The following is a 57,671-nucleotide window of genomic DNA, read 5'->3' on the forward strand; positions in this document are numbered from 1 at the left end:
TGTGATGATGAATGACCTGCTGGGTGCCCGCAAAAGCGCTGTTTTTGGCCGCAAGCAGAACGAGCCCAGTACGAAGGAAGAGGGCAGGGAGGTGCCATCACATGAGCCCTCACTGGAAGAAAGGGAGCATATTATTGCTGAAACGGGCAAAAAAAGAGGCGACCTGTGACAGAAATGCCAAAGCAATGATGCAGGTAAGTAGAGCAGCAGGAAGGAACTTCCTGGCTGAAAATTGCTATCTTGTACGTATAACCTGAACCGTATGGGATCATTAGTATTGGCAGTATTTAGCAGCCTTATTTTCAGCACAGCGGTATTCAGCCAGGAAGTGCCCTTCCAGCTGCTCCCTTCAGGTCATATCAGGTAAAGGCAAAAGTAGCCGGTGTGGAAGGTCACTTCATATTTGACACAGGCGCGGGTCTTACCGTATTTACCAAACAATTTTTTGACAAGCTGCCGCATACGCAGCGGCAGGATGGACTCCCGTGGCAAAGCGCTGGACATCTTTGCCTATTTCAGGGTGAACGATACGCTTACCCGCTGGTAAAGCGCTAACAGCTTACCGGGCTTCCATAAAGGACAATACCTCTATCAGCCATCATCCGCAGAAAAAAGTCATTATTCGTACCTTTGATGCGGATGAAGCAGCAACTCATTTCCTTTTTGCAATTGTTCAGCACCATCCCCGCTGCAGACCGGGAGCTGATCGGTGCCGCCTTCCATCCCCTGACGTTGAAAGAGGGAGACTACGTGCAGCGCGGCGGGCAGGTTTGCCGGCAGTTGTTCTTTATCTGCAGTGGTGTGCTGCGCATTGTAATGGTGAATGATAAAGGAGCGGAAGTAACTCACTACTTCCTGAAACAAAACCAGTTCTGTACCATTCTTAACAGCTTCAATACCGAAACGGTGGCTGATGAAAGCATCCAGGCCGCCTGCAATGCAACAGTACTGGCCATTACACGGGCAGACCTGCTGGCATTGTATGAGCAGCTACCTTATGTACAGACCCTTATTAACCAGGTGATCCAGCAGGGATTGCTGGATAAGATCCGCATCCGTAACACTTACCTGGGACAGGAGGCGGCCACCCGTTATAAACTCTTCCTGATGCAGCAGCCTGATATTGCCATGCAGGTATCGCTGAGCGATATCGCCTCTTACCTGGGCATCACGCCGCAGTCGCTCAGCAGGATCCGTAAAAACTTTCGCTGAGCTTTTCCTTTTTTACCATATGGTAAATGCTGACCGCTTCCTGGTGCAGACCTTTGCATGACTAAAATGATTTGTTATGAGTAAGCAAAGCGAAATGCAGGCATTGACAGGAAAACAGGTAATTGTACTGGGCGGCAGCTCAGGTATTGGACTGGCTACCGCTACTGCTGCTGCGGCGGCAGGTGCGCAGGTAACAATTGTAGCCGGTAACCGCGAAAGGATCGATCAGGCATTGAAAGTATTACCTGCAAACGCCGCAGGACATGCCGTAAACCTGGGTGATGAAGAGGCGATCAGGCAATTCTTCGCTACCGCAGGCAACTTTGATCACCTGGTATACACCGCCGGTGAGCACCTTAGCCTGGGCAATATCAGCGATACGGAAATAGCAGCTGCCCGGAAATTCTTCAACATTCGCTACTGGGGAGCGCTGGCAACAGTGAAGTATGCCGCATCACACATTCTTCCCGGCGGTTCTATTAATTTAATTGGAGGTATTGCCAGTCCGCGGCCCGGGAAGGGCTGGGCAGTTGCCGCGAGCATCTGTGCCGCCATGGAAGGATTTACCAGGGCAATGGCCGTTGAGCTGGCGCCTGTACGGGTTAATCTTGTATCTCCCGGTGTAGTGCGAACCAACTTATGGAACAATATGCCTGCGGCAGACTGTGAACAGCTGTATACTGCTGTGGCCAACAGCCTGCCCGTAAAAAGAACAGGCGAAGCAGCAGATATTGCACTGAGTTATATTTACCTGATGCAGCAGCAGTTTGCCACCGGGCAGGTATTGGTAGTGGATGGAGGAGCGGTGTTGGTGTAGGTTACCCTTGAAAGGAGCAGGTTGTTAAGTTTTTTCCTTGCTAAAACAAATGGATACTGCTTACGATAGAAAAAAAGCAGCAGAATTTTTGGTGAGTATTTACCCGGCACATATATTTGTGATGTCATAAGATGATCAGTAACAAAGCTCACTAAATGAAAAGCCCAATTGTTGGACGAACAATTGGGCTTTTACTTTTTTGCTAATAATTAGCAAAGGTCCAACGTCGCCAGGGCCTGTTAGTTGGCGATAGCAAACAGATCATCTTATGACGATGAATCCATGTTGATGCAACTGCCGCAACGGCTGGATATTTACCCTTTACATCACCGTAAAAGGTATCCGTAAGAGGCACCCAAAGGCAAGTTTACCGCTTTGCCTGCCGGTGTTGCGGTAAGCAGTAAGTGGCCAACATCCCTCAAACTGGACATTTGAGGGGCGCTCTAAAGGGAGCCGATATGACCGGTATGTCATTATTTCCGGCGGCCTCCGTTCCCACAAACGGAGGGCTTTTTATTTATAACGTCATAAAGATGATAAAAGTTATAATACAATCCACCCTAAAACAACACCTCAATATTTTGTATATTAGCCGCTATTCAACCACGTAATGAATAAACGACTTGTATACGTATCCTGTTTACTAATATCCTGTATTACCATTCTATCACAATGTATCAGCAAAGCGCCCAAACCGGAAGATCCCAGGGGTGCAGCTTTTGCCGGTGCGGCAGCCTGCATGAATTGTCATAAGACCATCTATGACAACTTCATCAACACGGCACACTATCATACATCAGCGCCTGCTTCCAAAGCAACGGTGAAAGGTAGTTTTGCCCCGCCGGGAAATACCTTTGCCTTCAGTAGTGATATGAAAGTGATGATGGAAGCGCGCGACAGCGGCCTTTTCCAGGCAGCGTATCACAATGGCGTATTACAGGAGGCGCACCGTTTTGACATTACAATAGGTTCCGGACAGAAGGCGCAAACCTTTCTTTACTGGAAAGACGGCAGGTATTATCAGCTGCCTTTGTCTTATTTTATACAGGCCGGCAGCTGGGCCAACAGCCCGGGTTTTCCGCCATCCCATCCTAAATTTGACAGGATGATACCCAGCACCTGTTTTGGCTGCCACAGTTCCAAGGCAGGACTTAAGAACGTGCAGATGATAGGGGCCAGCCTCTCTGAAGAGTTTGAAAAGAACCAGCTGGTGTATGGTATTGACTGTGAACGCTGTCATGGTCCGGCTGCTGAGCATGTAGCCTTTCATACGGAGCATCCCGATGAAAGAAAGGCGATGCATATAAAGGCGATGGGCACATTAAACAACCAGCAAAAACTGGATATGTGTGCGCTTTGTCATTCCGGCTTAAGAACGCCGCAAAAGTCAGCCTTTGACTTCAGGCCCGGTGATGCCTTGTATGATTATTTCTTTCCTGATTTTAACCGTCCTGCCAAACCAAAAGAGCTGGATGTGCATGGTACGCAATACCAGCTGTTCACGGCCAGTAAGTGTTTTATTAAGAGCAGGACGATGAACTGTTCTTCCTGCCATCGTCCGCATAGTAATGAACGCGGAAAGCTGCAGGTATTTTCGCTGCGCTGCATGGCGTGCCATAACAGTGCAGGGCACTCGTTCTGTAAAATGGAGGGCTTGCCAACGGCTGCACTGGTGGAGAATTGTATTGACTGTCATATGCCTGCTTTGCCTTCCGGCAGTATTACCCTGCTGACAGATGCGAAGGTGAGCCCGGTGGCAGACTCCATTCGCACCCACCTGATCACCATTTATGATGAGGCCACAAAGAAAGTAACCGCACGTTTAAAACAGCCGCGCTGATCATGCTCTTTCCCAGAGCGGCTTTACTTTAATCAGCCATCTCAGGTAGGGGATCAGTGCAAACAGTTCCAGCCTGAAGCTAAAGCCGTCGCCGCTGATCATGGAATAGCACATTACAAATATGCAGCACAATATCCCGGTTACGGCATCTGCTAAACCTAATTTTATAGCCCAGTCCCGCTCCAACAGCAGGCAGATGGCGGTAAGGCCTTTCAGTAAATAAAGGGATATCAGTATAAGCACTAATACAGACAGGGGCCAGGTGCTGGCGTGCATGCCGTACAGGGAAATATTAACCGATATGCCGCCAAGACTTGTAAGGGAACTTACAGCTACGCCGAAACCCATGACCAGGAAGATCCAGGTAAATATTTTCACCCACCAGGGCATTAATGATTTTCTTCTGGGCAGTGCCATTTCATCGAACTCCGGCCCGAATATGGATTCCTTGTCTTCCATACGTACAGGTTTGGTCAAAGCCTGAAGGTACAAAGAAAAAAACAGCCGTATAGCTATCAGTTACTATACGGCTTGTATTGTATGTAGGAAGGTAAAAGCCCGGTATTAATAGAATGCCGGCGGCGGATTCAGTGTCAGGTTCTGACGCTGGTGCCAGTAGGGATAGATGGTAGGCACTTCGCTGGCGGCATCCAGTTTTTTCAGTTGTTCTGTAGTGAGCTTCCAGCCTGCAGCGCCCAGGTTTTGTTTCAGCTGTTCCTCGTTGCGGGCCCCTATGATGATGCTGGATACGGTGGGGCGTTGCAGCACCCAGTTGATGGCCACCTGGGCAATGGTTTTACCGGTTTCGGCGGCTATTTCGTCCAGCACGTCAATGGTGTTGTAGAGCACCGTATCATTCACTACTGCTTCGGGTACGGGACTGCCTCCCTGCGCTACGCGGCTGTCCTGCGGGTAGGGTTGACCGCGGCGGTATTTGCCCCCCAGTTTACCGGCGGCAAGGGGCGACCATACCAGTGCGCCTACCTGCTGATCAATGCCCAGGGGCATCAGTTCCCATTCATATTCGCGGTTGGCCAGTGAATAGTATACCTGGTGGGCCACATAACGGTTCCAGCCATACTTTTCCGAAACGGCCAGTGATTTCATCAGGTGCCATCCCGAGAAGTTGGAGGCGGCAATGTATCTTACCTTACCACTTTGTACCAGGTCGTCCAGCGTACGCAGGGTTTCTTCAACAGGCGTATTGCCGTCAAAGCCGTGCATGTGGTAAATGTCTATATAGTCAGTTTTAAGGCGTTTAAGGCTGCCTTCTATCTGCTTCAGCAGGTGAAAGCGGGAAGAGCCCTGGTTGTTGGGCGGGGGGCCAAACGTAAAAGTAGCCTTGGTAGAGATGAGCAGCTTATCGCGTTTACCGCTGATGGCTTTTGCCAGTACTTCTTCTGCAAGGCCGTAAGAGTAAATGTCTGCGGTATCAAAGAGGTTCACGCCTGCATCCAGGCAGATGTCTATCAGGCGGGTGGCCTCTTCTGCCTGTGTGCTGCCCCAGGCTTTAAAGAAATCATTCCCGCCTCCAAAGGTGGCGGTGCCAAAGCTGATCACCGGTACCTGCAATCCTGATGCGCCTAATTGTCTGTATTCCATAAGCTATCCGTTTTGAATTTGGTAGCCAATTTACAACATTGCAGTTAATGCTGTTTTACTACCAATTTGGATAGTATGGTTTTAATGCCGTATTTTATCATGGCAACCTCAAAACTGTATACTATGGACGAACTTCTCTTCCTTGACAAGGACTATGAACGGAAGATCGGCTTCCTTGTTCAGCAGTTCAGCCGCATGTGGACCCGGTTCAACATCTTTGTTACCTTAGAATCTTCCCTGGCAGGCGGCAAGTTTATTTTTGATCCCAGAGGCCATCACCTGGGTTTTGCCATATTGGGCATTGTGCTTTCCTTCATTTGGTATGTGTTCGGGGCAAACGATAAGTACCTGGTAGAGGTATACCGCAAGGCGGTGGAGGAAGCGGGCAGGAAGATCACTTCGCTGGCAGCATTAGACAGATCGTACCCGCAGGGAAACGGTTATCATTATGTGGGCAATGTATACCAGTACCCGGGTATTAAGTCCGGCTTGTTCAGCTGGCGCTTTGAATGGTGCAGTATTACCCACCTGGCGGCATTGTTGCCATTTACGCTGATGATCGCATGGATGATATACCTGGTAGCGGCCTGATTTTTTTTAAGCTCCCGGGCTTTATGTAAGATAATTTACTTAAATTTAAATTGGTTTGTTTGAATACCTGTTGATGCCGGCCCTTAGTACTGTAGTAACACGTTTTCCCTTAATCTAAACTATATCATCATGAAAAAAATCTGTATTCTTTCCGGCATTGCTGTAGCAGCCTTATTATTTGTATCCGGTACATCTTCCGGAAGCGCCTGTGAAGATGATCATCATGGCCTGCGTGGTAAATGCAGGGTAACCGTTGTGGATGGCGTATACCATTTTGATTGTGTAACACCTATTGATCCCGCTGTTACAAACTGTACTTACTACGTAGAATAGCCGAACGCTCATTAACCAAAACAAGAAAAATAAACAGGGGTAATTCCCTGTTTATTTTTTTTACCTGAATGACTATGCCTGGAAAATCACTGTTCCCTCTTTTAATAAGCTGCATCACTGCATTTGCTCTTACTGCCTGCAATAACGGGCGTGTAAAGCCTTACGCCCATTGTGTCAGCAGCCATGAAGCGGTTGTACCGATCAGCATCCGTACCGGTAAGATGCTGAACCTTTACCTGGATTCACTCATGGTGCTGGGCATATCAACACCTATAGACTATCATGATAAAGAACAGGTGTTGTATGTATTTGACAGTTATAATAAACGCCTGCTGGAATACCCGCTGATGGCCGCGGGGGATACGGTGCAGCCGCGGAAAGTGCTGCCTGTTCATGTGAAGGATAAGATCTCTTACTTTAAATACATATCGGCTGACAGCCTGGTGCTTTATGCATATGGCGGGGCGAAGCTCCTGTATTATTCCGTGAGCCGCGGTGTGGTGGATAAGGAATATGCGTTTATGAAGCACAAGACAGCGGGTATGCATGCAGCGCCGCCCTACGCCAATGCAGCTACGCCGATTTTATTTAGCGGGCAGACAGTGACCGGTTTCGGATTTCTGCTGGGAGAGCAGGAAGGAGAACCTTTTGCCGCACGTACTGTTTGTGCCACTATCGAATTAAAGACCGGCAACACCAGCTATCGTATTGCTTACCCGGAGGTGTACCGGGAGCATAACTGGGGCGGCTCACACCTGCGAACGCCCTATGCCGCGTATAATGAACAAAGACGTTTGCTGTTGCTGAGTTTCCCTGCAGATCATCATATACGGCTGGTAGACAGCAGCTGGCAGCACAAGGATGTTTATGCAGGAAGCCGTGAGCAGATCTGCATTACATCTATGGCATTGCCTAAAAGCAGTGAGCAGGTACTGGATGTGGATTATGCACTGCAATATTATACGGGCACACCATCGTACCGCAACATCATCTGCGACCCTTATCACAACCGTTATTACAGGATACTGGAACTGCCGCCTGCACAGCCTGAATTAGCCAACGGAAAACCGGCAGGCAAGCGCGCCAGCCTGATAGCGTTTGACAGCGATCTTCAATACCTGGGAGAAGCGGCTTTGCCGGATGGCCTGGCGCTGGATAATTTCTTTGTTACTGCAGAAGGATTGTATTTCCTGAACGTACGCAATAAGGATCAGAACATGGCGCAGTATGCACTGTGTACGATAGCGATAGAAAAATAGCGTTAGTCAAAGAAAGGCTCGGGACCGCTTCTGTCTACATGAAAGACCTGGTCAAGGTAATACACTACACTTTCCGGTGCTTTAGCGGAGGGAATGTGATCGCGCAGGGGGCTGACTATTTTGGGATATTCATCCACAAACTCCAGTCCCTTAACAGCGGGTAGTTTGAATGACTGCATCAGCAGTTTAAAGCGTTCCAGTTCTACACCCCAGTAGCGGAGGTATTTGCTTTCGCTCACACTTAGTTCTATCAGCACCTCTTTGGTCTGGAACAGGAGGCCGAATTCCAGCTGGCAATCCTGTGTCAGTTCCTCCCGGTATTTTTCCAGCTGGTCCAGTATAAACTGTTTTTGCAGCAGTGCAGTGGTGGCGCTTTCATCATCTGTAAGTCCGTATACGCAGCTCACTTTTGCAGGCAATGTAAGGGCCAGGTCCTGGAAGAGCGCCCACAGGCGGTGGTTGTCAATATTGATGGTGGCCTGAAAACGGTACGGCAAACGCTGCGTGCCCGCTTCGTTGAGGGTAAGGCTGTAGCCTTCCTGTATCCTGGCCTGCTTTCTTTTGCGGAGGATCTCATCGTAGTCGGGCCGGTAGCTGATTTCGTTGTCACTGGGAATGCGGATGGTGATGGGCAATGCGAGCATGCCGCAAATATACGGCACCCACTAAACACTTACTAAGCACGCACTAAACACTTACTAAGCACCCACGCGGAAAGAACGTGGAAAGCGCTAAGCATGCCCGTCAAGTAAGCGGCTTGTATACGCCTGGCAGCACTATACTGTAACTCAATACTTTATGGACATAAGGTGGAGTTGATCGGGACTTCAGCAGGGGATGAGACGGAGGGGTTGGTGGTATGAAGTTGAAGGCTGGAGATTGGTTTGCAGGTTGGAAGTGCAGGGTGAAGGTCCCCGGCAGATAGGAAAGTACTATTTAAAAGATGAAAGAAAGGGGGTTCCGGGTGGTGAGGGCACGGGTTTTCCGCGGGCGGAGCGCCCGGGTTAAAGAAGGAATGTTGCATTTAGCGGGATGAAGAACGGGGAGCTGATAGGCCCCCAGGCGATGCTATACAGGGGGGCAGGGCCCCCGTGATGACGGCGTGAGAGACGCGGATGGTCTTTCGGGCCGCTCCTGCGGCAGTGAAATGGAAGAACCGGTTGCCGTTAGGGGCGTGGTGCTGTTGCTCCGCAGGCTGCTGCAGCGCTCCCGGCTGCCAGGTACAGGCTTTGCCGTAAAAGAGATAGCGCCTTTACGGAAGATAAAACGTTTACGCCCGGCTTTTACCAGGAACGCGGTGTTTGTAAGTTCTGTAACGGGGATAGTAAGGTTGATCACATCGGCGGCCATATAGCGGCGGTCGCCGCAGGGGTACAGTACACCATTACCGGCTTTACAGGCGTGGTATTGCAGTACTACGATGAGGGCGCCATCTCCTTCAACGGGAACGTTCAGAGTGATGCCCCTGAAGGGCTGATCCGGCTGAAGGCCGATGATCGTGGTGGCCGTTTCCGTACTGATCACGCGGTTTTGTGCAAAGCTGATGCGGCTGGCAATCAGGCGCAGCGCTACGTGGGTGTTATTACCCTGGGCCAGCAGCTCCTGTGGGGGGATGTGCAGGGCGCCGTTTGCCGTGAACACCGGTGGAATGGTGAACAGCTTTTCCAGTCCGGTATGTCGGTTAATGCGGAAGCCCCGGAGCTGGGGAAAATCATGCGGACCGGCCTGTATAAATAACCTGTTCAGGCGGTTCACCAGGGTGCCGTCGCGTATATCCAGCTGGGGGCGGAAGGCGTTGCGAACCAGTTTTCCTTTACGGCTGGCCACACCAAAGTGACGGGCAGCACGCCGGGTGGCAGCTGTCTGTCTTACTTTGTCCGGCATGCTACGGAGAAAATATTTACCATTTCTGCGGTAGCCGATGACGTTCTGCATTTTGCCGGTGAATTTCAGAACGCCGGTCTGGAGCGCCATAAGGATTGATTTTAATTAAAAATAAGGGAAACTTTTCATTGGAAGAACAGGGGGTGTAATTTGATGATCTGGATCAATTTTTTGGGGGGTATGGGGCTGTGCAGATAAACTGTCATTCAGCTAGTGCATCTTCATCCGCCAAACATGAAAACTTTATCGATGAAACCCCGTTTTCTCCCGATAAAGCAAATATAACATAAAACTGAATCACTTGCCAGTAAAACGTTTTAACAAATAATAGTGTAAACTTGACAATCAAAATACTGTCCAATTACCTGATGTTTTTTTTACAAAGACTGATCATCTTTTCTCTTTTTTAACAAACCTTTTGCGCATTCTGAAAACTTTATCTAAGTTTATCGGCAGTGTGAAAAAAAGATGTACGTAACAATGAATGCAGGCCGTTTTAGCAGGCGGTTATTCCCTATCATAACCATCTCATTCAACCAAAAGTATCCAAGGAAACTATTGCTTATTCCTGGTTCTTCTACATGTGCAGATAAGATAATGGTGAAAATGACAAGGGAAGCGCATCATGAAAACATAAATTTTCTGTTACAACAAAAACCACAACAATGGAACACTGGTGTAGTATAGCACTCCGGCGGATCTAAACTATTCTGTACATATGAAAATATAACTGAAAAATACAGCGCTAAAGAGCGCAGGGGGATTTTTTTGCTTTAACACACTAATCTTTAAAACAAAAAACAAAGCAATCAATGCAAAGATCGTTAATTGTATGCACGGTCCTGCTACTGCTATGCGCATTCAGCGCCATCGCACAGGAGAAAAAAACAGTTACAGGAACTGTATCCGATGAAAAGGGCAGTCCGCTTATCGGCGTAAGCGTCCAGGAAAAAGGTACTACCAATGGCACCTCTACACAGGAGGATGGTTCGTACTCGCTTAAAGCCAGCCCCAATGCCATACTCATTTTTTCCTACATCGGTTACCAGAAAAAAGAAGTTGCAGCGGATAATGCCGCAAAGGTACAACTGGCGCCTGACAGTAAGGGATTAAATGAAGTGGTGGTAACAGCCATGGGTATTAAAAGAGAATCCCGTGCGCTGGGTTATGCCGTAAGCACCGTTACCTCCAAAGAGCTTACGCAGACCGGTAGCCCCAATTTTGCGTCTGCGCTGTATGGTAAAGCGGCGGGCGTGAAGGTGGTGGCCTCGCCCGGTGGTGCAGCTGCCGCGGTTTCCGTACAGGTGAGAGGGGTAACCTCCATCAACAACAGCACACAGCCTTTGTACGTAGTAGACGGTGTGCCTATCAGGAACTTCAACAACCTTACCAGTACGTCTTTTGGTACCACCAACAACAGGATTGACGGTAACGGCGCTGTGGATATCAACCCGGAAGACATTGAAAGCCTGACCGTACTGAAAGGCGCCAGCGCCACCGCACTGTATGGTTCTGAAGCTACCAACGGCGTGATCGTGATCACTACCAAGAAAGGCAGCAAAACCAGGGGACTGGGTGTAGATGTAAACTATATCTATACCAAAGAGAACCTGGCTTACAGCCCCGACTACCAGAATGAATACGGCCCGGGCTACGATGCACAGACCAATATCCTGAACGGTATTGCGGATGCTGATGGCTGGGTTACAGAAGCAGATGGTTCCAGGCACCCTTACTACAGGGCGTACGGACAGTTCGGTCCGAAGTTTGACGGCGGAGACTTTACATACTGGGATGGTACTACCCGCAAGTATGTAGCCAACAAGAACAACTATCGCGATTTTTACCAGAGCGGTTATAACTCCACTGCAAATGTGGCATTGTCCAATGCAGGAGATTATGGCAACTACCGTTTCTCTTACACACGTACAGACTACAAGAGCATTCTGCCCGGTAGTAACCTGTATAAGAACAACTTCAATTTCAACGGTACACTGAAAATAGGTAAGAAAGCTACAGTTGACCTGGTATCTACCTACAACAACAACTTTACCCATAACAGGCCATATACACTGACCAATGTATTCAGTTCTTATGACGGTTTCTTCAGCCGCGTGGACGATATGCAAACTTACTTCGACAGGTATAAGACCACCAATGGTTATAAATATGTAGCGGCGGATAACCTGAACTATGACCAGGATCAGCGCCTGGCCTACCGTTTCAGGGCTGCCAACCTGATGGATTACCTGTGGACCAACCTGCGTAACAACTACGACGAAAGGCAGAACCGCTTCATCAACAGCGCAACGCTGAACGTAAGCATCCTGGATAACCTGCGCTTCAGGGGCCGTGTAGGCGGAGACTTTACCGGCTGGCAGGCAAAAACAGAAGAACACAATACACAGCCCGTGGGCTTTGGTTATACCGGTAAATACCAGGTAGAACAAAGGAATAATAACATTTTCTACGGCGACGTAATGCTGACCTATAGCCCGAAGCTTACCAAAGATCTTGGTCTTACCGTATCAGGAGGCTTCACCGGCAGAAAGCAGAACTATACCTATCAGCTGTCATCCACAGATGTGGGACTTGCGAGCGAAAACTGGTTCAGCCTCGCCAACTCTGCAGGCGTGCTGAAAACATCTGCCGCACGTGCCGAACAGATAGATATTGCAGGTTTCGGTATACTGAACCTGAACTACAAAGACTTCCTGTATGCGGAAGGTACTATTCGCCAGGAGGTAACCTCTACGCTTCCGGCCAATGAAAATTCCTATTTCTATCCATCAGTGAATGCAGGCTTTGTTTTCTCTGATGTGATCGATCTGCCTGCTTTTGTGAACTATGGTAAGTTAAGAGCCTCTTATGGGCTGGTAGGTAACCATCCTGCCATTTACCAGGCCAATGTAGGTTATTACCAATATGGCCTTGCTTACAATGGTTCTACCATCCTGTATCAGCAGGCACAAAGCAATTCATTCGGTAACCCGAACATCCAGTCAGAAAGGAAAAGGGAATTTGAAGTTGGCCTGGAAACAAGGTTGTTTGATGGTAAAGTGGGCGTAGATTTCAGTTACTATAACAACAAGGTGAGCCGCCAGATACTGCTTGCCAGCTCAGCTCCGTCTACCGGCGCCACTTCTACTTTAGTAAATGCAGGCGACCTGTCCAACTACGGCTACGAAGCAGCCATCAATGCAACATCTTTAACGCTGAAAGATTTCCGCTGGACCAGCCGCTTTAACTTTGCCATTAACAGGAACAGGCTGACATCGCTTCCTGAAACGCTGACAGACCTCACCTGGAACGTGGAAGGCGGCGGTTACCTGATCGTGAAAGCAGAAGTGGGTGATGCCCTCGGTAACATTTATGTACATCCCCGTAACCAGGATGCCAACGGCAATTACATTGTGAACGCCGATGGTTACTATACCAACAATCTTAACGAATACAAATATGTTGGCAACATGATGCCGAAGATCGTGGGTGGTTTCTCCAACACGTTCACGTATAAGAATTTCTCACTCGATGTTACGCTGGATTACCGTTTCGGCGGTAAGCTGGTATCCATTCCTACCTACTACCAGATTGGTGCAGGTATGTTTGAAGGTACGCTCCAGTACAGGGATGCAGCGCATGGCGGTCTCTCTTATAACGTGATCGACTATGCTTCTGCAGATTATGTAGCCGCTCCCAATGGCACCCGTAATGATGGTCTGATCCTGCCGGGTGTAACGGAAGATGGCAGGCCCAATACGAAAGTGATCTCCGCCGGTGCTTATTATTCAAATAACTTTGGCTGGAGAGCGGAAGGCGACTATGCTGCCGCGGTGTCCAACAATAACTACATTAAGGTGCGTGAAGTGGCCCTTACCTACAATATGCCCAAGGGATTCGCTGAAAAATTGCATTTTCAGGGGCTGCAGCTGGCATTGATTGGCCGTAACCTGTTCTACCTGTACAAATCACTGCCCTATGGTTTAGACCCGGAAGTGGCAGTTGGTTCCAGCTGGCTGAACCAGGGTGTGGATAACGGTACCGTAGGCCCGACCAGGAGTTTAGGTGTTAGCCTGCGTGCGCGCTTTTAATTTCTATTGCTGAATGTCTTAAAAATTATCTGATGAAACGACTTTTGATAAATACAACCATCCTGATCATCCTGGCAGGCCTTTTTGCTTCCTGTAAGAAAAGGATAGAAGACGATTACATGAACCCGGAGTTAACAACCAACGGCTCGCTGGGAAAACTGTTGTCAGGCATGTACATGAATAAACGTGTACGTCCTTCCTACTGGGATTACTATACCTTTATCATGTCTACCACTGCACCTTATTCGCAGATGGTGGCGCTGCAGCCTGCCACGCAGATGTACATTCCCTCCACTTCCTATACCCAGGACCGCTGGACGGATTTTTACGCCGGTAGCTGGAGCAAGGATGATAATGATCCTAACTACTATGGCCCCGGCATCATGAGCACTTACAGGGAAATGCAGACTACCTACAAAGCGCTGCCCGCCGCACAGCAGCAACAGCAGGAAGTATTCCTGAAATGTGCCGAAGTGCTGTTGTATGACCAGGCTTCGCAGATGATCGATATGTGGGGCGATATTCCGTTCAACGGGGCAGGAAGCCTGAATACAGATCGCCAGGCAACCGGTGCTCCCTTTGATGATGCAGCTACGCTGTACAATACTTTTATCGCAAACCTGAAGGCCATCAATACCTTTTTTGATACCGCCAACATTATCAACTCCGTTTCTGCCGAGCTGAAACTGCAGGATATGATGTACAGGGGCGATATCTCCAAGTGGCAACGCTACGCCAACTCCCTGCGCTTACGCCTGCTGATGCGTATTTCAAATGTAAGTGAAGCAAATGCCAGGACTGAGGTAACCGCCATGCTGGCCGATCCGGCTACTTATCCGCTGATCACTGACAACGCGCAGAATGCGGTGATAAAAATGAGCCCGACTGCACTGAAGAGCGACCTGGGTGGTGTGTTTTCCGACTTCCGTGTTGCGCCGGCCTTCCTGCTCGATACCCTGATGCTGGCTAATAATGACCCGCGTACTCCCGTATACTGGGATACCAACCAGTCTGGCCAATATGTTGGATTTCCTTATAACGGCAGCTCCAATGATTTTGAAACAGTAGGTAAATACGCCACTTTCGATTCTGCTACTTTCAATTATAACTATAACATTCCGGGCGTACTTTTCACTGCATCTGAAGCCAGCTTCCTGCAGGCTGAAGCTTATGAAAGGTGGAGCCTGGGATCAGCCCAGAATGCTTATGAAACAGGCATCCGCCAATCAATAGCATTCTACTATGACCTTAACCACTCTGTGGTGTTAAGAGGCCTGGACTGGGATACACTGAGTGTGCCGCAGGAACCTGCTATTCTGTCGTACCTTCAGCAACCGGCTATCGCCTACAGCGGAACTGCCACACAAAAGCTGGAGAAGATCTATACACAGAAATGGGAGCATTTCTTTATCCTGCAGGCTGGCCAGGCATGGGCGGAGCAGAGAAGAACAGGATACCCGGCACTGAAGTTTGCTACGGCTTCCGCTTCAGGCGCTACCACGCCTCCGCTGCGTTTGTTGTATCCTTCTGCAGAGCAGCTGTATAATGCAGAAAACTATTCCAAGGTATCTTCCAAAGATACCAGGAATACCAGGATCTTCTGGGATCTGAACTAAACCGCCGCCTATCTATCCTGATATCATCCTTGAAGGTAAAGGCCGTCAACGAAAGTTGGCGGCCTTTTACAGCTTCCCCGGGTACTTATCCTTTTCTTGTCGGTGTTATAAAAATTTATTTCTATCTTACCCCCGTAACAGCACGGCTGTCCACGTTAAGGGGTGATACATGGTTCAGAAACAAGATATTAGCGACCTAACCTTGCTGGCCGGAATATCCGCCGGCGATGAGGCGGCGTTCCGCTGCCTGTTTGACCGCTACCGTGGGCGGATCTACACTTATGCCCTCCGGTTGTCTGAAAATACCTCCCTGGCAGACGAGGTGGTACAGGATGTTTTCCTGAAAGTATGGCTGAAACGCAAAGACCTGGCCGCCATTGAAAATTTCAGCGCCTGGCTGTACGCTATTGCGCGTAACCGTATGTTCGACATGCTGAAACAGCAGGCGCGGGAACAGCAGACCCGGGACACCGTGCAGCAGGAAGGCGGCCACTATGCCAATACTACGGAGCTGCACCTCCTGGAAAAAGAACAGCAGCTGTTGTTAAGAGATGCCCTGGCCAAGCTGTCGCCCCGGCAGCAGCTGATCTACAACCTTAGCCGCGATCATGGTATGAAGCATGAGGAGATCGCCAATACCCTGAAGATTTCCCGTAATACAGTTAAAACCCACCTGGTACACGCCCTGCGTGTAATAAAAGACCATATCAGCCCCTATATTAATGCATTGATGATTGGCATCAGCCTGCTGGCAAAATTTTTTTGAAAATCATATACTCCTGTTTTCCATTTCCACAGTCTTACTATAAAGCCCGGTAAACAGGTGCTATTTTTTACCTAAAATATTGTGCTATGCAGACGCATGAAAGGTTTGCGTACCTGTTTAGGCGTTACCTCGATAAAACGCTTACTCCTGAAGAGGTAGCCGAGATGCGGACCTATATCGGCCAACCGGAGTACGACGAGGAACTGCGGGATTTGATCAGAGAGGGATGGGACCAGGACTGGCCGCAGGAAGAACAGGGCCCGGACCGCGCGGAAACCATTTTCAGGAACATTATTGAACAGGACCGCGGAGCTTCCAGGCTGCGCCGCCTGTGGTGGTGGGCCGCCGCCGCCGTTACACTGGGCGCGATGGCAGGCGGGATTTACCTGTTCAGACCCGGTATGGCAGTCAGAGAGGTGGCGCAGGCAGTGCCGCAAACTATGCCGAAGACCGCTCCGGATAAACCGGAGCATCAATACATTGTACTGCCAGACCAGAGCAAGGTGCTGCTCAATGAGGGCTCTACCCTGGAATACCGGAACGGGTTCACCGAAAATGCAAGGGAGGTGCATCTCTCAGGAGAAGCGTTCTTCACCATCAGGAAAGATACCCGTCCTTTTGTGGTGAATACCGGGAAAGTAAGAACCGTGGTGCTGGGCACATCTTTTAATATCCGCGCTTATCCTGCCGATAAGGATGTTACGGTTACGGTGACCAGCGGTAAGGTAAAGGTGGTGCACGGCTTAAGAACCGTTGGCATTGTTCAGCCCAATGAACAGGTAAAGATCAGCGGTATTGATAATGCCGTAGAGAAGCTGAAAGGAAATGTGGAGCAGGCAGCCGACTGGAGAAAACAGGACCTGCTGTTTGATGACCTGCCGATGCTGGAGGCCGGCCGTATGCTGGAAGAGCGTTTCCGCGTTAAGTTCATCTACGCGCATCCTGCGCTGGCAGACTGCCATATCACAGCTGCCTTTGTGCGGCAGGAGCCGCTGGAAGATATTGTAAAGATCATTGCACGCGTCAATAACCTGGAATTCCATATCAGCGGAGACAGCGTATTGCTCTCGGGCCAGGGTTGCAGGTAAGCATTATTAGTTATTCTACTAAAACCAATGTTATGAAAGGAAAAGATACCTGACCATTACAAAAATGCCGCTCTGACGTGCGAGGTCAAAGCGGCTGTACCGTTTTAACTGATTAAGTCACCATTTAAAACAAGCTAAATCTATGTTTTTTTCTGCAAAAAATGCAGAAAGCGATGCTATTGCTAGAACTCCACGCTATGGACACCTTTCTGCTGCTTATCAAAAAAGACTGAAACAGATTATGAGAGTGAGCCTTCTTTCGTTCTTCGTGATGTCGTGTTCGTTTCAGGTATTGCTGGCCCATAGTACCCGGGGACAGGACATGGAAGATATAACAGTCCGGTTGGCGCTTAAAGAAGAGAAGCTGATCACCGCACTGAAAAAACTGCAAAAGCTGACACCCTTCACCTACGCCTATAACAAACGTGCCCTGGGCAATATCGCTGATATTTCCCTGCCCGAGGGTACCAGGACGGTGAAGGAAACGCTGGCACTGCTGCTGAAAGACCAGCCGCTGGTCTTTGAACAGATCGGCAGCAATATTGTCATCTCACCGCTGTACGTGGTACGCTCGGAAAGCGCTGCGGATAAGGGGGCGGTGATGCAGCAATATACCATCCAGGGTAGAATAACAAATGCCAAGGGAGAACCGCTGCCGGGTGTAACAGTTGCCATTAAAGGCACCACCACCGGTACTATCTCAGATGTTGACGGCCGCTTCAAGCTGAATGTAAGCAGCGATCAGCAGGTAACGCTGGAATTCACTGCCATCGGTTTTGAACCGCAGACCATTGAAGTGGGCGCCCGCCGCGAGATCAACATTGTGATGCAGGATAAGGCCGTGGGATTAAATGAAACGGTGGTGGTGGGTTATGGTACCCTGAACCGCCGTGAAGTAACCAGCGCCATTACCCACGTTTCTGACAAGGAACTGCTGGCAGTTGGCGGCAACAACCCGCTGATGTCTTTACAGGGCAAAGTAGCCGGTCTTACCATCTCCAACACGGGTACGGCAGATCCCAACTCCAACCCGGTGATACAGCTGCGCGGCGTATCTTCCCGTAATGCCGGGCTGGGACCATTGATCGTTGTGGACGGGGTGCCCGGCGCCAACCTGGAAAATATCAACCAGAACGACATTGCATCGATAGACGTGCTGAAGGATGGCGCCGCGTCTGCCATCTACGGTACAAGAGGCAGCAATGGCGTGATCATGATCACCACCAAAAAAGGCGGCAGGGGCAACGGTCCGCAGGTGACCTATAACGGTTATACCACTTTCGACTTTCCCACCCGCACGCTGAAATCCCTTTCTGCGGAAGAATTCGTAAAACAGAACAGGGGCACGGATTATGGCGCCAGAACAGACTGGGCAAAAGAGATCAGCCGCGATGCTGCATTTTCACATAAGCATACACTCTCTTTTTCAGGAGGCGATGTGCGCAATAATTACCGCGCAACTGTTGACTATAAAAACGCCCAGGGCGTGGATATCCGCTCCGGCCGTAAAGAGTATGGCGGCCGTGTATCACTGAACCATACTTCCAAGAATGAGCTCTGGAATATGGGACTGGTGGTAGCGCCGCGTTATTTCAAACGGAATGATGCTGATTACGATGTGTTCAACATGGCTTTGTCACTGAATCCTACTGAACCGGTGATGGATCCGAATGATCCCAACCGCTATTTCCTGGATAACGGATCGGAAGTGTTTCATCCCGTTGAAAGACTGAAGACGGAACTGAGCGGATCAGAAGCAAAGTTCCTGGATCTGAATGCCACTATCAGGCTAAATATATCGCCCAACCTTTCCAGCCAGATCACCCTCGGTGAAACCACCAGGGATTATTTTGACTTTTTCTTCCGGCCTTCCACCTCCACCTATGCCCTCAAAAATCAGGGCGGTCAGAGTTCTGCTAACCGCAAATATGCTAAAACAGATCAGAAGACCTTTGAGTGGATAGGTAATTATAATCTCAATAAAGGACGTCATTCATTAAAAGCGCTGGGTGGTTATTCTTTCCAGTATTTTCAGTATTCTGAATTGTATGCAGAGAACCGCGGCTTTACTTCTGATGCATTTACCTATAACAACCTGGGTAACGGTATTTATCAACAGGTGGAAGGACGTAACGGGATGAGAAGTACCAAGAACGATTCCCGCCTGATCGCCTTCTTTGGCCGTCTGAACTATACCTACAACGACAAGTACCTGGCTACCGCCAGTCTGCGTTATGAAGGATCTTCCAAATTCGGCTTCAATAACAAATGGGGGTATTTCCCTGCATTCTCACTGGGCTGGCGTATCAGCAGCGAGGAATTCATGAAGGACCTTACCTGGGTGGATGAACTGAAGCTGCGCGGCGACTATGGCGTTACCGGTAACCAGGATTTCGGCAACTACCTCTCGCTTGACCTGTATAACGGTTACGGCTATTATCCGCTCAATGGTACCTATTACCAGGTGTGGGGCCCCGGGCAGAATACCAATTACAACCTGCGCTGGGAAAAAGCACATAACTGGAACGTAGGCCTTGATTTCTCGCTGTTCCACAGTATGGTGAGCGGTAGTATTAACTACTATCAGCGCAGGCAGCAGGATCTGCTGGGTAACTATAATGTGCCCATACCGCCGAATATCCAGACGCAGACCTATGCTAATGTAGGCTCTATGCGGAATTCGGGCCTGGAGCTGCAGTTGAATGTGCTGGCCGTTAACCGGAAAGATTTCAACTACAGTATATCCTTTGCAGGCGCTACCAACAACAACCGATTTGTTTCTTTCTCCAACGACCAATACCATGGCCAGGGCTTTATTGATGTAGTGGGAATGCCCGCGCCCGGTAGTCCCGGTACGGCGCAACGCCTGCAGGAAGGCGAGCGTATCGGCAACTTCTATATGTGGAAATATGCGGGTGTGGATGATCAGGGCAATTTCCTGGTATACGACAAAGGAGGCAAGCCCATCCCGTCTAACCAGGCTACCAATGACGATAAGCAGATCGTAGGTAATGGCCTTCCCCGTTTTACAGCCAGCCTTGGTCACTCTTTCAATTATAAGAAATGGGATGCCAGCGTATACTTCCGCGGTGCTTTTGGCTATGACATTTTCAATGTACACGACTTCTACTACGGCCTGCAGAATGTACAGCAGAATACCAACGTGCTGGAGTCTGCCTATGGCAAAAATGCGCATATCAGCGGACAGAACACACTGGCCTTTTTGAATGATTACTTCCTGGAAAAAGGAGATTATGTAAAGCTGGATGTGGTGACAATTGGTTACACCCTCAATTCCAAGTCTAAATACTTTGAATCGCTGCGTGTATACGCCTCTACCAGGAACCTGGCCACCTTTACCAGCTTTAAGGGCATTGACCCGGAAGCCTACCCGGTAAACGGTCTGTATCCCGGCATACTTACCAATTCCGACGGTGGTGGCAGCAAAGCCTATTATCCGTCTACCACGCAGGTGCTGTTTGGTGTGCAACTTAATTTCTGAGTGATTAAATATCCGCGAACATGAAAAAGAATCTTTTCCGAACATATCTTATAGCAGGTGGTTTGTGCGTATTGTCAGCCGCCTGTACCAATCTTGATGAAACATTGTATGATAAGGTAAACTCATCTAATTTCTTCCAGACAAAAGATGACGTGTACCGTTCTTTCCTGCGCACCTTTGAGCATGGTTACTGGACCGTGCAGGGCACTACCTTCATGATGCAGGAAAACACCGGCGACCAGATCATGACGCCTAACCGCCAGGGGCACTGGTATGATGGCGGTACCTATTACCGTTTACACTATCATACCTGGACCCCCCAGGACAACTATACCAGCGATGGATGGAACAACCTGTACCAGGGCATTGCGCAGGCCAATAACTCGCTGGAAGATCTGAGAAGCCTGGACGCTTCGAAGTTCTCTATGACAGATGCAGAACTCAAACAGCTGATAGCAGAGCTGAGAACAATGCGCTGCTGGTATTACATACGCCTGTTTGACCTTTACCGTAACATAGAACTGGTTACTACGTTCAAAGGCGAAACCAAAGGCGTAGCACAGGCTACTCCCAAAGAAACGTTTACATTCATTGAAACGGAACTGAAGGAAGCCATTCCAGATCTGGCGGCCAAAGGAGACCCCGGTACCGAAAACTTCCAGGGCCGCTGGACAAAAGCAGGCGCCGGTGCACTGCTGGCGCGTCTGTACCTGAATGCAAAAGTGTATATAGGGGAAGACCACTTTAATGATTGTGCGGTGATCTGCCAGGATATCATCAATAACAAGTATGGTAACTATGCCCTGGCACAGCGCTGGGATGAGCCCTTTGACTGGAACAATGATAAGAGCGGTGAAACCATCTTCGCGTTTCCAGGCTCCTTTGGCCGTACCCACTGGCAGTATGATGGCGGTATGTACTGGTGGGGCGGGCCTTACAAGGCTTCCCAGTATTTCGGCTTTACAGACTGGGGCAATATGAACCCCAAATATGCTTTGCAGCCCGGACGTGATGTAGACGGCAACGAATACAGCTTTCAGCTGGGTAAGCCTTTCCTTAAGTTTGCAAAGTATCCGGATGATGTGCGCCTGAAACTATACAAGAACCTGGGTAACAGTACACGCGAAGGTATGTTCCTCTTCGGTTACCTGGTGTATAACGATGGTAAGGATACCGTTACCAGCGATAATGGCTATACGCTTTACATCCGCGACCAGGTAGGTATCTTCAACCGACAGGTGGGAGACAGGCTGGTGAGCTATGGCCCTAATGAAGTTCCCAGCGACAAGCAGTCGGACATGACGCATGCCGACCAGAACTCAGGGCTTTACTTTGTTAAATATCCTTTCTATCCTACGGATGATGCTCACAGGATAGAATCCGACTATGCAGAAGTAAGGCTGGCGGAGATCTACTATGCACTTGCCGAATGTAAGTTCAGGGCGGGCGACAAAGCCACTGCCGCTACCTTGCTGAATGCCGTACGCCAGCGTTACTACCCGTCAGGATCTCCCAGCCTCTATGATGCCGGTGGCAGCACCCTCACAGAGCAGGAGCTGCTCGATGAATGGGGACGCGAGTTCCTGGGCGAAGGCCGCCGCCGTACAGACCTGGTGCGTTTTGGCAAGTTCAACAGCGGTACCTGGTGGGATAAGCAACCGGATGGGGATGATCATACCAGTATTTTCCCTATCGGGCAGAATGTAATGAATGTGAATACATCTCCTGCGCTGAAGCAGAACCCGGGGTATAATTAACTATTCCATATTGAAGGCAGCAAAGAGGCCGTTCTCATTTATGAGGCGGCCTCTTTTAATTTAGTATACTGTTAGTATACTGCCGGAAAATGTGTCAATCTGACAAAAAAAAACAGGCAGCTGGAAATATTCAGAATAATTTCTTAGATTACGATAGCAAAATAGCCAATGAATGCCAGTGTGAACCCGAAGACTTTCCTGAAAACTATTGCGTAACTCCGTCTGTAAATGCGTATTCCATGTTAAGAAAAACCGTCGTGGAGACCATTTGTCTCTTATTCATTCTTTTGTTCGTTTATACCGCTGTCAGCAAGTTTATTGATTACCAGAATTTCCGGGCCGTTATAGGGCAGTCTCCCCTTATTACGCGGTTTGCACCTGTGTTGGCCATTGTAGTTCCCCTGGCTGAAATAGTGATCGCTTTGCTGCTGGTGATCCCGCGCTACCGGCGGGCTGGTCTGTATGCCTCTTTTGCAATGATGACCCTTTTCACTGTGTACATTATTGTGCTGGTCACCTTGTCTGATAAGATACCTTGCTCGTGCGGGGGCGTGATCTCCCAAATGAGCTGGACACAGCATCTCTATTTTAATATTGTTTTTGCTGCCCTTGCGCTATTGGGCATGTGGCTGTATACCAAACTGGCTCACGCTTAAAGAACATACCATGATGCAACCCTTCCGATTTGCCGCACTGTGTGTGGCAGCCTGTATTGTGCTGGTGCTGATCCTGTATGCATTTGCAGAAAAGCCTAATGAAAAGAAGAATGGCTTTACCCGCAGGGTGCTCCCACATGCGGCCACACTTAAAAACTCGCTGGAACTGAAATATCCCGCCTATTACATAGCGGGGCACAGTGAAGAACAGATCTACCTGGGCAACTATTCTGCCTCACTGCATTTGCTGCGGGTGCATCAGCAGCTGCAGGATACACAGCAGCTTACACTGAAAATCCCTGCTGGTGAGCGGTACGCCTGGAAGCTGGCGCGGATCATGGTAGATTCTCCTGCGGTGTATTTGGCAGAAGGAAGCACACCTGCCCTTTACAGGGGAACGCTGGATGATCTGCAAATGAGCAGGTTCCTGCAGCAAAGCTGCTTCTTTAATGTGCTGCAGCAGGTTTCTTCCACCTCTTTTATATCCCGCAGCATTCATATGGATTCCCTGGGTAATGGCCGCAACATCCTTGTAAAGATAAAAACGGACTCGCCCTATGTGAACCTGGCAAAAGATATTATTAAAAAACAGGTAGATGGTGTTTTCTGTACAGACGGCACATTGGATTATGACAGGCAAACGGGCAAGCTGTTGTATGTATATCACTACCGGAACGAGTTTATAGCGCTGGATACCAATCTCCAGACCCTCTATACAGGTCACACCCTGGACACCAATACCAGGGCCAAGATACAGGTGGCGAAGCTGCCTACGGGCGTCAGTAAGTTCTCGGCGCCGCCTGCATATGTAAACAGCCTGGCAAGCGTGGCCAATAACAGGATCTATATTCTTTCTACCCTGGTGGCTGATAATGAGCATTGGCAGGCCCGCCGGGATACGGAGATCATAGACGTATACTCGCTTGACGACGGCGCATATATGCATACAATGTACATTCCCCTGGAGGAAAAAGGGCGTATCTCCGATTTTATGGTGAAGGGAAACCAGCTGTTTGCAGTATGCGATCATTCCCTCAACGCTTACACCATCGTGCAGTAACAACATTTCTATTGCAATAGAACAGGCGGAGCCGAAAACCTGTAGAAAAAAGTAGGCAAGTATCTGATTTCAATTGTACTGACATGAACTTTAAAAAATTCGGATTATCAGCAACGGTATTTGCGCTGGCGATTGCAGGCGCTTTTGCAACCAGCAGTAAAAGGTTCCCGGGAAGCGGGTATACCAACCTGCAGCAGGTACCTGACCAGGGTTCACCCTGTGTATACAGGGGGTATTGCGCCGGCGGATCCACCACCTGCCATGTGTTCATTAACGGGCGCCCGCTGCAGCTCCTAAACCTGGAGTCTAACGGAACATGCAGTAGTTTTGTGCTTTCCCAGCCCTGATCAGCAGGATATTATGTAAAGCCCTGCAACATTGCAGGGCTTTACTTTTTTTGTATTTTTAGGTCCATGTCCACGTTTAGTACCATTACCGCATTGAAAGAAGGGGATACCTCCGTTTTCAGTGAAATATTCAATGAATATCACCGGAAGGTATACTTATTTGTCCTGTCTAAAACGCACTCCGAATACATCGCCGAAGAGACTACACAAATCACATTCATTAAATTATGGGACTACCGGCAGCAGTTAAATGAATCTGAGCCGGTCAGCAAACTGATATTTCATATAGCACGGGCTACCTGTATTGACCTGTTCAGGAAGGACGCTGTGAGGGACAGGGTATTGAAACAGGAAAAGCCCCGGCAAGATGTTACGGGAAACATCACTGAGTCGGTAGAGGCAAAGGAGCTGCAACAGCGGATAAAGGAGGTGGTACACCACATGCCCCCCGTCAGGAGAAAGGTATTTGAGCTAAGCCGTTATGAATGCAAATCTTATAAAGAGATCGCCCAGCTGCTTTCCCTCTCTGTTAAAACGGTAGAAAATCATATGACCCTCGCCATCAAGCATTTAAGGAAAGCGCTACCCCTGCTGGTGCTGCTATCCCTGTTATAGAAAAAAAATTTTTCTTCTCATTAGGGGATGCTTCTTTTTCAAACGATATAGTATCGGGAGGCTCCACATTATCAAGCTGCAAATGATACCAAAGGAATTAATTGACAAGTATTTCAGGAATGAATGCAGTGACGAAGAAAAGAAGCTGGTGCTGGAATATTTCAGGAATAATCCGGAAGAGTGGAATCAATACATGACGGAAGAGGACTGGGACAATTTTACACCGAACCGGGAGCTGGACCCCCAACTTTCTGAAAAGCTGTATAAAACAGTAAGCAGGCATTCCTTTGGGAAAGGCCGCAGGGTGCGTATGGCCTGGCTCACAGCTGCAGCACTGGTAGGAGCGGCGGCGATGATCGCCTTATTATGGATCAACCGGGCAGATAAAAGCGACTTTGTTGCTACAACAACTGACCCTTACGGAACCAAGGAGCTGCTGCAAGAAAGAAGGAATACGACCGATACACTGATGCCTGTACTGCTGGCAGACGGATCTGAGGTGATACTATCACCGGGGAGCAGCGTACGTTTCTACGCAGCGCTTATAACAGATAACAAGCGGCCGGTATTCCTGTCAGGGAAGGCGCTGTTTAAAGCAGCTAAAAATGAGGAGCAGCCCTTCACCGTGTATGCAGATAAACTGGTGACCACTGTACTGGGTACTTCCTTTACCGTGCAGGCGTTTGAGAAGAGTAATGTGATCATGGTAAAGCTGCATGATGGCAAGGTACGGGTAGCTGCTGCCGATACAGCGCACGCAAAGTGGAAGAATGATGTGATACTGCTGCCAGGTGATGAGCTCACCTATGATAAGGCTACTATGCTGGCAAGTGTAAAACATAGTACACCGGGTAAGCAGATGGTAAAAGCAGGCCCGGCAAACAGGACAGGGTATGTGGTGCAAAGGCCCGACTGGTACACGTTTGAAACATCGCAGCTGGCAGAAGTGTTTGATCAGCTCAGCAGCTACTACCAGGTAGATATTTATTATTATCCTTCCGATGTACATAATAAATATTTTACCGGGCGGATGCGGAAAACAGATTCGTTAGAGACCATATTAAAAGATATAGCATTATTGAATCATCTTACTGTAGAGCAGAAGGAGGGAAGTTATATTATAAGGAAAAAGAAATAGCCAAAATCAGGATAATCAATTTCTCCGGGATGTTGCACAGATCAACATCGGGGCGTTCTATTGCCTAACTAAAGACTTGTACTTTAAAATGAAAAAATGGAATTCCACGTATGCCCTGCTGGGCATAGTTGCTATGCTTTGCCTTATTCCAGCATGGGCCTTTGCCCAGCAAAACCGCGCGGATGTTACGGGCATTGTAAAAAGCGAATCAACAGGAGAGGCGCTTTGGGGTGTAAGCGTAACCGTTAGCAATGCGGAAAGCAATTTTACGGCTTCAGTACAAACAGACAGCGCGGGTGTTTTTACTTTCAGCCGTCTGCCTGCAGGACCGGGCTACACCTTTGCCTTTTCCTTCATTGGATTTGAAAAGCAGGTACTGTCGGGCTATAGCCTGAAACCCGGCGCAGATTTCTCCCTGCGGGTGCAACTGAAGAACCAGGATCAGCAAATGAGTGAAGTAGTGGTGGTAGGTTATGGTACCATGAAGAAGAAAGATCTTACTGGCGCTATCAGTCAGCTTAAGACAACAAAGCTGGAAAAGGAAAGTCCGCGTTCTGTACAGGACCTGCTGCGCAGCGGGGTGCCCGGCTTATATGTTGGCCAGAACACCTCTGCAAAAGGCGGCGGTGATATGCTGATACGCGGACAACGATCTTTAAAAGCTGCCAATGACCCGCTCATTGTGCTGGATGGGGTGATCTTCTTTGGAGAACTGTCTGAGATCAACCCGCAGGATATAGCGCATTTCGATGTGCTGAAAGACGCATCTTCCGCCGCTATCTACGGTGCAAAATCAGCCAACGGCGTGGTTATTATTACCACCAAGAAAGGCGCTACCGATAAACCCACCGTCCGTTTTGACGCCAATACAGGAATAGCCGCCATGGGTAAAAAGCGGGAAGTGTATGATGCACAGGGCTACCTGAACTACCGTACAGATCTCTTTAACAGTACTACCAGGTGGGCCACCCCGGCCATGTATGTACAGCCAACAGAACAGAACCTGGCAAAGTATGGTATCACCATGAACGACTGGCTGGCCTATGATGCGCTGACCGGCGACCCGGATGATATATGGCTGCGCCGCATCGGCCTGTTTGACAAGGAACGGCAGAACTACACCAAAGGCAGGACCTACGACTGGTTTAAGAATTCATTTCAGCACGGCCTGCAGCAGGACTACAACGTGAGTTTTTCAGGAAGGAACAAGGATGCACTCAACTATTATGTTTCACTGGGCTACCTGAATAATAAAGGAATTGTGGTGGGTGATCAGTACCGCGCTTACAGGGCCAATATCAAGGTAGACGGCAAGATCAACAAATGGATGCATACCGGTGTGAACATCAATTTCCAGGACCGCTCAGATGGTAACCCGGCAGTAGACTGGGGCGGACAGATCATTAACAATTCGCCATTTGCCTTGCCGTATGATGATAACGGACTGCTGGACCCTCAGCCTATGGGTGCCAGTATGAACCAGGGCTCCAACACCGCCTATCATAACCAGTACAAACAGCTGGAAAAAGGATTTACCGTTTTAAATACCACCCTTTACCAGACGATCAAGCTGCCGTTTAACATTACCTATCAGCTCAATTTCTCACCCCGCATGCAGTGGTTCTACAACCGCTATCATGAGTCTTCACAGAACCCTTTCTGGTCTGACAATGGAAAAGCAGTGCGGGAAAGCGAAAAGAAGTTTGACTGGCAGATAGATAACATTATTACCTGGGACTATACCTTCGCTCAAAAACATAGCGTGAAGGTAACGCTGCTGCAGAATGCTGAAGAGCACAAAGGGTGGAAAGAAAGCATCACCGCCAGGGATTTTTCTCCCACAGATGCCCTGGGCTTTCACAACCTGGGCGCCGCCAATCCTTTGAAGACCACTATCAGCAGCAATGACTTCAGAAGCACGGGAGATGCGCTCATGGGCCGCTTATTCTATTCCTATGATAACAGGTATCTGCTGACAGCATCGCTCCGCAGGGATGGCTACTCTGCATTTGGCGCCTCTAATCCAAGGGCCACCTTCCCCTCACTGGCCTTTGCATGGAACTTTGCCAATGAGCGTTTCTTCCACTGGCAGCCAATGAGCAGCGGTAAGCTGCGCCTGTCCTGGGGCATGAACGGCAACCGTTCCATTGATATTTACCAGGCTCTTTCCAATCTGACTACCGGTCAGGGACGTTATCCCTATGTACAGCCTGACGGAACCGTATATGAGCTCTCTCAATTGTATGTAGACCGTATGGCCAACTATGACCTGAAGTGGGAAGCTACCTCTTCCTGGAACATAGGGCTGGACTTCGGCTTCCTGAACAACCGGATCACCGGTAACATGGAAGTGTATTACATGCCTACCACAGACCTGCTGATGGACCAATCCCTGCCTGATTTTACAGGCTTCAGCACCGTTACCACCAACCTGGGAGAGGTAGTGAACAAAGGCTTTGAGCTGGGACTTACCACCCTGAATATGGACCGGAAGAATTTTGAGTGGACCACCACCTTTGGTTTCTTCCTTAATAGGAACAAGATCAAACATCTTTACTATACCTATGAAGATGTGCTGGATGCAGACGGCAAGGTGGTAGGTTCCAAAGAGATCGATGATATCTCCAACAACTGGTTCATTGGTCATGATATCTCTTCCATATGGGATTATAAAGTACAGGGCATATGGCAGGAGAACGAACGGGAACAGGCTGCCCGCTATGGCGAAATACCAGGAGATGTAAAAGTGGAAGACGTTAACAATGACGGAAGATACACGAATGAAGACAAACAATTCCTTGGTTATACCACACCACGTTTCCGCTGGACATTGCGTAATGACTTTACCTTATTCAGGAACCTGGAATTTTCTTTCAACATGTATTCCAACTGGGGGCATAAGCAGACCTCTACAGATTACCTGAATAATTTTGGCGCAGGCACTACCTGGACCAGCTCTTATGTCAGGAAATACTGGACGCCGGAAAACCCTTCTAACGTGTATGCCAGGCTGAATTCTACCGACGTGCAGAATATAACGCCGCCAAGGGCTATTGAAAAGACATACATCCGCCTGGACAACGTTGCCATTTCCTACACCCTGCCCAGGCATATTGCCAGCCGGCTGGATATGAGCCAATGCAGGATATACGCAGGTGTGCGCAATGTAGCGGTATGGGCAAAAGACTGGGAGTACTGGGATCCTGAAACCACCTCGCTGATGCCCAGGTACTATACAATAGGAGTAAGCGCCACCTTTTAAAAGTATTAAACGGAATTAACAATGAAGATCACACTATATAAATCTATAAGGATTATACTGTTGGGGATAGCCGTACAATTGCCAATGAGCTGTTCAAAGAGCTGGCTGAAACCGGATCCGTTATCTTTTTATGAGCCGTCTGTTACATTCACTTCCAGGGAAGGATTGGAAGCAGCTATTACCAGCTGTAACAGGAACCTCAGGTATGTGTGGGCAGGGGAAGCGGCTCCCCTGCTTACTGACCTGATCTTTTCAGATGTGGCGGTGATCGGTACAACGGATAAATCCGGCCCCGCACAGGACCTGAACGCCATGATCACACCCACTTCCAATAACAACGACATTAATACCAATAAGATCAGCTGGTTCTGGTTTGAAGGCTATAAAGGCGTGAAGTACGCCAATTCAATTATCTCTAACCTGGACAGGGTGCCAGGCCTGGATGCCAACCTGCGTGACCAGATGATGGGCATGGCTTATTTTCACCGGGCTTTTCGCTACCTGTGGCTGGTATTTCAGTTCGGGGATGTGCCGCTGCTGACCAAAGAGATCACTAATCCCAAATTCAATTTCCGTTCCACAAAAAGAGAGGTGATATTGCAGCAACTGGTATCAGACATGGAGTTTGCCGTGGAGCATGTACCAGCTGCCACTGATTTCGGGATGGTGAATAAAGGCGCCTGTCAGCAATTACTGATCAAATGTTACCTGGCCACCGGCCAGTTTGATAAGGCCATAGCGGTTGCCAATACACTGATTAACGGCTCCGGCTATTCGCTGATGACAGCGCCCTTCGGCACATTCGTAAACCCCATGCCTGCCATTCATAACATTACCAGGAATGTGATCTGGGACCTGCACAGGGGCCCGAACAAAACCATTGCCACCAACAGGGAAGCTATCTTCAACGTTATCAGCCGGGAGGATTTTGCCAACAGCCGCCACGATGTGTTCTCCATGAGAAGCGCGCTGCCATTTATTTCAGGCAGCGGTAACCAGCTGATCAGCACTCCTTCAGGCAAATCCGGTATGAGCACCAGCTACACACTGACGCATGATAAAATAGACCTGCGTAAAACCTATGGCAGGGGCGTTGGCATTCTGCGGCCCACCTGGTACAGCACCAATACCCTCTGGGAGGATACCGCAGATCTGCGCCACAGCACCGCTACCGGTAACTGGATGCGTATGGAAGATATGGTGTATAATAATCCCTCGCTGCTTTCAGGCGGAGACCCTTATTACGGAAAGCCACTGCAGAAGTATAACAGCTCCGGCAAGCTGCTGGTCATTGATACGATCCGCTGCTGGTATGACTGGCCTCATTACAAGCTCTGGGTGGAATCTCCAAGAAGTGAAACGGTGGATAACTATAACGGCGGCGCCAGCGACTGGTATGTTTACCGGTTGGCAGAAACCTACCTGTTGCGTGCGGAAGCCTATTTCTGGAAAGGCGACAAGGCGGCCGCTGCCAATGATCTGAATACCATCCGCAGCCGGGCCCATTGTACAAAACTGTATACCGCCGGTGAGATCAACATGGGAACCATTATGGACGAAAGAGCCCGTGAATTGTTCTATGAAGAACTGCGGCATGTGGAACTGAGTCGTGTGTCTTATATTTTCGCACTTACCCAGCAGCCGGACGAATTTGGTAAAACCTATACAGTAGACGGCCTTTCAAAGAGCAGCTACTGGTATGAACGCCTCAGCAGGTATAACAATTTTTACAACAAAGGCGTAAAAACAGTGTACGGCGCTGTATTCACAGCAAGCCCCTACCACCTCCTATGGCCGGTGCCGCAGGCAGACATCAATGCCAACAGGGAGGGCAGGCTTAACCAGAACTTTGGTTATTCGGGATACGAAATGAATCAGCCGCCAATTGATAACCTGGAAGACGCAATTGCGGCGCAGGAATAGGGAGGCAGTGAGCGCCGCATGGATAAAAATATCTTATGCGGCGCTGGCTTGCCTGCCGGTAGTTAAATGCTTTAGTTTGCTAAAGGCAGAAAGGCTTCCATGATATATCTTCAGCCACTGCTGGTTGCTTAAAAAGAAACCCTGCGCAAAAATGAATATCAGCTGAAAATCGTATAACATCATGAATATACCAATGCCCGCGTGAAGGATAATTGCCACCGGTATTAAATATTTTCTGAGCGCCCTGGTCCAGATCAGTATGGGGTACAATAATTCCAGCAGTAAGGTGCCGTAGGTAGTAGTCACAACAAATACAGCGCTGTTGGCCAGACTGGTGTTAAAGGGAGTGCCATTGAACCGCTCCAGGTTAAAGGTATAATAGGTGGCTACTCCGCTAAACCATACATCCGCATGTATTTTATGGATAGCGCTGATGAAATAGATCAGGCATAAATGCATGCAGATACTCATGCCGGCTAAATTGGAAGCTAGGCACCTTAGCTTATAGAACCGGGCGCCTTCATACCCGGATATCGAGAAATACCTGAAGCTGTCTGCAAACGCCAGGTACAGCAGGATAAACCGCAGGAAATTGTCTCCTCCGTTCAGGATCTGCGGGCAAAGTTTCTGCGTGATATCATATAACAGGAAGACTACTATGGCGGAGAAATTTTTTCCCACGCCGAAAAGCAGTAAGATCAGGAACAGGATATACACGCCGAAGAAAGTATAAATACGATCTCTCACCAGGGATGCATCAAACGAGATAAAGAACTCACTGATATACCGGTGCATAGGCGCCAGGTAGCCGGCGTCAGTATACAGCAATGGCAGGAATTGCCACGAGAAGGCCACCTGTTTCAGAAGCAGTAAACAGGCGAAGACCCTGCAGCAGCTCAGGTAAAAGCTGTAGTTATTGGCTACCGTAAGCCCCATAACGAATGCGTTTATCTTTTTCATGTTTAAAGGTTGAAGGGGTGGCTACTGAATGCGATCTCTTCTTTCCCTTTTTGTAGTTTCCTGTCAACAAACTGGGGGATATATACCTTGGTAATGATAACCTGGCAGCTCACATCGTTTTTATTGATCCCGTTCTCGTCAGCAATTTTACGGGCATACTTTATCAGTGTCCGGAAGTCGCTTGTTTTTTCTATATCGTTCACGATTCTTTCTTTTACACTGGTATCTTTTTCTTTGAACAGTGACTGCATACTTTTACTGGCAAACACATCGTGCAGCAGTTTTACATTGCCTTCAATATTGATGAGCGAGGATGCCAGTATATAGTCCATCTTCTGGTAGTATTCATTAAAGGGCGCCTTCTCATGCTTTGCAAGCACGATAGGAGCTATAGCTTCGAAAACGTCTTTGTGTTTCGTAGTTGTATTTTTAAATATAATGTATACCCGCTGGTTATAGGTAGGGGGTGGTGCAAAGAAGGACCAGCGCTGATAAAAATGTGTATTAAAGATCTCCCGTCCAATATCTGCCGATATATTTAAAGGATTGGCAGGAGCTACAAAGAATATTGTTGCAAGCCAGTAGGTACAAAACAAAAGAAAAACAGCGATATAAAGTCCTGATTTCATTTTTGTCAGTTTTTATGGTGTTAATTAAAGCCTTTCAGCGGGGAAATGCTGAAAGGCTTTACTGCTACATCCTGGGAGCATCCAGGTTACGCATATCCACTTCCTTCATCACATTTTTGTATGTCCCCAGCAAGGAGGAGCGGGTAGTAAATCCGAACAGCCAATTGGCAGCCGCAGCAGTAGCGGCCGCAGTACCCAGGTAGGATGACTCCGCTAATGCAAACGCCACTGCAGGGGTGAAAAGGGGAGTACGGTTGGATGAAACGATGGTGGATAAAGATGTGTTGAATCCGGAGGTCTTTTCCCGGTTGTTCAACAGGTCAGGCGCCACCTCTGGTGCAGGCCTGAATGACATTGCCGCAAGAGAGACCCCTCCCGCAAACAACAGGGCATGAATTGTTTTCATTTTTCGGATTTTAAGGTTAACTAAAAACGAGCGCCATAGCCGGGGAAGCACCTCAGCCGGTTTGCTCATGTAAGCTGAGAACAAAGTAAGGCATAATTGAGGCGAATGCATGCTGTATAAATACGCAATCAGCCGGGGTATTATTACTAAATATGCAAGCCCGCTCAGTGGCGGGCTTGCATTTCCTGGCAGATGATGAGTGCGTTTTGGGGAGCATCAGCGCGTTGGCTGTGAGGGTCCGGTTTCCGTTCTGTTTTTCTTCAGATAATGCAGGTTCACAAATCCTTCCCTGCCATTATACCTTATTTTTACCCATTCCGCATTGCGGCTGTCGTAGAAGCCCTTTTGCAAAACCTCTGCTTCCTGGCCCCGTTTTAGTGTGGATATGACGCGGCCGAATTTCGAGGCGGTGGATCGTATATTTACGTCAGTGGTGGCAATATAGAATTCCCGGGTGATCTCCACCGCAACTGCAGGTCTGGCAATTCCTGAAAGGTTAAAATCTGAAGTGTACTGCGCAGGTTTATTGATCATGCACATTATGGTGATTACAAGGGCCGCGAGCAGCAGCGGACACAGGATCAGCCATTTCTGCAACTTTTTCTTTTTAACCGCCACGGTTACTCCTGTAATGCTGCCAATAAAAAGGCCCAGCATTCCCCATACGAGGACAGGGTTAAGCGCATCTATCCTGAGCATGTTGTCTACAAGAAAGAAGAAGTTGTACCCATAGAAGGCAGCTACTATAACAAGCAATAAAATAAGCTGTCCCAGCACATATAAACCGATCGTCGCTCCTATAATGATCAGTACCCATTCACCCGTCCCTGTTTTTTTACCGGTGCTCATCTTTTAATAAGGTATTTGATAAGAAAATATAATCCTGTACAGATCCCTGCTGCAAAGAGAAAAAACGCACCTCCAAAAAGGGCAAAATAACCATAATGCTCCCGGGCAATTTCCCAATGAACGAAAGTATTATATGAATTCCCCAGCCAGTCACTATGTTTTGTAGCGATGAGCAGCCGGATAAGCGCAAAAAAGACAGCGGTTATAACTGCATAACGGCATATTTCGGTAATAAAAGCCTTCCGGGGAAATACTACTGTAAAAGTAACAGGGATACTGATCTTTTGTTGTTCGAAAGTGGTAACCACCAGGCTGGTATCATAATGAACGCCTTTTACAAGCATGCCGGAGTCAATGCTCAGTGTTACAATGCAATGCGTAACGCCGGTGGTGTTGTTAATGGCAATCAGCTCAGGTGAGACCGAAACACCCGGTATGTTTTTAGAGAATGTAAGGTAAGCTGCTGTATAGCCCCTCGTTTTGTTGGTAAAGGTGATTTGGGTTTGGATGATCTCCCCGCTCTGGATACCGGGATATGCCAGCGAGCTGGTGTCAGTGGAGAGATCAGCATGCGGAAGCGCAGGTTTAAGCAGGTGCAGAAAATATTCAAGACCATTGTCCTGCCTTGATTGAAACGCATCTCTTACTTTATTCCAGGCAGCGGTGATATGAGACTGGTTGATGGCATCCAGCCATACGGGGATCCATTGATTGAAAAGTTCCTGTTTCCCTGCATCCCAGCTCTTCTTATCTTTATTTATAACTGTACACAGCTCCTGCGGTTGTTTTACACTATTGATACCGTCAAATAAGTAAGGCAGGTCCTTGTTGAATGTATAGATGAACCGCAGGAACGCCAGGTCTAAGTTTTCGGCGCTATCCCTTATCACCAGGAAATTGCTGTAGGCGGCAGGGTTGGTTTCTTTCAGCCATATTTCGATGTATCCTTTTTTGAATTGGTCTTTTCCCTGTTTGTGGGCCAGTTCATTTTCGGTAAAGAAGCTGCAAAGCGCTGCTACCCCGCTGGCCGTACGGCCGGCAGAAAACCGGTAAGGTAAGGAACGGTTCAACCTGTAAACAATGCTCAGGAAAACAGCTTCCCGGTCTTTGGAAGTCTTTGCAATGTTGCCGATCTCCCTGGCAAGCACAATGTCTTTCTGTGCGATGGACTGTTGAAGCAGCAGCAGGTCATCCTTTATCAGCGTTTTAGCTTCCGCCGGATCATCAAAAAGAATGCTGCCAACCTGCTCCATGGTGCTTGCATACTTACCAGGTAGTATCTGGATCTGCAGGAGCTTTCTTTCCTCTTCAAGTTTTTCTGCCGCTTCTCTTTTTTCCTGGGTCATCCAGCTGTTCACAGACAGCAGCTGTTCTATCAGTGATTCGCCAGACAAGGTTCCGTAAGGCTGGAAGTGCAGGGCGTCGATCGTTTTTTTAATGATAACGGCAGTTTCGTCCGGCGTGAGCCCATATTTAAGCCCGCGGTTCAGGCACAGCTGGACCTCGGATTTGTCTGCAACGCCATCCATCGTCATATGCTCCAGGCTGTCTTTTAGCTGCTCTTCGCCCTTTTGTATACGGGCATTGTTGATCTCAGTATAGTATTGTGCAACACCATCAGGGGCGCTCAGTTTGTTGTAAGCCTTTTTTAGTTTGTTCAGGCTGTTCTCTATAGTGCCCTCGCCGTATTTATTTTTGAAAGCAATACGGTTGCCGCCTGTATTCATACGGTCCGCCTTACTTTTCCAGAATTCTTCCAGTAAGCTGTAATTTCCTTTTAATATGTCGGAAGTGATGAACCGGTACTGTTGGTAGTCGAGGTACAATACCTCGAAGGGGTTGTCAGAATGAATTACTTTCCAGTCACCTGCCTGATCGTCAAAACCTTCAGGAAGCTGTTTCAATCCGCCGGATGCAGTGCTTAGAGCAAGTCTTTCCTTTAGTGTAGTGGCAACAGGCTCTTTGCTTTCTGCAGTTACGGAGGTTTGTTCCCCGCTGAGGATGGCTTCGGGGTTGTTACTGTTTTCAGCCGCTCCCGGCAATATTTTTTCTCCTGGCATGTTGGTTTCGATATTAAAGGCAAAGGATTATAATCTTATATCGATTTCGTTGATCTTATTCCTTAATTCATGCTTGTCTATATCAACATCGTCGCTTTGTATCCATAGCTCTTTCCTGGCGTCAGGCGGAAACTCTACGATTGATCCAAGCACACCGTCTTCATTCACCGTGATCGTTACTTTAACATTACCCGGGGGATTACCCAGTTCGAGTCTGCCCCGCAACACGCACTCATCCGGTTGCCTGGATTCACCTTCATATATTTTCAGTATGGCATTAGATTCAGCCGGGAAATCCTGCTCAACTTTAACCGGCAGCATGCGGTTTCTTTCAATCAGTGGTTCTATGTATGGTTTCCCGTTGATCTTCACTTCAATTCCAACGGCCTTGGAGGTTACATCTTTTACACGGTTTCTCCTTGTGCCGTATATTACTGCGCCGGTGGCAATGGCCGTATCGTAGCTGAATCCCGGTATATTCCTGGGGATTTTCCTTTTTGATAAGGCTTCCAGCATATCCGGTATCATAGGCATCCTGCACGCGCCGCCGGCCAGTATAATATCATCAATATCTCCCCAGCTCAGGTTGGCTTTTTCGAGCGCCTTTGTGCAAATGGTTCTGCAAAGGGACAACAGGTTGGATGAGCGCTCTTCAAAATAAAAGGGCGCTTCGGTATCCATATCAAGGTCATTCATGTCGTTCTGCAAGGGATTGCTGCGGTAGAGTGTTATCTCTACGTCGTCGCCCTCCGATGTGATGATGACGTTTGTCTGTTCATTAACGGTAAGTTCGAATTTTGCTTCCAGTGCTTTTTGCTGAATATCCCACCCCATATCTTCAGGGATGTCTTTGCCAGTTCGTTTGCGGAACTCACTGTAGAGGTAATCCATGATCAGCTCATCCCAATCCTTTCCACCCAGTTCGTCGGCACCGTCGGAGGTGAGCACGATGCTGTCGCCGTTCTGGATCCGTAATATGGTAACATCCAAGGTACCTCCTCCCAGGTCAAATACCAGGATCTTTTTATTTTCCTGTAAGGTTCTGCCATAGGCAAGAGCGGCGGCAGTGGGTTCATTGATGATGGCCACCACATCGAGACCGGCGGCGTAGCCCGCTTTGCGTGTTTCCTGTCTTTGGAGATCGCCAAAGTACGCCGGTACGGTGATCACCGCAGGTATAATTGTGCTCTTTTCTTCTGCATCCTTTGGCAAAATGCCATTTTTCCGGAAGAAGAGGAATGCTTCTTTTTTGAGTTTTCGCAGGATAATGGCAGACATACCTGCAGCTCCGTAATAATACCCGTTTATTTCATAACGGGAATTGATATGCCGTGGTTTACCCATATCCCGCTTTACAAATTCATAGATCGGAGAGGTGGGTGTTATTTTCCGGTCGTTGGCTTTTTTTCCTACGCAAGCTGCCTTTCCATCAAACCAGATTACGGAGGGTGTTGTTTCCTGTGCGTCTGTATTAGGAATTATTTTCGGCATTCCATTTTCATCAATGAAAGCCACACAGGAATAAGTAGTTCCAAGATCAATGCCTAGCAGCATATTCAGATCATTTTAGATTTTATTATCTCCAGTAATAGCTTTATTTCTATGATAAACACCGGCTCGATCAGGCGCTGGCTTTCTTTAAGCGATTGCATCCTGATATATTCTTTCAACACGCCATCCCTGATAATGCGTTTTTCGGCCTCTCCCAGCACAATCTTTGTATCTTCAGTGAACAATCCATTCTTTATCCCGAAGAAGTTCAGGATATCTATAAAGCGTATCAAACGGTCAAGCGAAGTTGTTTTGAATCTTGTTCTGTTTGTTTCATCAAACAGGTCCCTGTTGGAAATAGGCATATGGAAAGGAACGGATCTGTCCAGCAGTTCAATATTTTCCCCGCATACTACGCCTGCATAGAACTGATGTACATTAGTGCTTTCTGAAGGCATGTCATATTCATCGTTCATGTCATTACTGGATCCGGATAACAGCCCGTTATTGTTATCAAGATCCATTACTACCAGTCCGCCGGATGCCTCGCTTTTATACCCGGGCGACTGCAATTGTTCTACTGCTTTGGCCTTAACGGGTTGCGGTAAAGCAGATTTGTCGTTCAGGCAATTAAAGAAGGCAGCATTGAGTATCCTGGAGGCAATACCCTGCTTGTTATATTTGCCGAAGTCAATCCAGTTAATGAGTTTTGCCGCGTTACCTCCCCAATGGAGGTTAATGCCGTCATCCGATATCCTGGTAAGCAAGCCGCCTACCTGTTCGTTGGTAGAGATACATACCTCTGCGGCATAAAAGGATAAGGCGCCGAACTCGAGCGCAATGATTTGCCGCAGCTGCTGAACGTCTTTGTTGTTTGCATGTTTTACAAGCATTTCCTGCACACGTTCCTCCTCATTTTTCAGGATGAGGTTCAAACGGGCTGAAAAGTATCCTGGTTCATTCTTTTTTTCTTCCAGGGCAATGGCTGCTTCTTTTGTAAAGAGCAGCTCGCATACCCGGTTGTTTGTTTGCAATATGCTTGCCAGCTGCCGCCCGGCCAGCAATACCGAAGCATCGAATGCAATATTGTTAAGATACCATATGCTGATATCTGTTGTGCCTCCGCCCACATCCAGGCAGATGGCGGCTATCTCTTTATTTGCGCGCTGGCTGATATCCTTGATGGTAAGCGGGCTGGCGAAGTATTCGCCGGCGGCTATTCCTTCCGTTTTAAATATGGGCTTCTTTATCCGGATCTTTATCTCGTTGTCTGCCGTTACTTCCCTGTGGATATCCAGCACCCGGTAATTCTGTATCGCACCATCGTATTTCAACAGCTTTTCGAATACCCGCTCCCATTCACGTTGAAACACCTCAATGTTTGTGGTAGAGAATGCTTTGGGATAAGAGCAGGCCAATCGCACCTCGCTCACGTTTTCCCTGACCACTTCAATCAGCAGCAGGAACAACAGGCTTTCCAGGAAGTATTCCGTATTTCTTTCGCCGGCGCCGTCCCATTTTATATCGGATAGAACATTGTCGGGAAATTTATAGGCAAGGGGATAATATATAAAGTAATCCAGCACCATGGTCTCCTTATTGGCGAGGTTATATATTTTAAGGGTGCTGGGAATGGGAAGGATCACTTTCCGGGTTGGAAAGAAGTATTCTTCCAGGGCATGGTTGCGTATTTCCGGATCGCTTTCGGTAATGCTTCTATAGTAGTCCGGGAAGTTGTAGCTCCATCTTTCCGCTGAATCTGCCGAGCCTCTGTTTTTATAGACATTGGTATTGGAGGTGCCGAAGTCAATGCCTACCGTCCAGGTATGCTTAAGTCCCTGAACGCTGTTTTTCTTTTCTATTAAAAGCAGTCCAAGGGCGGCATCCTTCTCGTTGTTAACGGCAATCGCTTCAGGGAAGCAGTTGTCGCCAAATAGCTGTGATATTTTTACCCGCTCTGATACATGATCATGTTTAAGCTGCCGTTCGCGGTCCTGGGTAATGGCTATCTCACCTTCAACAATGGGTTGCATATGAAAACTGTCTGCTTTTCCCTGAAACAGATAGTAGCGTCTCCAGCTTTCGCCCAGGTAATCCGGGAAAATTTCCAGTATGGGAGCATCTACCTCCACAATCTCGCCTTCTTCGCTTTGGTTCACTTTTGTTTTATAGGTCCGTTCAACTTTATAACCTGACCGCCCTTCCATTGGCAGGTAAAAGGAGAATTTCACAGTGCTTCCCTCATCCTTGAAGGAAGGGTTCAGTTTCTCTTTAATCTCATTGGCAGAAAAGAAGGAGAGTATTTCTTTCCTGAAAGGAAGGATATATTTTTTATTGATGTTTAATTCTTCTTCCGGATCATTGAGCATGTAGCCATTCTTGGCCTTCAGCAGGGTAGGAGAGAGGAAGTAGAGCTCCGGCCTTACCCACATACCTTTATCAGACCCTATATCAATTCCGTTGATTGTTTGCCCGGAAGGAGCATTGAAAAATCTTTCAATAATAGCCTTCGAATTATCGCCGAGGGATTTTGGAATTAAGCCGTTCCAGATGTTCACCTGTTCGCTGAGTATTTTTTCCGTTATCATTACCACCCGCAGCTCCTTTTTCCTGGATGACTGCAGTAGGATATCTGAGATCAGCTCATCAGACTTTATAGTCTCATCCCTTCGAAGCGGATGTAATAACCTTTCATACACGTTGTACTCTGCGAGGAAGGTGGCGACGCCTTTAACGTCGATGGCGTCTTCTGCTACCTTGTGGGTTTTTACATCGATAGAGGCATTTTCTTTCAGCCCCAGCTTCATCCTGATTTCGTCCAGCCAGTCGTTTAACAATTCATTGATAGTGCTTACAACGGCGTTGTCAGGGTTGCTCTGATCTGCATAGAAAATGGGGATCAGCTTTTTTTGCAGATGATACAGCCATTCTCCCAGGTATTCCAGGCCGTCTTCTTTATTCTCAGGAGGGGCCAGGAAGCCATCTTTATCTTTAAAGGAGAAAGCAACCTGTTTTAACCGGTGACTGTAATCTACACCTGTATAGACGAGTGTGGCAGGAGAGAAGGCGCCGATAGCAATGCCGTTGAAGCGTATCATCAGGATGTCTGTCCATTTGTATGGCTTGCCTTTCTCCAGCTGTATAGGCTTCGGGCTGAGGTTTTTAAGGGCGGTGGAAAATGCTTCGTTATTGAGATGGATTGGTATGATCTCCAGCCCAGACAGTTCCGGTTTAACCTTATGCAGGGCCAGCAGGCTTAAGAGGCCTCTCCACTCCTGTATGCACTTCTTTCTCAGCGGATGCCTGGAGTTGGAGCGCATAGCAGACTGGAAAAGTAATGGTCTTGCCCATATATCGGGTATGGAGGATACTCCCTTTGTAAGCGCCTGCTCATCGATCACTATCCCATCGCTGATACCCAGAATGATTTTTTTTTCATTATTGAACCAATGCGCATTTTCTTTGGGAACGGGAATATTGGCATCGAGTTCAGGCAGGAAAAAATGATTTTGCGGCATACAGTTTGTTTTAATTCACATTGTAATTCAGCTTATTGAATCTGCTGGCGCCCTCATAAAAAATAGTGATGAATTTACTGGCGGCTTCTGTGAGGTTCCGGTTCTTTAATGTTACCTGGTTCAGACCGGCTGTTTTAAATTCATTTATATCTTTCCCCTTATTCTCCTGCTCATTTTTGAGTAAAAAGCCGATATTCCTCCTGGTAGTTTCATCTTCCGGGTTGATCAGGTTGAACGGTTTGCCTATCATCGGCTCCCCGTTTACAAGCATTTTTTTATCTACCAGGTTAACTTTACCTGAAGCGTCGTCCATGGCTGCTATCCAGAAAAGATAATCGGACAGGAAACGGGAGAAAACGTCCAGGGTATCCTTATGCTGCATTTGCCTGGGGTCTTTTACCTTTTCCTTTTCATCTTTTTCATTGAAGCGGAAATATTCCGCATACCATGCATCTTTTATTTCTTTGTGTTGAGTATTGAGTATTTTTTTGCCGAGCGTGAGAAATGTATAGGCAAATACCGTCATGTTGGTCATAAGCGATTTCAGCGCGGTTTGCGTCTGGCGTATCAGCAGTGGGTCCCGGCTTGTAGGAAGGTCGTTCCAGCTGATGGTTTTATTGTCACGACAGGCTGTGAACAACATTTTATCGGTTTCACCTTTTATTTCCGGTTGTTCAAAAAAGTCAAATGCTGCAAGAGAGGATACCACTTCGATGTAATGCGGCATATTTTCCTGGTCTTTAGCGCCGGTGCTGAATTTGCCTACCTTTTGCGCAAGAGAGTCGCCTATAAAATATATCTGGTCAAAGCCGAGGTCCTTTTCATTATAATATTGGAGCGCCGCTTTTGTGGCAATTGGAAAATCGTTTCCGGTAACAAACATCTTCTCTGTCTTTTCGGCTTCGGGGTCCGGATCAAAGTTGAAGTAAGGTAGTATCAGAGCACCGCCAAGCAGGATCTGGCTCACGTTCTCCAGCAATTTTGCAAAAGGGTGAAACTTAAGTATCTGTTTTGATCCAAATGTAGGAAACCCTGCAGCGCCGGTTCCGCCAAATACGGAGCCTACCAGGAATACCCTTATATCGTTGGCTTTTTTGCTTCCGGCGAGGTCATCGAACAGCATTTTAAAAGGATAGTTATCCTGCGGAGGATTAGACATGACTACTGCGCCGATGGAGGGATGACCTCTGAAGCCCTCGTTCAGTTCAGTGTCCAGCTCATTACGTGTAAATAAGATGGACGCAAATTCTGCCAGTTCAGGTTGGGTCTGTTTTGTATTTTCATAATTGATGAAGTTTGAAAGCGTAGTGCCTCTGTCGCTGAATATTTCCCAGACAAGGCCTTTTTCATCCGGTGGTATCTTTATATGTGTTTTGAAGATGGGAATATCTGCTGTTCTTTGCAGGCTGTTCCTGCACTTGATATAGTTTGTGATTGTAGTCTTGGTGCGCGTCAGATTGCCGTTTCCCGCATCTGGGTCAATAAGAAATATGGACAGTTCGTCTGGTCCGTAGCCAGCTGCGCAGAGGTTAATGGTAGCCTCAACTACTCGTGCGCCGGTGCCACCTATTCCGATAAGATAGTTTTTGGGCATTGGTTGCTGTATTAGTATTATTTAAAGAAAGGGATATATTTTACGGTTCTTGGCGACATAAAGAATGTGCAAAACCAGAAGAAGAACCAGGTATGCAATGACAGCATGCAGAAAATGATTGCCCAGTCTTTTGTTGCCATTCCTTCTGATAGATTGATGATCACCAGTATAAAAAGGAGCGCGACAGCGCAGATAATCTGTAGTATAATGGAGCTTAGCCATACTCTTTTAGCCTTGTCTAACCTGCCCGCCGTGGTATCCAGGCTGCCGTAATAGTACCAGTAAAGACAATTGAGAATACCTGCAAAGGCTGCCAGCCCGAGGAAAAGCCGGTAACTGGCAAGAAAGTCTTCCGGTGTGGAGGATGCCAGCGTTAAAGATTCGCTGAAAACGCCGCCGAAGAAAATGGCAGTAATAACCCAGAGTATTACGCCTAACGCAGTTGTGAGAAGGTAGTTTAAGGGGCTCTTGTTCATCATCTATCGTTTAGATATGTTAATGTAAAATTTTGCGATGTAGGAAGGTGAGATGGCGGCATTGGCCACCAGTAAGGTAGAGCAGAGCTTATCGAAGTTATAGGTCTTACTGGCGGATGGGGTACCCGGAACAGGTCGATCTGTAGAAAAATCTTTTACCCAGGCGGGGGCAACCAGCCCGTTCAGCTCATCAGGTTTAAGCAGCACTTCATAAGAATAATAGCCTTTTGTACCATTGTTCTTTAATGTAAGCACCGCGGTTAAGCTGTCGCCTGATCGCCGGATACTTTCTATGGAAATGTCATTGGTCAGCACACTGTCAATTACCTTGTTTTTGGGATCAGTGACACTCTTCTTATATGCCACTATTTTCAGGTTCGGGGCGGAAAAATCGGCACACCGGGTATTCCTGTCAAGTTTAACCAGCAAATTGAGGCGGCCGTCTTTCCCTTCACGCATAATGAAGTTGAAGGAATGTGGGTTAAGGGATTTTTTATTAGTAAGGGAAGTGGCATCTCTTGTTTTGCTGAGGGAAACGTTGAAAGACCGGTTAATGTACCTGGAAATGATCAGGAACTGTTCTTCCTTTATGAATGGTTTGCTCTTCAGAGATTCAAATAACAATTCCGTGTTGTACAGGTTACCAAATACAATTGCATACAGGGGCCTTTCGCTTGATTTCAGCGTGTAACCGGAGGGGAAGCCCTGTACATCAAATACTTTTCCATCGAAGGCACTCCTGATACCAATAATACCTACAGTGATGCCATTTGCGAAACATTTCTGTTTTAGCTTTTCTACCATGGCGTTTACATCCCCTTCATCCTGGAAGAGGTCTGTTACCAGCACGCTTAACCTGCTGGTATCTGTTCTTTTAACAACACTGTCTATATAGGTTTTGGTAAAAATGCCTTTCTCATGATAAAAGGCAGGGTTGTTTTTGGCTGAAAGGAACTCCGTTCTGCTTACAGGCCTGATGGACTCACCGAACTTATAATACCTGGCGTCGGTATTTTTCCAGGCGGAAAGCGCGCTTGCTTCCAGCTGGTCCAGGAACTGGCTGTAAATCGATGCATCATTCACGGCAAATCCTTCCATGGAGGAAGTGGCATCCAGGTAAACATCCAGATCTATTCGCGCGGTCTTTTGGGGAGGAGGTCCTACTACCTCTTTGTCAGAATAGTCCCATTTGATCTCGGGATCTTTGGCGGTACATCCTCCCAGGGTCATCAGCACGACAATGCCACCGAGAAAAGGAAAATAGTTCCTTTTAGGATTCATTTTCTGTTATTTATTTTTAGTGTGATGAAAACGGTTTACAGAACAAAGCCCTCGTTAACAGACTTACCGCTTGGCAGCAGGCCTTAGGTAAGGGAGCTAAAATAAATAACACTGGCTACCACATCTGGCGGTGTGATAGACAATCTTTGGAGTTTGAATAAGTTGTCGGATAATGTAGTATCAGCCTTTGGGATTAGTTGTATTTCCAGTCTTTTTTTGCACTTGTCTTATCCAATTCTCCATTTTATCTCATATGTTTATCAGTATCAATGAATTATGAATCGACGATAGTTTGGTAAAAATATTGTATATCAAATATAGGGTTCCTTATTTTATTGAAATGTTAATGAAATGTAAACGGAGGCTTAATCTTGTTGCCAGGATGCGGTTATGGCCTGGTTGAGAGGGCAAACACCGGACTTTCCGGCTGCAAAGCGCGAATTACCCACATCATCCAAGGGCCACCTTTCCTCACTGACCTTTGCATGTAACTTTTTAAACGAACGTTTATTGAGCAAAGTAGAAGATAATTCATGGAAATGTCTTCGTATAAATACGCTATTAAAGAGATATAAACACCAATTGACGAGGCCCGGTCAGCATAACAGAGAAACTTTTGCCCGATCTTTGATGCTTTCCAATCTATGAGCAGGCAAATCTCTAACAGGTCAGTAAAAGTGAACGGTATTGATATTTTCTACCGCGAAGCCGGAGATAAGCGGAATCCGTCCATATTACTAATGCACGGATTTCCCGGTTCATCAGTGATGTTTAAAAACCTGATGACAGCCTTATCAGACCGGTATCACCTGGTAGCGCCTGACTATCCGGGATTTGGGTTCAGCGCATTCCCGGACAGGCGCCTGTTTGAATATTCTTTCAGTAACATATCGGCATACATCCATCAGTTTACGGTTGAGATAGGTCTTCAATCGTTCACTATTTATCTGCACGACTATGGCTGCCCCATCGGACTGCGGTTATGTGTAAATCATCCCGGAAAGATAGAACGGATCATTGTCCAGGATGGCAATGCCTATGATGAGGGCATGGGTCCTGAATGGGATGAAACAAAAGACTATTGGCAACATCCCACCCCGGAAAAAAAAGCGAAAGTGGCCGCATTCTTAAGTGAGGAAGGAATAAAGATGCAGTATACAGCGGGCTTACCCGAAGCACTGCTGCCCAGGATCAGTCCTGAGCTATGGTTACTTGACTGGGAGCTGATGAAAAGACCGGGTAACATTGACATGCAGTTTGAGCTGAATTGCGATTTCCGGCATAACATCCGTATGTTCCCGGTCTTCCAGGAATATTTTCGCATACATCAGCCCCCGGCCCTGGTGATCTGGGGCAGGTATGATGCATTCTTTAGTGTAAATGAGGCGCCTTGCTACAAGCGCGATCTGCCTGCCGCACAGGTGCATATCATTGATGGCGGACATAAGCTGCTGGAAACAAATTTTGACGAGGTGCTACAACTGATCGAGACGTTCTTAGGATAGTATCTCTACATATCCATCTGTGCCATTCACACGGATACGTTGTCCATCTTTTATCAGCCTGGTAGCATGCTCCATTCCTACAACCGCCGGTAAGCCATATTCGCGGGCAATGACAGCGCCATGGGTCATAGGTCCGCCCACTTCTGTCACCAGGCCTTTTATGGACACAAACAAAGTTGTCCAGCTGGGGTCAGTGAAAGTTGTAACCAGTATATCGCCCTCTTCGAGTGCAGCTGCTTCCATGTTGAGTATTACGCGGGCCCTGCCTTCTGCTACTCCGGATGAAACAGGTACACCCATAATAGCACCATCCGGGAGATGATCCTTTTGGTAATTTCCACGGATGATCTCTCCTTCAGATGTAATTACACGCGGGGGCGTTAATTTTTCAAATAGTTGAGAATCGTTTTTCCTTTTGCTGATGAGCTGGTAATCCAGTTGATGGTTTTGAATGACCGCGCGTAATTCATCAAAAGAAAGAAAATATATGTCTTCCTTTTCACGGATGATTCCCACTTTTACGAGTTGTTCTGCTTCCTGCAGTAAAGCCTGCTTATATACCAGGTAGCGGCTCACGATGCCATATTTTGGATATTCGCGATAACCGCAGAGATTCCTCACCAGGTCGATCATTCTTTTTGTTTCCCTGGCTTTTTCTTCACCATCCGGCAATTGTTTCAGCCGGGTTAACAGCTCTTCTTCCTTTTTCAAAGCTTCCCGGAGCCCCTGTTCAAACTTCCGTTTACTGGCGCCTGGCTTGTGGTTGCTGATGTTGCTGAGGATCATGGGGATCAGTGTAGCAGGTTTTTCAATCCAGCGTGGCCGTGTTATGTCGATCTCACCTGCACATCGCATTCCATATTTATTGAGGAACGCAAGAATAGCATCTTTGCTTGCTTGTCCGCCGGTTAGCTGAGGAAGTTTGTCCAGGAAGCTGTCGTGTTTTGCATCCTGCAGATAGTTAATTACTGCCGGGTAGGGGCGGATAACATCTGCCACATCCAGCAATGCCAGTCCCATAGCCGAGGTAATATTATTGGAGACAGATTGGGAGAGTGTATCTGCTGCCCCTTTTTCACCCAACCACTCTTCCATTTTTTCATTGATCCAGGAAGCGGCATTCATACCGGTCATTATTACACCGAAAGTTTGCGGATCAAATAATTCCTTCTTGGATACCTTGATGTCTTCCAGGATGAAATCAACCAGTTCCACGCCTGTTTTCTCCCGGATGTTCTGTTTTAAAGCTGCTACAGAAGCTTCATTACGCCGGATCAGTTCATCTACAATTGTTGGATCGTAATCAGCCAGTGTCTGGAAATCACGGACTGGGGCGCCATTACCGGGCTGCTGATCTTTTTCATCAGCAGGTAATAATTTTATAAAGTCCCGTTCTATGATGGTGGTAAGTGCATCTTTAAAAAGAAGATCTGATTTAGCTAACACGTTTATCATGACCTGTCTTCTGGCTGGAGAGGCCAGGTCATCGGTGATATCCACAAATAGTCTACCGCCAGCCGTTTGCATGTGGCGTGCAGATAACTCGAAAAGGGACAGCCCCAGTGGTTTCATGGCGTCTGTCATCATCTGTTGATGACCAACAGAGATGTATACACGGTTTCCCTCGTCTTTGGCTTCAGGAACGGGGAATAAGGTGGTGATGGGGCGGCTCTGTACAATATAAAAAGCATCTTCTGCCAGGCACCATTCAATATCCTGCGGACTGCCGAAATGCGCTTCGATCTTTCTGCCAATCTGCTCAAGCTGGAGGATCTGTTCATCTGTAAGCGTTTGCAGGTGCTGCAGCCCGGGAGCAATCGCCTGTTCTTTTGTTCCGCCATCTTCCGATGCATAAATGGCCAGTTGCTTGGCCGATATCTTCTTTTCGGTCAGTTGGCCGTTACGCACTTTATAGGTATCTGCATTTACCAGGCCGGAAACCAGCGCCTCACCGAGACCGAAGCTGGCCTCAATGGATACTATCTTCCTGTTACCAGTGACAGGATCTGCTGTAAACATAATTCCTGCGGCCTGCGGAAAGATCATTTGCTGAACTACAACAGACAGGAATACTTTACGGTGATCAAAGCGGTTTTGATGGCGGTAGGAGATGGCTCGTTCGGTAAACAGCGATGCCCAGCATTTACTGATGTACCGAAGAATGGTTGTTTTTCCGCTTATGTTCAGGTAAGTATCCTGCTGACCAGCAAAGGATGCAGTTGGCAGATCCTCCGCGGTTGCGCTGGAACGTATTGCAAAGGCGCTGGTGTTTCCAAGCCAGGAATGCATTTGGGTGATATCTTCCGTAATATCTTCGGGGATGGTTATTTCCTCAATAGCGTGACGGATCCTGCCGCTTAGCTCACGAACCTTATGATGGTCTTCCGGTTGCAGCAGGGTTAACTGATCCAGCAGGTCGTTCACCTGCGAAGATGATGCGATGATCTTTTTGAAGGCCGCTGTGGTGATACAATAGCCATCCGGTACTGAAATCCCCTGTATCCTGGAAAGTTCTCCCAGGTTGGCACCTTTACCGCCAACCACTTCAACTTTTGTTTTGTCGATATCCCGGAAGCTAAGAACAAATGAAAGATTACTCATAGTTGTCACGTTTGTTGACATTATTTATTCCTGAGTTTATTCGTGGTGTCATTCATTATTTCAATGGCGTTTGAGAAATAGGTTTCAATGACCTTTATTTCTTCTTCTGAGAAAGAAGCCAGCAGTTTTTCTGACCTGCTTCGGAAGTCTTTATAGAGTGGTTCAAAGAGTGCCATTATTTTTTTGGTGTTAGGTTCGATGAGCACTTTACGCCGGTCGTCTTCAGCGAAGCGTCTTTTCACCAGGTTCTTTTTTTCAAAGCGGTCAATTAAACCCGTAACGGCGCCCGTTGTAAGGCCGGTTAAACTGGAAAGCTCACCTGCAGTCATTTGTCCCTTTTGTAAAAGGAACCCCAGGTATTTGTGGTCAGTTCCTGATACGCCTGCCGTTTGAGCAATAGTCTCATGCATCTGGATAGAGGTATATGCATAAGCCTGGCTCAGTTTCCTTACCCGCGTTAACAGATCAATATCCATAACATATCTTATTAAGTAAATATCTTAGTTGCTAAGATAATAGCAAACTTACAATATTCCCAACCTAAGCTGTTTTTATTTTGCTGGTCTTGAATATATTAGCATATATTTTCCCTTTATCAGAATAAATTTATTGTTAAACAATAAATATTTGCTGGGCTGTCTGGCTTTGGGTATTGGCCTATTTTCTCATTTTGGGTTTAAGTATTCATCCTGGCTAAGCACACAGGGCGTTGCCGTGCCCCCGGTAGCAGGCCTTACATATAGGCGGGGCGGATGTATGGTTTTTTATGGCTATTATATTTTTCGTTATTGCCCAGGTGGTGAAAAAGGGTATAGAAATTCAAAGCGAGAACGAATTAACCATATAGTGTATGCCGATAGTAGTAAACTTAGATGTGATGATGGCAAAGCGAAAAATGTCGTTAAATGAACTTTCGGAGAAAGTGGATCTGACCCTTTCTAATCTGTCCATCTTAAAGACGGGAAAAGCAAAGGCCGTTCGTTTCAGTACCCTGGAGGCAATATGCAGGGCGCTGGATTGTCAGCCCGGTGATATACTAGAATATGTAGGGGAGCAAGGGATAGTTTTGCGGGGTGTAAGGAAACTTACTCTCGTGTGATCGTTCCTGTAGCGATGTATTTATCAATAATATATTTACTGATCGGCTTCAGCCGGTGGTCAAAAGCTACCGGGTGCTCGCCGCCGGCTGTATAGTACTCAATTTTTCCGTCAATTTTAGAATACCAGATTCGGCCTATGGCGTTGTAGGTGATGGTGTCTGGTCTGCTGATCTTCCTGAAATGCTTCAGCTTCATTTCATCCAGTGCAATGACCATCGCATCAGAAACTTTCTGGTCACAGGCGATGCGTTCGTAGTGATCTTCCTTCCAATACATGCAGCCGTTTGACCCCGGCGACTGGCTTCCCTTCAGCCACCACATGCTGCCTGTTCCCAGTGCCAGGGATAACATCACGGCGGCGGCCATTGTTTTTGTGGATTTTCCCTTTAATTTATCTGTTATATTGATTGTCACTGGTTTAACTCCGGTGGGTTTTGCCTCCTTTGCTGTCGATCCTGTTCCTTTTTCCGGTTTTTCCTCCATTTCCTCCTTTTCTATTGTATCCTCAGTAACCGGATACACCTTCCCCAATTCCCAGGGCCTGCCCGGAAAATCAAGCAACCAGGCCAGGAGCTCAATATTCTTTTGGTCAGTACTTCCGGATTTCTCTTTCAGATAATACACCAGTGGTTTGAATTTATCCGTGTCGCATCGCTGAAGCAGCATATGACAGGTTTTCGATTCATTCAAATCTTCGCAAAAGTCCCTGATCACTTTCTCATCCCGTTTACTTACCGCGTTTGTACATTTTTTCAGGCATTCAGCTTTAAGTTTTGCAGAGGTGAGGTGCAGTAAGCCGTGCGGCAGCGTACTGGCTGTCTTTTTTTGTTTGTACGCCTCCCTGACCAGGTGCCCGTATTCAATAAAAAGTGTCGCCATAGATGGAATTATAGAACTGAAAAATCGGAATTAAAGCCGCATTCCCGGAATTATGCCTGGAATACCAGGAATTCCCGGAATTATTGGAATTGTTTGTAAACCAGCCTTTTATCTCACTCTATCTTCGTTACGCAATCAGGTAATGCCTCCGTAGCTAAGGGGCTTTCTGTACAGATCTGATGCTCCCCGACAAGGAAAGCGGAAGCCGATAACCGGCTTGGGAAGCGATTAAAAGCTTCCGCGATCTGAGTCCACACTTCCCAAAACACAAGCAAGAGGCGCTTCTCGCTCATTCAGACACCGCTGCCGGATGCCCGGCATCCGGCGGCTTATTACTCACAATTAAAGCTAAACCAATGTTTTACTTAATATTTAGTTTCTTCATGGCATTCGCATGCCCCAACCATTCCAATAACGCTAATCATAATAACGGCGCCCAGGTCACTACCCTGGACGACGACACCGAAGGTGAAACCGGGATAATTCCTCCCAGGAAACCATAGTATAGGATCCAGTGAGGCAAGCAGGCGCTTGCCTCACTTTTTTAATACCGGTCAATAATAATTTATCAAATTTCAGGAATTCTATAATTTTAAGGTAAATACCCCCCAGTGCGAACCCTTAACATTATCCTGCCTATTCTATTTGCCGGTTTTTTTGCCTGCCAGCCGAAGCAGGATCCGCTGCCCCGCATCTCGGCGCCAACACTGGAAAAAGGGGAGTCCTTCTTTAAATCCAACAACGATTCCGCTTTTTATTACTTCAATCTCGTTGCCGGCAGCACTACCGACAGCCTGGTGATCGCCATGGCTTATACCTATATGGGTATTATTCAATCCATAGAAGGAGACTACTATGGCGGCCAGGAAAGTCTGCTGGCATCCCTTACCTATCTTGACGAAAACAGGCAAAGCCATCATCAATGCCTGCTAGCAGACTATCATGAGCTGGGCAATATCTGCCTGAAGTTAAAAAACTATGACGCTGCTATCGACTACTTCCATAAAGCCCTGGATGATATCAAAGATCCTGACAACCGTACTATTGTTCTGAATGGGATAGCCCTTACTTACCAGAAGAAGGGCGACTTTGACCAGGCTATTGCGCTATATAAGTCCCTGTTGGCCAAAAGTACGGAAAACAGGAAAGAGTACGCCCGGCTGCTTTCCAATTATGCCAGAACAAAATGGCTGAAGGATTCCAGTTACCGCGCCGGGCCTGAGCTGCAATACGCCCTGAAGATCCGGAAGGATTCTAATGACAACCGGGGACTGAATGCCAGTTATGCCCATCTTGCAGACTACTATTCCACCTCTATGCCCGATTCTGCTCTTTACTATGCCCAGAAAAGGTATGAGATCGTCCGGATAATAAATAATCCGGAGGAGGAGGTAGAAACGCTCGCAAAACTTATTACGCTCAGTCCTCCTGGATTGCTTAAATCCTATTTTGTCCGCTACCAATACCTCAGAGACAGCATTCAAACGGCAAGGAACGCGGCAAAGAACCAGTTTGCACTAATCCGGTATGAGGCCGAAAAGAACAAGGCGGATAAACTGCAGCTGCAACAGGACAACGCACAAAAGGAAATCCAGCTGGTCAGGCAACAGTTTATATTAATACTGGCCATCCTGCTGTTCGGATCTGCCGCCATTATGATATCCCTCTGGTACCGCAAGCGTCAGCAACAGCTGGAAGCCGCATCCCAGCAGACCATTCAGCAGCATAAACTGAAGACATCCCAGAAAGTGCACGATGTGGTAGCCAACGGGCTGTATCGGCTGATGATGGATATCCAGTATAAACCATCCATTGACAAAGACCAGCTGGTTGACAGGATTGATTCGCTGTACGAGCAATCCCGCGATATCTCCTATGAACAAACGATGACATCCATACTTCCCTTTCATGAAAAGCTGGCGGAGCTGCTCACTTCTTTTGCATCTGACCGTACCAGGATCCTCATCGTGGGAAATGATGTCACGCTTTGGGAGGATACTGACAAAGTGGTGCAGCAGGAAGTTGAACACATCCTGCAGGAATTGCTGGTCAACATGCAAAAGCACAGCCAGGCTCATTCCGTTCTTTTGAAGTTTGAACGTCAAAACGGCCATGTCCAGATTCACTATACAGACGATGGCATTGGTATTCCTTCGCAATTTAAATATGGGAACGGATTGCTTAATACGGAAAACCGTATTAAGAAAATAGGGGGGCAGCATACATTTGCCCATCCGGGGAAAGGATTGAAAATTCATATTTCTTTCCCAACAAGTCAAACGTCATGATCAGAAAGGTACTTATTGCAGAAGATCACGAAAGCGCCAATATTTCTGTGCAGAAAACACTGGAAGAACTTGTTATAGATGATATTGCATATGCGTATTATTGCGATGATGCTTTGAACAAGATAAGCCAGGCGCTGAAAACCGGAGACACCTTCGATCTCCTGATTACAGATCTGTATTTCGAGCCTGATGGTAATAAGCAGATACTATCTGGCGGGATGGATCTGATAGTCGCTGTCAGGAAGGTGCAGCCAGAACTGAAAGTACTGGTCTTCACGGCAGAAAGCAGGCCCGCTATCATTGAACAGCTTCGCAACCAGTATGACGCCGATGGATATGTGCGCAAAGCAAGGAATGACGCCCGGCAACTTAAAGAGGCCATAGGCGAAATAGCACAACACCGGCGTTACTTTCCACGTGACACCAGGCAACATACCGACAAAAAAAATGCTTACTCATTTTCAGATTTTGATATCCGGATTATAACACTGCTTGCGCAGGGAGTGTTACAAAAAGACATACCCGCACATCTTCAGCGTAATGGAATAAAACCCTCCGGCTTAAGTAGCATAGAAAAGCGGCTCAGCCAGATGAAGGATGCGCTGGGCTTTACAAAGAATGAACAATTGGTGCTTTACTGCAAAGAGTTAGGTGCTATTTAGTCATTCAGAGAATTCAGAAGGAAAAAGTGAATTACGGTTTCCCATAAGAAAAGGACATTAATGAAGTATACTTTTGTTTCAGTAAATTTTAAACAGCACTATGAAACAGAAGTATTATGTAAACGATAACCCCCAGTTTAATGGCGATCATGAAGTGCACGCTGCCACCTGTGAATACCTTCCTGTGATATATAAGTGTACTTACCTGGGAGAATTTGAAAACTGCCAGGAAGCCATTAACGAAGCAAAAAAGCGATATCGAAAGGCAAATGGTTGTTTTGATTGTTCCAGACCCTGTCATACCACGTAAGCGATCTTTTTGTTTGTTATAGCACCCTTGAATGATGACTTCATGAAACTGCTTTATGCCTGGCTGCTTACCAGCTATATCAACTGTAACCAGATAACGGTGTATGTATGCGACAGTAAGTATGCCACAAGGTATCACTACAAATCGGATTGCCGTGGATTAAGTAATTGCAAACACCGGATCATCAGCATACCGCTAGACAAAGCTACAGCTACCAGAACGCTTTGTATGTGGGAACGGTAAACTGACGATATCCCGACTACATTCAGTAACCTAATATCCCTGTTATTATGACAACATCCAACCACGTACCGTATAAATACCTGCAGTTTAAGGGAGGACAATCTTATCGCAGGTATATACAGCAGGATATTTCCAAAGATGCTCCTTCCACAACGGATAAAGGAAAGGACCGCCCGGATCTTGCATCCCATGGCAGCTACGGTGCACTATTGTTTCACCCTAACTGGAAAGCAAAACGCCGGGAAATACTTGAGCGGGATAAGCATCGCTGTGTGCATTGCTACAGTAGTGAAGCGCTCCAGGTACATCACCGGCAATATCACTTCCTGGCAAGCGAACAGAAATTCCGTCTTCCCTGGGAATATCCTGACCGTTTACTCATTACACTTTGTGAATCCTGTCACAACAAAGGACATAGAAAATTTAAAGTACCAACAATCACCCTCTAATAAATTTTGTATGGGCTTATTCAATATTTTCAACCGAAATCGCCAGAATGGGCATAGCGACACGATGGAAATCGAGGACGCTGTACCTGATATCCCTGAAACTACTTTTATTGAAAAAGAAGCGCCTGAAATGGAACACTCTGAAGAAAAAGCGATTGTTCCAATCAACGGTGGAATACAGCTTTTATATGAATTCCTGGACAGGAATTTTGAGTCTAAAGGGTACAATGATGCGTTGATAAACCCAGACATTACCCACCTGGAGCAGAATGTAATTGCATTGAAGAATGACCTGGAAAGATCTATCCGGAAAGTAAAAACCTTCTACGAAGATTTCATCCGGCAAATCAATTTTCATATAGCCAGCAGAAGCAGAAGCGGGATGATAGATACGGTGGAAGAGCTGACTGTTAAAAAAGAAATAGCCGAGAGCCATATACAGCAGGTAAAGGATATTGAAGAGCAGGCAAAGCTTAACGAAGGTGTTGGGCATGGCATCATAATCAGCTATACCCGTGGTTTCAGAAATGGGCTTGCAGCTATTTCCAGTCATATCATCCTGAACAGAAACTTCTAAACCTTACCTTATGAAACATATATGGGTCCGTTTTGGTTGCTTCATGACCGGTTACAACTATAATATCCTGCGGAAATGCAGTGAGGCAGCCTTTAAATCAGTGAAGAAATATACAGCAGCCATGCTGATTGTTTGTATCCTATGGTTTTTTATCGGTTTTACTTTTGCGCATCGGTATTTGTCGCTTGGTTTGCCGGGTTGTTTCATCGCCGGACTTTTATCAACCATTGTCATTGTCCAGGTAGAGAAGCAGATTGTCTTATCCCTTCATCCGGGACGTTTGCTGTTAATATTCAGGGGATGTCTTGCATTCATGATGTCTATACTAGGTGCAGTGATCATCGATCAGATATTGTTTGAAAAGGACATCGAAATCGAAAAGATGTCCTACATATCGCAAAAAGTTGATAAGATATTGCCCTCAAAAACGGAAGAGTTGAGAAAACAGATTGCTGCATTGGATACGGCAATCGCACGGAAAGAGGTAGAAAAAGAAGCTTATGTGGATGACATCAGCAAAAGGCCCACTATAACGGCGACTACTACGCAAACAGCAACAAAGCGCGTACCCGAACATACAACTACTTCATCCGGAAAGGATACGATTATCTGGAAGGCGACCAGTGAGCATATAGTTGGGACGACCCTTGTACCCAATCCTAAGATCGCATTGATATCCTCCCTGGATTCTTCTATAAGTCAGCTGCGTCAGCAAAGGGTTCAGAAGGAAAACGACCTGCTGCATATGAAACCTGCGCTTGAAAAGGAAATGAAAGCGAATACCGGATTCCTGGATGAGTTAACAATCATGGCGCGAATGCTTTCGGCATCATATGTTGCACTGTGTTTCTGGTTACTGTGGATCTTGTTTTTCCTTTTTATTGAAATGCTGGTATTATTCAGCAAAATGGGAGACGGAGTGAATGACTATGAAAAAACCGTATTGCACCACATGAATCTACAGATGCGGCGATTGGACGCCCTGGGAAAAGCATTTGAGTGAATGTTCTTATAATACCAAAAAAAGTAACCGATGGATTTTAAAGATCAAATCAAACTCTTCGGCGACAAGGTTGAAAAACTTAAGACCCAGATCCAGACCGAAGAAGCTACCAAGAATGCCTTCATCATGCCCTTTATTAAGGTATTGGGATATGATGTATTTGACCCCTTTGAAGTAATGCCCGAATTCATTGCAGATATCGGCATCAAGAAGGGTGAGAAAGTGGACTATGCGATCCTGAAAGAGGGCCAGCCCTCCATTCTGATAGAATGCAAGCATTGGGGAGAAAGCCTGGATCCGCATAATTCCCAGCTGTTCCGGTACTTCCATACTACAAGCGCCAGGTTTGGACTATTGACGAATGGAATCATTTACCGGTTTTATACGGATCTTGTTGAACCGAATAAAATGGATGATAAACCATTCTTTGAGTTTAATGTAACGGATATAAAAGACAGTCAGATTGAGGAGCTGAAGAAATTTCACAAGTCCTATTTTAACATTGAAGACATTCAGACTACCGCCAGCGAGCTAAAGTATATGAATGAGCTCAAGTCTTTGTTAAACACCGAATTCCAGAATCCCACTGAAGGTTTTGTAAAACTTTTTGCGCGGCAGATATACAAGGGAGTGCTGACTGCTAAAGTGGTTGAGCAGCTTGCTGTGCTAACCAGGAAGTCCGTACAGCAGTACATAAATGACCTGATCACTGAGCGGCTGACGTCTGCTTTAAAGAAGGAGAATGATGCTGAGCAATCCGTTACAGCAAAGGAACCACCGGTAAAAAATGCAGAGGAAAGGGGCTCCATGATTGAGACTACAGAGGAGGAAAAGGAAGGCTATTTAATAGTAAAGACCATTTTGCGTCAAAAGGTGAAGGCGGGCAGGATAGTTTACCGGGATGCGCAATCCTACTTCGCCATATTATTGGACGACAACAATCGAAAAACGATCTGCAGATTATATTTGAATGGTTCGCGCAGATATATTGGAACATTTGACGAACAGAAGAAGGAAACAAAAACAGAGATCCTAACGGTTGATGACATTTTTAAGTTTGAAGAGATCCTTTATAAGACAGTTGAATGGTATGATGCGGAGAAGGTACAGGCGGTTTGACACCAGCTTTTTATCACCAGTTGCATTGTTTTGGGGGGCCTTTATATACCACAAGGCAGGAAGCCGCGTAATTAAGTTTATGCGGCTTCTATTTTTTGTTGAATGCGGCAAAGGAATGGAAAAGGATAAGGCCCCAGCGAGGAGGAACTGCATATCCCGTTGTTTCTACTTTTGTCAACAGAGCCCGGTCATTCCAATCTTGAAAACCACCAATAGAGTTAATTACTAAGTACTTATATTTAAAGAAAATAGTTAAATTTTTGCTATTTACAGGATTATTTCCTTACTTGCAGCACCTATACCGTCACATTC

48 protein-coding genes (1 of these 48 only partly in view) are annotated in these 57,671 nt (G+C 47.2%); 31 read left to right on the plus strand and 17 right to left on the minus strand.

All coding sequences use genetic code 11. The features are described 5' to 3' along the window. The 4 genes from Q0577_RS15460 to Q0577_RS15475 all read left to right on the plus strand — a co-directional run. Positions 1-169, plus strand: the 3' portion of a protein-coding gene (locus tag Q0577_RS15460) for an SDR family oxidoreductase (protein WP_298737756.1). 731 nt of this gene lie to the left of the window's left edge; 169 of the gene's 900 nt are visible here — the last part of the coding sequence; the start codon falls outside the window, past its left edge; its stop codon occupies positions 167-169. Between the two features lie 470 nt (positions 170-639). Beyond that, positions 640-1,212 (plus strand): Crp/Fnr family transcriptional regulator, encoded by a 573-nt coding sequence (locus Q0577_RS15465; RefSeq protein WP_298737758.1) that lies wholly within the window; start codon positions 640-642, stop codon positions 1,210-1,212. 76 nt (positions 1,213-1,288) lie between these two features. Next, entirely contained in the window at positions 1,289-2,029 is a 741-nt protein-coding gene (locus Q0577_RS15470) for an SDR family oxidoreductase (protein WP_298737760.1), read from the plus strand. A 610-nt stretch (positions 2,030-2,639) separates the two neighbouring features. Then, positions 2,640-3,869, plus strand: a complete 1,230-nt coding sequence (locus Q0577_RS15475) for a multiheme c-type cytochrome (RefSeq protein WP_298737761.1) — start codon at positions 2,640-2,642, stop codon at positions 3,867-3,869. On the opposite strand, the gene Q0577_RS15480 is transcribed toward Q0577_RS15475, so the two are convergent. Together Q0577_RS15480 and Q0577_RS15485 are read right to left on the minus strand one after the other, a co-directional pair. Beyond that, positions 3,870-4,328: a hypothetical protein gene (locus tag Q0577_RS15480; RefSeq protein ID WP_298737762.1), complete on the minus strand. Its 459-nt coding sequence runs from the start codon at positions 4,326-4,328 to the stop codon at positions 3,870-3,872. 105 nt (positions 4,329-4,433) lie between these two features. Next, positions 4,434-5,471, minus strand: a complete 1,038-nt coding sequence (locus Q0577_RS15485; protein WP_298737763.1) for an aldo/keto reductase — start codon at positions 5,469-5,471, stop codon at positions 4,434-4,436. A 123-nt stretch (positions 5,472-5,594) separates the two neighbouring features. Between Q0577_RS15485 and Q0577_RS15490 the strand changes: the two genes are divergently transcribed. From Q0577_RS15490 to Q0577_RS15500, 3 genes are all read left to right on the plus strand, one after another. Continuing rightward, a complete protein-coding gene (locus Q0577_RS15490) occupies positions 5,595-6,062 on the plus strand; it encodes a hypothetical protein (RefSeq protein WP_298737764.1) in 468 nt (155 codons plus the stop codon). Positions 6,063-6,191: 129 nt separating this feature from the next. Then, positions 6,192-6,395 carry a hypothetical protein gene (locus Q0577_RS15495; RefSeq protein WP_298737766.1) on the plus strand — a complete coding sequence of 68 codons (204 nt, stop codon included), beginning with the start codon at positions 6,192-6,194 and terminating at the stop codon, positions 6,393-6,395. Between the two features lie 74 nt (positions 6,396-6,469). Then, positions 6,470-7,654 carry a DUF4221 family protein gene (locus Q0577_RS15500; RefSeq protein WP_298737768.1) on the plus strand — a complete coding sequence of 395 codons (1,185 nt, stop codon included), beginning with the start codon at positions 6,470-6,472 and terminating at the stop codon, positions 7,652-7,654. A 2-nt stretch (positions 7,655-7,656) separates the two neighbouring features. Here Q0577_RS15500 and Q0577_RS15505 read toward each other — a convergent pair whose 3' ends face one another. Together Q0577_RS15505 and Q0577_RS15510 are read right to left on the minus strand one after the other, a co-directional pair. Then, complete coding sequence (locus Q0577_RS15505; RefSeq protein ID WP_298737769.1) at positions 7,657-8,298, minus strand: hypothetical protein; 642 nt, start codon at positions 8,296-8,298, stop codon at positions 7,657-7,659. A 424-nt stretch (positions 8,299-8,722) separates the two neighbouring features. After that, complete coding sequence (locus Q0577_RS15510) at positions 8,723-9,628, minus strand: hypothetical protein (RefSeq protein ID WP_298737771.1); 906 nt, start codon at positions 9,626-9,628, stop codon at positions 8,723-8,725. A gap of 722 nt (positions 9,629-10,350) precedes the next feature. Between Q0577_RS15510 and Q0577_RS15515 the strand changes: the two genes are divergently transcribed. The 13 genes from Q0577_RS15515 to Q0577_RS15575 all read left to right on the plus strand — a co-directional run bounded on the left by Q0577_RS15515 (position 10,351) and on the right by Q0577_RS15575 (position 31,359). Beyond that, positions 10,351-13,629 carry a SusC/RagA family TonB-linked outer membrane protein gene (locus Q0577_RS15515; RefSeq protein ID WP_298737772.1) on the plus strand — a complete coding sequence of 1,093 codons (3,279 nt, stop codon included), beginning with the start codon at positions 10,351-10,353 and terminating at the stop codon, positions 13,627-13,629. A 32-nt stretch (positions 13,630-13,661) separates the two neighbouring features. Further along, positions 13,662-15,245 carry a SusD/RagB family nutrient-binding outer membrane lipoprotein gene (locus Q0577_RS15520; RefSeq protein WP_298737773.1) on the plus strand — a complete coding sequence of 528 codons (1,584 nt, stop codon included), beginning with the start codon at positions 13,662-13,664 and terminating at the stop codon, positions 15,243-15,245. A 169-nt stretch (positions 15,246-15,414) separates the two neighbouring features. Further along, entirely contained in the window at positions 15,415-16,011 is a 597-nt protein-coding gene (locus Q0577_RS15525; RefSeq protein WP_298737775.1) for an RNA polymerase sigma factor, read from the plus strand. Positions 16,012-16,097: 86 nt separating this feature from the next. After that, positions 16,098-17,099, plus strand: coding sequence for a FecR domain-containing protein (locus Q0577_RS15530; RefSeq protein ID WP_298737777.1), 1,002 nt, complete (start codon positions 16,098-16,100; stop codon positions 17,097-17,099). A gap of 241 nt (positions 17,100-17,340) precedes the next feature. Continuing rightward, positions 17,341-20,601, plus strand: coding sequence for a SusC/RagA family TonB-linked outer membrane protein (locus Q0577_RS15535; protein ID WP_298737779.1), 3,261 nt, complete (start codon positions 17,341-17,343; stop codon positions 20,599-20,601). A gap of 20 nt (positions 20,602-20,621) precedes the next feature. After that, entirely contained in the window at positions 20,622-22,358 is a 1,737-nt protein-coding gene (locus Q0577_RS15540) for a RagB/SusD family nutrient uptake outer membrane protein (RefSeq protein WP_298737780.1), read from the plus strand. A gap of 239 nt (positions 22,359-22,597) precedes the next feature. Continuing rightward, complete coding sequence (locus tag Q0577_RS15545; RefSeq protein ID WP_298737781.1) at positions 22,598-23,014, plus strand: MauE/DoxX family redox-associated membrane protein; 417 nt, start codon at positions 22,598-22,600, stop codon at positions 23,012-23,014. A gap of 10 nt (positions 23,015-23,024) precedes the next feature. Then, positions 23,025-24,074: a hypothetical protein gene (locus Q0577_RS15550; protein ID WP_298737783.1), complete on the plus strand. Its 1,050-nt coding sequence runs from the start codon at positions 23,025-23,027 to the stop codon at positions 24,072-24,074. Between the two features lie 83 nt (positions 24,075-24,157). Further along, a complete protein-coding gene (locus Q0577_RS15555; protein ID WP_298737785.1) occupies positions 24,158-24,421 on the plus strand; it encodes a DUF6520 family protein in 264 nt (87 codons plus the stop codon). 66 nt (positions 24,422-24,487) lie between these two features. Next, complete coding sequence (locus tag Q0577_RS15560; protein ID WP_298737787.1) at positions 24,488-25,036, plus strand: RNA polymerase sigma-70 factor; 549 nt, start codon at positions 24,488-24,490, stop codon at positions 25,034-25,036. Positions 25,037-25,118: 82 nt separating this feature from the next. Further along, entirely contained in the window at positions 25,119-26,174 is a 1,056-nt protein-coding gene (locus Q0577_RS15565) for a FecR family protein (protein WP_298737788.1), read from the plus strand. Positions 26,175-26,262: 88 nt separating this feature from the next. Beyond that, entirely contained in the window at positions 26,263-29,436 is a 3,174-nt protein-coding gene (locus Q0577_RS15570; protein ID WP_298737789.1) for a SusC/RagA family TonB-linked outer membrane protein, read from the plus strand. 21 nt (positions 29,437-29,457) lie between these two features. Then, positions 29,458-31,359, plus strand: a complete 1,902-nt coding sequence (locus Q0577_RS15575; RefSeq protein WP_298737790.1) for a RagB/SusD family nutrient uptake outer membrane protein — start codon at positions 29,458-29,460, stop codon at positions 31,357-31,359. 33 nt (positions 31,360-31,392) lie between these two features. Here the strand turns inward: Q0577_RS15575 and Q0577_RS15580 are convergent, their stop codons facing one another. The 10 genes from Q0577_RS15580 to Q0577_RS15625 all read right to left on the minus strand — a co-directional run bounded on the left by Q0577_RS15580 (position 31,393) and on the right by Q0577_RS15625 (position 44,623). Next, a complete protein-coding gene (locus Q0577_RS15580) occupies positions 31,393-32,319 on the minus strand; it encodes an HTTM domain-containing protein (protein WP_298737792.1) in 927 nt (308 codons plus the stop codon). A gap of 2 nt (positions 32,320-32,321) precedes the next feature. Next, complete coding sequence (locus Q0577_RS15585) at positions 32,322-32,948, minus strand: hypothetical protein (protein WP_298737793.1); 627 nt, start codon at positions 32,946-32,948, stop codon at positions 32,322-32,324. Positions 32,949-33,012: 64 nt separating this feature from the next. Then, a complete protein-coding gene (locus tag Q0577_RS15590) occupies positions 33,013-33,354 on the minus strand; it encodes a hypothetical protein (protein WP_298737794.1) in 342 nt (113 codons plus the stop codon). A 216-nt stretch (positions 33,355-33,570) separates the two neighbouring features. Continuing rightward, the gene (locus Q0577_RS15595; protein ID WP_298737796.1) at positions 33,571-34,203 is read right to left on the minus strand and encodes an SH3 domain-containing protein; all 633 of its coding nucleotides are present in this window, start codon (positions 34,201-34,203) and stop codon (positions 33,571-33,573) included. Beyond that, positions 34,200-36,263: a hypothetical protein gene (locus Q0577_RS15600; RefSeq protein ID WP_298737798.1), complete on the minus strand. Its 2,064-nt coding sequence runs from the start codon at positions 36,261-36,263 to the stop codon at positions 34,200-34,202. The genes Q0577_RS15595 and Q0577_RS15600 overlap by 4 nt, the downstream gene beginning before the upstream one ends. A 27-nt stretch (positions 36,264-36,290) precedes the next feature. After that, the gene (locus tag Q0577_RS15605) at positions 36,291-37,817 is read right to left on the minus strand and encodes an Hsp70 family protein (RefSeq protein ID WP_298737800.1); all 1,527 of its coding nucleotides are present in this window, start codon (positions 37,815-37,817) and stop codon (positions 36,291-36,293) included. A 2-nt stretch (positions 37,818-37,819) separates the two neighbouring features. Beyond that, positions 37,820-41,272: a cell division protein FtsA gene (locus Q0577_RS15610; protein WP_298737802.1), complete on the minus strand. Its 3,453-nt coding sequence runs from the start codon at positions 41,270-41,272 to the stop codon at positions 37,820-37,822. A gap of 10 nt (positions 41,273-41,282) precedes the next feature. After that, entirely contained in the window at positions 41,283-42,866 is a 1,584-nt protein-coding gene (locus Q0577_RS15615) for a hypothetical protein (RefSeq protein ID WP_298737804.1), read from the minus strand. A gap of 17 nt (positions 42,867-42,883) precedes the next feature. Beyond that, positions 42,884-43,342 carry a hypothetical protein gene (locus tag Q0577_RS15620; protein ID WP_298737806.1) on the minus strand — a complete coding sequence of 153 codons (459 nt, stop codon included), beginning with the start codon at positions 43,340-43,342 and terminating at the stop codon, positions 42,884-42,886. Positions 43,343-43,345: 3 nt separating this feature from the next. Next, entirely contained in the window at positions 43,346-44,623 is a 1,278-nt protein-coding gene (locus tag Q0577_RS15625; protein ID WP_298737807.1) for a hypothetical protein, read from the minus strand. 644 nt (positions 44,624-45,267) lie between these two features. Between Q0577_RS15625 and Q0577_RS15630 the strand changes: the two genes are divergently transcribed. After that, positions 45,268-46,128: an alpha/beta hydrolase gene (locus Q0577_RS15630; protein WP_298737808.1), complete on the plus strand. Its 861-nt coding sequence runs from the start codon at positions 45,268-45,270 to the stop codon at positions 46,126-46,128. Here the strand turns inward: Q0577_RS15630 and ppsA are convergent. Beyond that, on the minus strand, positions 46,120-48,729 hold the full coding sequence (gene ppsA / locus Q0577_RS15635; RefSeq protein WP_298737809.1) for a phosphoenolpyruvate synthase: 2,610 nt from the start codon (positions 48,727-48,729) through the stop codon (positions 46,120-46,122). The two genes, Q0577_RS15630 and ppsA, sit on opposite strands and share 9 nt — an antisense overlap. Positions 48,730-48,749: 20 nt before the next feature. Beyond that, the gene (locus Q0577_RS15640; RefSeq protein WP_298737810.1) at positions 48,750-49,205 is read right to left on the minus strand and encodes a MarR family transcriptional regulator; all 456 of its coding nucleotides are present in this window, start codon (positions 49,203-49,205) and stop codon (positions 48,750-48,752) included. Positions 49,206-49,495: 290 nt separating this feature from the next. On the opposite strand from Q0577_RS15640, the gene Q0577_RS27235 reads away from it, so the two are divergent. Together Q0577_RS27235 and Q0577_RS15645 are read left to right on the plus strand one after the other, a co-directional pair. Then, positions 49,496-49,576, plus strand: a complete 81-nt coding sequence (locus tag Q0577_RS27235; protein ID WP_366884510.1) for a hypothetical protein — start codon at positions 49,496-49,498, stop codon at positions 49,574-49,576. 3 nt (positions 49,577-49,579) lie between these two features. After that, on the plus strand, positions 49,580-49,828 hold the full coding sequence (locus tag Q0577_RS15645; protein ID WP_366884505.1) for a helix-turn-helix transcriptional regulator: 249 nt from the start codon (positions 49,580-49,582) through the stop codon (positions 49,826-49,828). On the opposite strand, the gene Q0577_RS15650 is transcribed toward Q0577_RS15645, so the two are convergent. After that, positions 49,815-50,708 (minus strand): hypothetical protein, encoded by an 894-nt coding sequence (locus Q0577_RS15650; RefSeq protein ID WP_298737811.1) that lies wholly within the window; start codon positions 50,706-50,708, stop codon positions 49,815-49,817. The genes Q0577_RS15645 and Q0577_RS15650 overlap by 14 nt on opposite strands. A gap of 611 nt (positions 50,709-51,319) precedes the next feature. Between Q0577_RS15650 and Q0577_RS15655 the strand changes: the two genes are divergently transcribed. The 8 genes from Q0577_RS15655 (at position 51,320) to Q0577_RS15690 (ending at position 57,359) form a co-directional block, all read left to right on the plus strand. Then, positions 51,320-52,996 carry a tetratricopeptide repeat protein gene (locus Q0577_RS15655; protein ID WP_298737812.1) on the plus strand — a complete coding sequence of 559 codons (1,677 nt, stop codon included), beginning with the start codon at positions 51,320-51,322 and terminating at the stop codon, positions 52,994-52,996. Further along, positions 52,993-53,658 (plus strand): response regulator, encoded by a 666-nt coding sequence (locus tag Q0577_RS15660; protein ID WP_298737813.1) that lies wholly within the window; start codon positions 52,993-52,995, stop codon positions 53,656-53,658. The genes Q0577_RS15655 and Q0577_RS15660 overlap by 4 nt, the downstream gene beginning before the upstream one ends. 100 nt (positions 53,659-53,758) lie before the next feature. Continuing rightward, positions 53,759-53,968, plus strand: coding sequence for a hypothetical protein (locus tag Q0577_RS15665; RefSeq protein ID WP_298737815.1), 210 nt, complete (start codon positions 53,759-53,761; stop codon positions 53,966-53,968). 42 nt (positions 53,969-54,010) lie between these two features. After that, the gene (locus Q0577_RS15670) at positions 54,011-54,211 is read left to right on the plus strand and encodes a hypothetical protein (RefSeq protein WP_298737817.1); all 201 of its coding nucleotides are present in this window, start codon (positions 54,011-54,013) and stop codon (positions 54,209-54,211) included. 47 nt (positions 54,212-54,258) lie between these two features. After that, complete coding sequence (locus Q0577_RS15675) at positions 54,259-54,660, plus strand: hypothetical protein (protein ID WP_298737819.1); 402 nt, start codon at positions 54,259-54,261, stop codon at positions 54,658-54,660. A 64-nt stretch (positions 54,661-54,724) separates the two neighbouring features. Then, positions 54,725-55,237, plus strand: a complete 513-nt coding sequence (locus Q0577_RS15680) for a hypothetical protein (protein WP_298737821.1) — start codon at positions 54,725-54,727, stop codon at positions 55,235-55,237. Positions 55,238-55,247: 10 nt separating this feature from the next. Further along, positions 55,248-56,240: a DUF4407 domain-containing protein gene (locus tag Q0577_RS15685; protein ID WP_298737822.1), complete on the plus strand. Its 993-nt coding sequence runs from the start codon at positions 55,248-55,250 to the stop codon at positions 56,238-56,240. Positions 56,241-56,270: 30 nt separating this feature from the next. Then, the gene (locus Q0577_RS15690) at positions 56,271-57,359 is read left to right on the plus strand and encodes a type I restriction endonuclease (RefSeq protein WP_298737824.1); all 1,089 of its coding nucleotides are present in this window, start codon (positions 56,271-56,273) and stop codon (positions 57,357-57,359) included. Positions 57,360-57,671 lie beyond the last annotated feature (312 nt).

The organism is uncultured Chitinophaga sp., assembly GCF_937898475.1.
GTDB lineage: Bacteria > Bacteroidota > Bacteroidia > Chitinophagales > Chitinophagaceae > Chitinophaga.

Excerpts from the sequence above, each read along its gene's own strand:
- Q0577_RS15465 (WP_298737758.1), top strand. The coding sequence starts at position 640 with ATGAAGCAGCAACTCATTTCCTTTTTGCAATTGTTCAGCACCATCCCC.
- Q0577_RS15470 (WP_298737760.1), top strand. The coding sequence starts at position 1,289 with ATGAGTAAGCAAAGCGAAATGCAGGCATTGACAGGAAAACAGGTAATT.
- Q0577_RS15475 (WP_298737761.1), top strand. The coding sequence starts at position 2,640 with ATGAATAAACGACTTGTATACGTATCCTGTTTACTAATATCCTGTATT.
- Q0577_RS15480 (WP_298737762.1), bottom strand. The coding sequence starts at position 4,328 with ATGGAAGACAAGGAATCCATATTCGGGCCGGAGTTCGATGAAATGGCA.
- Q0577_RS15485 (WP_298737763.1), bottom strand. The coding sequence starts at position 5,471 with ATGGAATACAGACAATTAGGCGCATCAGGATTGCAGGTACCGGTGATC.
- Q0577_RS15490 (WP_298737764.1), top strand. The coding sequence starts at position 5,595 with ATGGACGAACTTCTCTTCCTTGACAAGGACTATGAACGGAAGATCGGC.
- Q0577_RS15495 (WP_298737766.1), top strand. The coding sequence starts at position 6,192 with ATGAAAAAAATCTGTATTCTTTCCGGCATTGCTGTAGCAGCCTTATTA.
- Q0577_RS15500 (WP_298737768.1), top strand. The coding sequence starts at position 6,470 with ATGCCTGGAAAATCACTGTTCCCTCTTTTAATAAGCTGCATCACTGCA.
- Q0577_RS15505 (WP_298737769.1), bottom strand. The coding sequence starts at position 8,298 with ATGCTCGCATTGCCCATCACCATCCGCATTCCCAGTGACAACGAAATC.
- Q0577_RS15510 (WP_298737771.1), bottom strand. The coding sequence starts at position 9,628 with ATGGCGCTCCAGACCGGCGTTCTGAAATTCACCGGCAAAATGCAGAAC.
- Q0577_RS15515 (WP_298737772.1), top strand. The coding sequence starts at position 10,351 with ATGCAAAGATCGTTAATTGTATGCACGGTCCTGCTACTGCTATGCGCA.
- Q0577_RS15520 (WP_298737773.1), top strand. The coding sequence starts at position 13,662 with ATGAAACGACTTTTGATAAATACAACCATCCTGATCATCCTGGCAGGC.
- Q0577_RS15525 (WP_298737775.1), top strand. The coding sequence starts at position 15,415 with ATGGTTCAGAAACAAGATATTAGCGACCTAACCTTGCTGGCCGGAATA.
- Q0577_RS15530 (WP_298737777.1), top strand. The coding sequence starts at position 16,098 with ATGCAGACGCATGAAAGGTTTGCGTACCTGTTTAGGCGTTACCTCGAT.
- Q0577_RS15535 (WP_298737779.1), top strand. The coding sequence starts at position 17,341 with ATGAGAGTGAGCCTTCTTTCGTTCTTCGTGATGTCGTGTTCGTTTCAG.
- Q0577_RS15540 (WP_298737780.1), top strand. The coding sequence starts at position 20,622 with ATGAAAAAGAATCTTTTCCGAACATATCTTATAGCAGGTGGTTTGTGC.
- Q0577_RS15545 (WP_298737781.1), top strand. The coding sequence starts at position 22,598 with ATGTTAAGAAAAACCGTCGTGGAGACCATTTGTCTCTTATTCATTCTT.
- Q0577_RS15550 (WP_298737783.1), top strand. The coding sequence starts at position 23,025 with ATGATGCAACCCTTCCGATTTGCCGCACTGTGTGTGGCAGCCTGTATT.
- Q0577_RS15555 (WP_298737785.1), top strand. The coding sequence starts at position 24,158 with ATGAACTTTAAAAAATTCGGATTATCAGCAACGGTATTTGCGCTGGCG.
- Q0577_RS15560 (WP_298737787.1), top strand. The coding sequence starts at position 24,488 with ATGTCCACGTTTAGTACCATTACCGCATTGAAAGAAGGGGATACCTCC.
- Q0577_RS15565 (WP_298737788.1), top strand. The coding sequence starts at position 25,119 with ATGATACCAAAGGAATTAATTGACAAGTATTTCAGGAATGAATGCAGT.
- Q0577_RS15570 (WP_298737789.1), top strand. The coding sequence starts at position 26,263 with ATGAAAAAATGGAATTCCACGTATGCCCTGCTGGGCATAGTTGCTATG.
- Q0577_RS15575 (WP_298737790.1), top strand. The coding sequence starts at position 29,458 with ATGAAGATCACACTATATAAATCTATAAGGATTATACTGTTGGGGATA.
- Q0577_RS15580 (WP_298737792.1), bottom strand. The coding sequence starts at position 32,319 with ATGAAAAAGATAAACGCATTCGTTATGGGGCTTACGGTAGCCAATAAC.
- Q0577_RS15585 (WP_298737793.1), bottom strand. The coding sequence starts at position 32,948 with ATGAAATCAGGACTTTATATCGCTGTTTTTCTTTTGTTTTGTACCTAC.
- Q0577_RS15590 (WP_298737794.1), bottom strand. The coding sequence starts at position 33,354 with ATGAAAACAATTCATGCCCTGTTGTTTGCGGGAGGGGTCTCTCTTGCG.
- Q0577_RS15595 (WP_298737796.1), bottom strand. The coding sequence starts at position 34,203 with ATGAGCACCGGTAAAAAAACAGGGACGGGTGAATGGGTACTGATCATT.
- Q0577_RS15600 (WP_298737798.1), bottom strand. The coding sequence starts at position 36,263 with ATGCCAGGAGAAAAAATATTGCCGGGAGCGGCTGAAAACAGTAACAAC.
- Q0577_RS15605 (WP_298737800.1), bottom strand. The coding sequence starts at position 37,817 with ATGCTGCTAGGCATTGATCTTGGAACTACTTATTCCTGTGTGGCTTTC.
- Q0577_RS15610 (WP_298737802.1), bottom strand. The coding sequence starts at position 41,272 with ATGCCGCAAAATCATTTTTTCCTGCCTGAACTCGATGCCAATATTCCC.
- Q0577_RS15615 (WP_298737804.1), bottom strand. The coding sequence starts at position 42,866 with ATGCCCAAAAACTATCTTATCGGAATAGGTGGCACCGGCGCACGAGTA.
- Q0577_RS15620 (WP_298737806.1), bottom strand. The coding sequence starts at position 43,342 with ATGAACAAGAGCCCCTTAAACTACCTTCTCACAACTGCGTTAGGCGTA.
- Q0577_RS15625 (WP_298737807.1), bottom strand. The coding sequence starts at position 44,623 with ATGAATCCTAAAAGGAACTATTTTCCTTTTCTCGGTGGCATTGTCGTG.
- Q0577_RS15630 (WP_298737808.1), top strand. The coding sequence starts at position 45,268 with ATGAGCAGGCAAATCTCTAACAGGTCAGTAAAAGTGAACGGTATTGAT.
- ppsA (WP_298737809.1), bottom strand. The coding sequence starts at position 48,729 with ATGAGTAATCTTTCATTTGTTCTTAGCTTCCGGGATATCGACAAAACA.
- Q0577_RS15640 (WP_298737810.1), bottom strand. The coding sequence starts at position 49,205 with ATGGATATTGATCTGTTAACGCGGGTAAGGAAACTGAGCCAGGCTTAT.
- Q0577_RS27235 (WP_366884510.1), top strand. The coding sequence starts at position 49,496 with ATGGCTATTATATTTTTCGTTATTGCCCAGGTGGTGAAAAAGGGTATA.
- Q0577_RS15645 (WP_366884505.1), top strand. The coding sequence starts at position 49,580 with ATGCCGATAGTAGTAAACTTAGATGTGATGATGGCAAAGCGAAAAATG.
- Q0577_RS15650 (WP_298737811.1), bottom strand. The coding sequence starts at position 50,708 with ATGGCGACACTTTTTATTGAATACGGGCACCTGGTCAGGGAGGCGTAC.
- Q0577_RS15660 (WP_298737813.1), top strand. The coding sequence starts at position 52,993 with ATGATCAGAAAGGTACTTATTGCAGAAGATCACGAAAGCGCCAATATT.
- Q0577_RS15665 (WP_298737815.1), top strand. The coding sequence starts at position 53,759 with ATGAAACAGAAGTATTATGTAAACGATAACCCCCAGTTTAATGGCGAT.
- Q0577_RS15670 (WP_298737817.1), top strand. The coding sequence starts at position 54,011 with ATGAAACTGCTTTATGCCTGGCTGCTTACCAGCTATATCAACTGTAAC.
- Q0577_RS15675 (WP_298737819.1), top strand. The coding sequence starts at position 54,259 with ATGACAACATCCAACCACGTACCGTATAAATACCTGCAGTTTAAGGGA.
- Q0577_RS15680 (WP_298737821.1), top strand. The coding sequence starts at position 54,725 with ATGGAAATCGAGGACGCTGTACCTGATATCCCTGAAACTACTTTTATT.
- Q0577_RS15685 (WP_298737822.1), top strand. The coding sequence starts at position 55,248 with ATGAAACATATATGGGTCCGTTTTGGTTGCTTCATGACCGGTTACAAC.
- Q0577_RS15690 (WP_298737824.1), top strand. The coding sequence starts at position 56,271 with ATGGATTTTAAAGATCAAATCAAACTCTTCGGCGACAAGGTTGAAAAA.